Below are 57,671 nucleotides of genomic sequence, written 5' to 3'. Positions count from 1 at the left end.
TTATCAGCACACGATACTTCGTCACGATGAGTAGTATAGCAAATACAAGAAAATAGTGGTGTTGCAAATGCAACAATTCGCGCAGCTGCTTGTGAAAAAATAAACTTGGTAAATTCTCCTATTTTTTTGCTTCTCAGGCCTTCTTCTTTCCTGTATAATGCTAGAGGATTGTGGTCCGGGAGAGAAAAGGAGAGGTTTGGAAAGCCGGTTTTTTCTATTAGCTAGCTCTTATTTTTCTCCGTAAAGGATCAGGAAAGGAGCCGATATGGCAGCAAATAAAGCAGCAGAGGTGAAGAAGCTGAACAGGAAGCTGATGGACTTTTTGGACAGCAGTGTGAATGCATTCTTTGCCGTGGAAAATATGAAAAATATCCTTTTGGAGGAGGGTTTTCTTCCTTTGTATGAGGGAGAGGACTGGAATTTGAAGAAGGGCGGGAAGTATTTTGTCACAAGAAACGGTTCCGCACTCATCGCCTTTGCGCTTCCCAAGAAGCCTTTCAAGGGCTTTCAGATGATGGCAAGCCACAGCGATTCTCCGGTCTTTAAGATTAAGGGAGAACCGGAACTCGAGATGGATAAGGCTTATATTCAGTTAAATGTGGAGAAGTACGGCGGTATGATTTGCTCTCCCTGGCTGGACAGACCGCTTTCCATTGCGGGAAGAGTCCTGGTAAAGACCGCAAAGGGCGTGGAAACAAAGCTGGTGAATATTGATCGCGACTTACTCATTATCCCGAATCTTGCGATTCACATGAACCGCGAAGTGAACGACGGCTATAAGTTTAACGCACAGAAGGATATGTTACCCCTGTTTTCCACCATCGAAGGAAAGGGGAGCTTCAAGAAGACGGTTGCCGATGCCGCGTCTGTAAAAGAAGAGGATATTCTGGACTGGGATCTATTCCTTTACAACAGACAGAAAGCTACAATCCTGGGAGCAAGGGAAGAATTTATCGCAAGCGGAAGACTGGATGACCTGCAGTGTGCCTTTTCTTCCCTACAGGGACTGCTTTCCGCAACACCGAAGGAGAGTGTGGCGCTCCACTGTGTTTATGATAATGAAGAGGTGGGAAGCGGCACGAAACAGGGAGCGGATTCGACCTTCTTAAAGGATGTATTGCATAGAATTCTCTTTGCTTTCGGGATGGGAGAGGAAGACTATATGAAGGCTTTGCAGAACAGCTTCCTCGTTTCCGCGGACAACGCGCATGCCGTACACCCTGCGCACCTCGACAAGGCGGATGCCTTAAACCGGCCGTATATGAATAAGGGAATCGTGCTGAAGTACAGTGCAAATCAGAAGTATACTACAGATGCCGTGTCCGCTGCCGTGTTTAAGCGTTTTTGCGACAAGGCGAAGGTGCCGTATCAGAGTTTTGCCAACCGTTCGGATATGCTGGGCGGTTCCACACTGGGGAATATCTCAAACAGTCAGGTGGCACTGAATACCGTAGACATCGGACTGCCGCAACTTTCCATGCATTCCCCGTATGAGACGGCAGGGGTGGAAGATACCTACTATCTTGTGGAAGTGGCTAAGCTTTTCTACTCTTCTTCCGTACTGGGAAGAGGAGACGGGAATCTGGAAATCAAATTCTAAGGTGCTGTCGTAGAAGCGGATAGAGAGGCACGCAGTAGAAGACTGAAGCGAAAGAGAATTTTTACAGGAGAGAAATTTTCTTTTACGAAAGAAACAATTTATTTTGGAGGAAAAGTATGGAACAAAAAAAGATTAGTTGGAAATTGCTCGCGTTTATGGCATTTTCCACGGTTTGGGGCTTTGGTAATGTGGTAAACGGCTTCGTTTGGTTTGACGGAATTCAGGTTATTTTCAGCTGGATTTTCATGTTTGCCTTGTACTTTGTGCCCTATGCGTTAATGGTGGGAGAACTCGGTTCCGCATTTAAGAACGCGGGTGGCGGAGTGAGCTCCTGGATTCGGGAAACGATGGGAACCAAGCTTGCGTACTATGCGGGATGGACCTACTGGGCTTGTCACATTACCTATATTGCCAGTAAGCCGAGTGGCGGCCTGAAGGCTTTATCCTGGGTCATCTTCCGCAGTGCGGAGCTTTATGATCGTCTGCCGAGTATTTATATTCAGCTGATTACCTTTGCCCTGCTCCTGATTTTCTGCTATGTGGCAAGCAGAGGCTTGAACCCCTTGAAGAAGATGGCAACTCTTGCAGGTTCCAGCATGTTTATCATGTCCCTGCTTTATATTCTGATGATGTTTGCCGCACCGGTAATCAACCCGAAGGCGGATTATGTCACTATGGACTTTAGTTTAAAAAACTTAATCCCGAATTTCCGTTTGGAGTATTTTACCTCTCTTTCCATCCTGGTTTTCGCGGTGGGCGGCTGTGAGAAGATTTCTCCGTACGTAAACAAGGTAGAGAACCCGAGTAAGGGCTTCCCGAAGGGCATGATTGCTCTGGCTATCATGGTTGTGGTTTGTGCTATGCTCGGCACCATTGCGATGGGCATGATGTTTGACCCGACTGTGATCAAGGCTTCGGATGAGAGCTTTAACTCTTATGCGGCAAACGGTGCTTACTGGGCCTTCCAGAGACTGGGACAATACTATAATATCGGAGATACCCTCTTAATCATCTATGCCCTGTGCAATATGATCGGTCAGTTTGCCGTTCTCATCATAAGTATCGATGCACCGCTTCGTATGCTCTTGGACAATGAAGACACAAAGCAGTTTATTCCGAAGAAGCTTTTGAAGCAGAACGATGTGGGCGCTTACACAAACGGGATTGTCATGGTGGCTGTACTTTCCGGTTCCATCATCCTGGCGCAGTCCTTTGTGCCGGGAGCGGCAGCGGTATTAAAGCAGCTTACCAAGTTAAACTCCGTATGTATGCCGCTTCGTTATCTTTGGGTATTTGCAGCTTATATCGCGCTCCGTAAGGCGGGAGACAAGTTCCATCCGGAATATCGTTTTGTAAAGAATAATACTTTGGCTTTGGCTTTCGGTGCTTGGTGTTTCCTGATTACCGCGGTAAGCTGTATCCTCGGTATGCACTCCAAGGATATGTTTACCATGGCCTTAAATGTCATTACCCCTCTGGTGCTTTCCGTCTTGGGAATCATCATGCCGATTTTGGCAAAAAGCGAAGCCCAAAAATAAAAAAAGCTTATAGAGCTTTCGGGGCTGTTTTGAACGGTGTCGCTATAAGCTGAGAACTGGGTGGAAAATAAATTTCATAGAAGAAGCGCTCAGATGCAAATAATCCGAGCGCTTTTTTGGTATATTTTCGGAATTTCGAGTATAATAGGAAAAATGCAATTTGGGGCAGAGAAAAGGCGGGAAACAGTTCTTAAGGAAAAAGGCCGGAAGGAGAAGAAGGGACAATGAAAGATAACAGGCAATGCTACCGGAACAGAGAGTTGTCATGGCTTTTATTTAATGAAAGAGTTTTAAATGAGGCGGCGAATCCTCGTGTGCCTCTTATGGAGAGACTGCAGTTCGTTTCCATTTATCAGACCAATTTAGACGAATTTTTCATGGTGCGCGTGGGAACGCTCATGGAGCAGATGAACGGTAAAAAAACCACAAAGGACAACAAGACCGGCTTAAGCAGTAAGGAGCAAATCGCTCTCATCCTGGAAGAGGTAGAACGCCTCGAACTAAAGCGAAAAGAAATCTATGAGCAGCTGATGGGAGAGCTGGAACCGGCGGGTATCCACATCATTAACTTTCAGAAGCTCTCCAAACAGGAGCAAAGCCAGCTGGAAGCCTATTTTGATAAGGCAATCCGACCCTATCTTTCTCCCATGATTGTCGGAAAGCAGCAGCCCTTCCCCTTCCTTCAAAATCGGGAGCTCTATGCGGTGGCAAGGCTCGAGACAAAGGGCGGAAAGAAAAGAATCGGTATTGTGCCCTGCTGGAACCCCGTCTTTAAGAGACTGATTGAAATTCCGGGCAGAAAAGGCTACCACATGCTTTCCGAGGAACTCATTCTCCACTTTGTATCGAAGCTTTATCCCGCTTACCAGATTCGGGAAAAATCCATTATCCGCATTACCAGAAACGCGGACATCGATGCAGGAGATGTTTACGATGAGGATTTGGACTACCGCGGAATGATGGAACAGCTTCTGAAGAAGAGAAAACGCTTAAATCCGGTCAGACTGGAGCTCAGCCGTGACCTACATAAATCGATTAAGAAAAAGCTTGCAAAATTCCTCGGCATTTCTGAAGAACATGTTTTACATTGCGGCACACCGCTCGACTTATCCTATCTGTTTACTTTGCAAAATACGATGCGGGAGCATCAGGAGTGGTATTATCCGAAATACAGTCCCAGAATGAGTCCGGAGATTCGAAGGGATGAGAATATCTTGAGTCAGGTGGAAAGACGGGATATTTTACTTTCTTATCCCTATGAGAGCATGAAGAACTTCATCAGTTTTTTGCAGGCGGCGGCAGTGGATTCTTCCGTTCGTTCCATTAAGATAACACTTTACCGTATGGCAAATCACAGTCAGATTGTGGATGCGCTTTGCGAAGCTGCGGAAAATGGAAAAGAAGTCCTTGCTCTTGTGGAGTTACGTGCCAGATTCGATGAGGCCGCCAACATTGAGATGTCCAGGCGCCTGGAGGATGCGGGATGTCAGGTGATTTACGGCCTTCCCGACTATAAGGTGCACTCCAAACTTTGTCTCATTACGAAGCAAACGGAGGAGGGAGTATCCTTCCTCACCCAAATCGGTACCGGAAATTATAATGAGAAAACGGCAACGCTTTACACGGACTTAAGCCTGATGACTGCAAATCAGGCTATCGGGCGAGATGCGCTGGAGGTATTCCGTACCCTGCTTCTCGGGGAAACCGTGGAGGAAAGCTCGGCGCTGCTTGTTGCACCGAAGGGCCTGCAAAACGCTATTTTGGAAAAGATAGCGGCGGAGGGCAGAAAGGCGGAAGCAGGGCGCGGCGCTTATATCGGTCTAAAGTTAAATGCGCTTACGGATAAGGACATTATCGATGCTTTGATTGAAGCCTCTCAAAAGGGTGTGGTGATTCAACTTTTAATCCGCGGAATCTGCTGCCTGATACCGGGCATTCCCGGGAAGACGGAGAATATTCAGGTGCACAGCATAGTGGGGCGTTTCCTGGAACATTCCCGTATTTATCGCTTCGGGCAGGGCGAAGAAGAGGAAATCTATATTGCCAGTGCGGACTTTATGACCAGAAATACCCTTCGAAGGGTGGAGGTTGCCGCTCCGATTTACGATGAGCGTTGCAGGATGCGTGTACGGGAAATTTTTGACCTGGGCTTTAAGGATACGGAAAAGGGAAAATGGCTTCTTTCCGATGGCCTCTATCATGATCCCGAGGGCGTTCAGGAGGAACGCTTTAACTCGCAGGATTTCTTTTACCGAGAGGCTTATAGGAATTTGGAGTAAACACTATGACTTTATCTTTAAAGGCTTATAGGAATTTGGAGTAAACACTATGATTTTTATCTTTGCGGCGCATTACGGCGAAGTGGAAAACATCATAAGAAATAAGAAAATGGGGAAACGAAAGATTTCGTTTCCCTTTTTGCAGTACTGTACAGACGGATGGAATGAGTCAGGAGCAAAGAAAGAACAGAAGCAAGCCGGAAAAGAGCGTTCCTGTATGAAAGAGAGTGCGGGTGCAGACGGAAGGATATTGCTGACGATATGCGGGGAAGGGCGGAACAATGCGGCAGCTGCGGTTGCAGCGACCCTGGCAAGAGAGGGAGCGAAAAAGGGAGACATTCTGCTTTCTATCGGGAGCGCGGCAATGCTTAAGGCAGCAGGGGAAAAGCGTCTTTTAGGAAAATGGTTTTTGATTCATGCCCTGGAAGAGGGAGGAAGCGGAAGGGCTTTTTATCCTGAGCTTCTTTATCAGACCGACTTTCCCACGGCAAGGCTGATCACAGGGGATAAAGTATTACGGCGTTCGGATGCAAAATGGGCTATAGAGACGAAGTCTTACTCTTCGATAGAAAAGGAGATTTCTCCGGCAAGTGACAGTGGGCAAGAGAATGTTTCACCTTTCGGGACGAATGAGTTTATACTGATGTGCGGTGAAAGGCCGGAGCGCATGGATACGGAGGAAACCTTACTCTACGACATGGAGTCCACAGCGATTTTCCAGGCTGCCAATGCTTTTCTTTCCTTGGAAAATTTGTTTTTCCTCCGCTGCGCAACGGACTTCGGAGTAGGGGAACTCGAAAGAGAGGAACTCGAAAGCGGGCAACTCGGAAGCAGGCAACACGGAAGCGGGAAAACTGTGCCGGAAATGCTGCGAGAGCAGATGCGGAAGGAAGAGGAGAGGGTATTTTCCTTTCTTTCGCAGGTAGAGCGACTGGATGCGGAGAAAGAAAAAGAGAGGGAAAAAGAAGAAACGTTTTTGCAGGAAAGCGCTTCTCTCGCGGAAGAACTGCGTCTGTCCTTTGTCCTTGCGAAAAAGCTGGAGGGTCTGCTCTCCTATGCGGAGAGCCTTTCTTCGGAGTGGAGAGCCTATTTTCAGAAAAAGAGGGAAGAAGGATGTCTTCCCTGCCGGGACAAGCGGGGTGGGCAGAAAGTGCTTTCTGAATTCACGGCGTGGCTTCTAGTTCAGGAAAAGCAGGGAAGGCAGGATAAGGAGAAGGCTCTTCCGCTCTATCCGCCGTTCTCGCATATCTATGTCGAGGAAGAACTACTCGGAGGAGAGGAAGTGCTCGCGATTTTAAAGAAATTTCCGAAGGCGAAGTGCATTCCGATTCGGCATTATAAAGACCTCTTTAACAGAAGGAAGCAGAATCGAGCCCTGCAGGAGAAGAGTCGAAAACTCATCCTTGCCAAGAAAGAAGGGCAGAGGATTTACCCGGGAGCACCCGTCTGCCAGAGCTTTTCCGAGAGTGCCTTCTATTATGCGTCTCTTCTTATGAACTGTCCCTTCCATTGCGAGTACTGCTACTTACAGGGAATGTACCCCTCCGCCAATTTGGTGCTCTTCCTGAATCTCGAGGATTATTTTTCGGACTGTCGGAGGCTTATAAAAGAGAAGGGGAGTCTCTATCTTTGTATTTCCTATGACACGGATTTACTGGCGTTGGAAGAGCTTTATCCCTTTGTGGAGCGCTTCGCTCGCTTTTTGGAGGAAGAGCCGGATCTTCGCATTGAAGTACGGACCAAGGCGGGGGGAGAAAGTCTTTTCCGAAGACTTCTCAAAATGCATTTATCCGAGAACGCGAAAAAGCGCCTGATTTTTGCCTTTACCCTCTCTCCGGAGAAAATCGTTTCGGAGGCGGAGCATGGAACGGCAGGCCTTAAGGGGAGACTTAAGGCTGTTAAAATGGCGATGGAGGAGGGCTTTACTCTGCGCCTTTGCTTTGATCCCATGCTTTATCATGCGGATTGGGAGGGGCTGTATACCGCACTTTTGGAAACGGTTTTTCGGGAAATCCCCATGGAAAAACTATACGATGTAAGTGTCGGGAGCTTCCGTATTTCGGAAAGTTACCTGAAGGCCATGACGAAGGCCTGCGGTGCTTCTCCCTATACTTCTTTTCCTTACGAAAATACGGACGGCTATTATCATTATCCGAAGGAGCTTCTTCTGAAAATGGAAGGCTTCTTGGAACAGAGGCTCCTCGAGAAACTTCCGAAAGAGAAGATTTTCCGGTGGACGGAAGAAGAAAAGTAGGATAAAGGCAACGAGATAGACGAAACGAGCGAAAGGATGCGCTAAGGAGTAAGGGGGAAAAATAGAGAGTTTGCTCGGCATTTGTGAGTGGAAAGAATAGGAAATTGTTATGAAAAAGGGACAAAAAGAAGGGAATAGCGCGCGGCATGCAGAGCGGAAACTTGCCCTGGTGACAGGCGCCTCCGGCGGAATAGGACGGGCCATTGCGGAGAAGCTTTCGGAAATGGGCTTTGTCGTCTATGGAGTAGGGCGAAGCTTTAAGGAAGAAGAGGGAGAGCTTCCTTTTATTCCCGTTTCCTTGGATTTACGGGACCGGAAAGCCTCGGAGGAATTTTTTCGGAAGCTGAAAATGGAGGAGAAACTCTCGGTTCTGGTGCATTCTGCAGGAGTCGCCTATTACGGTTTTCATGAGAGCCTGAATGCGGAGAAGATTACGGAAATGACTGAGGTGAACTTTACGATTCCTCTCTCGATAACACAGTATTTCCTGCGGGATTTGAAAGAAGAGAAAGGGCATGTTTTTTTTATTTCCTCCGTGACCGCCCTTCACGAAAACGGATACGGGGCAGCCTACGGTGCGACAAAGGCGGGACTTCTCTCCTTTGCGAGAAGCCTTTTTGTCGAAAACAGGAAGTCAGGCCTAAAGGTGCACAGCATTTTACCGGATATGACGGACAGCAATTTATACCGCAATGCGGATTTTACGGTAGGGGAAAATACGGAGAGCTATCTCCTTCCTTCCGATGTGGCTTCCGCCGTGGAAATGATTCTACGGCAAAGGGAGGGTGTGGTATTGGAGGAGGTCCATTTGCGACCGCAGCTTTTTCAAATAACGAGAAAGGCGGCGAAAAAAAGATAGAAAAGCCTTGGAATTATCAGTATAAATTGCAGGAAATAGTTTTGCAGAAGCAGGAATTTTCCGGATAAGTGTAGTACTCCATACTGGATACAATATTTTTTTGAATCAAGAAACGCTTATCTTTTGCGAGAAAATGGTGGAGTATTCGCCTAAAACTCTAAAAAATAACAAAACAATGGACTATGGGGACGTAATTTTTGGACAAATTAATAAATCCTTGAAAATTTGCCCAAATGGAGAAAAAAATCACCTTTAATCTTTGTCTTGCGACGATAAATTCGTAAATTTATAATGTTTTTTGTAAAACAGGAGAAAAAAAGAGTGGAGGCAAAGTTATGGTAAGCTTTTTTGTGTGTCTTTTTATTCTGATTGGCGGGTATTTTACCTATGGTAAGTTTGTAGAAAATACTTTTGGACCGGATGACAGAGAGACGCCGGCAGTACGAATTAACGACGGTGTAGACTATGTGGTGATGCCGGAATGGAAATTGTTCCTTGTTCAACTTTTGAACATTGCGGGGCTTGGTCCGATTTTCGGTGCTTTGACCGGTGCAGAGTGGGGCCCGGTTGTGTTCTTATGGATTACCTTCGGTACGGTTTTTGCCGGCGGTGTACACGACTACTTTTCCGGAATGCTCAGTGAGCGTTCGGATGGTGCATCTATTTCCGAGGTTACCGGAAACTACCTCGGACTTGGCATGAAGAACTTGATGCGTGTGTTCTCCGTAGTGCTCCTCATTATGGTTGGTACCGTATTTGCGGTAGGACCTGCAGGACTGATTGTGACTTTGATTAAGTCGGGCGGTTCCGCAAACGCGATTCTTACCAATAAAGAGATGTGGCTGTGGATTATCCTTCTCTATTATCTGATTGCCACGTTCTGTCCGATTGATAAGATTATCGGAAAGATTTATCCGGTTTTCGGTATCTGTCTGATTGCGATGGCAGTCGGTGTAGGCATCGGAATCTTTTCCCACGGCTTTGTGATTCCGGAGATTTTTGAGCATTTTGCCAATGAACATCCGAAGGGACTTCCGATTTGGTCTTTCATGTTCATCACGGTAGCCTGCGGTGCCATTTCCGGCTTCCATGCTACCCAGTCTCCGCTGATGGCACGTTGTATGAAGAGTGAGAAACAGGGACGTTTCGTATTCTACGGCGCCATGGTGGCAGAGGGAATTATTGCTCTTATCTGGGCAGCTGCTGGTTGCGCGATTTACGGCAGTGAGAAGCTTTTGAAATTAGAAGGCGGTAACTCAACTACCGTATATGAGATTTGTAAGACCACAATGGGTTCCGTAGGAATGTTCCTTGCGATGATGGGCGTTATTGCTTGTCCGATTACCTCCGGAGATACGGCCTTCCGTTCCGCTCGTCTTACGATTGCGGACTGGTTTAAGATTGATCAGAACGACTTCAAGAAGCGCGGACTTCTGACTCTGCCGATTCTGGGAGCCGGTGCAGTGATTTCTCACCTGCCTTATAACGTTGTTTGGAGATATTTCAGCTGGACGAACCAGACTCTGGCGATGATTGTCCTTTGGGCGGCTTCCATGTATCTCTACAGAGAGAAGAAGAATTACTGGATTACAGCGGTTCCCGCAGTATTTATGAGTGCGGTTTCCATGACCTACTTCTTCTGCGCACCGGAGTGTCTGGGTGCTTTCGGTCTGACCACAACCGTGGCCTATCCGGCAGGAATTCTTCTTGCGGCACTTTTCTTAATCCTCTTCTTACGGGCGACGAAGAAGCCCTATTCCGGAGAGGCTAAGGCATAAGCCGGCAGAAAATTGAATGTGTTATCTTGTTCACCTCGCTTGTACTGAGAGCGGGGTGAATTTTATAATAGAAGAGTTAAAAAATAGGAAAAAGCCGCAAAAAGCAAAGACAAAATAAAAAGAGAGCGTATTACAAGTGTATAGAAAGGGTAGTGTATGAATTTTCCCCTGAGTGAGAAGAAACTGGAGAAGGATGTTTTAAAGAAGGATAAAAGAGAGGCTAAGCATATCGGCCCGATAGGAATCGGAGAAAAGGCTCTGTACTTAAATTCCTTTTATATCGACAGGATGTACTATATTCCGATAGAGGCGATTGAGCGTGTGTATAAGCGTGTTGCCATGAGTAAGGGCGGATTCTCCGGAAAGGGCATTTTTGCGAGCCTTTCCTACCTCGTGGTGGAATATGACGGCGGGAAGGAAAAGGCCTGTCTTATTCGAAAGGAATGGAGGGTGGATGAAGCGCTTTCGGAAATCCGAAAACGGTTTCCGCATCTCCCCACCATGAGTAAAAGAGCGGAGGAAAGTCTTCGCAGGGAAGAAGAGGAAGAAAAGGCCAAGCTTCTTCCTAAGCTTTCGGAGGAGGCCGAAAAGGCCGTTTCCGAGATAGAAGAGGCGGATCGTCTGCTACAGGAAAGAGAAGAACTCTGCAAAAATCTTGCAGTGCGAGCCAAGCAGGAAAGAATGGTGCAAAGTACGAATCCGTATTACGGACATTTTGCACTGCTCCTCTTCTTTGGCGGTCTGCTCTGTCTGCTCTCTGCAGGGATATTTTATAAAAACGGAGATCAGAGCCATGCCATTGTGCTTTTCGGCTTTTTCCTCATGCTCTTTTTGGTAGGATTCCGTGTCCGTCCGACGGGGAGACAGAATAAGGAAGAGGTGGAGAGGGAGTATGAAGAGTCCATTCGGAAGATGAAGGATTCTCTTCCGGAGGACTTCCCGATTCCCGCGCGGTATGCCCATCCTGTCTGCCTTTTGTGGATGAAGCAAAATATTTTGGAAGGGAAGGCAGAGACGCTTGCCTCTTCTTATGAGCTCTTGAAAAAGGAGTTGAAAGAACTGGACAGCACGAAGCAGGTCTCACAGAAAGTGTATGATTGGCTTGTTGTCATTAAGCCCATGTTTATGGCGGCGGAGTATCGGGACGAATAGGGCATTTCCCGTTTCAAAGCGGATGCAGACTGTCGAAATTTTGCAGGGCACAGACTGCTGAAATCTTCACTTGCGATTCTGTTTTCCATGGGGTAGAATCAACAAATAGTTTTATCGGAGAGAGGATATCGGAAGAGATTCCGGCGAAAATGTACTTCGGAGCGCGGATTACTCCGAGGACAGAGTCGGAAGGGAACGGATTCCGGAATACATAGAATAAGGTTCAAGAGGGGGCAATATGGCGGATAAGAAATTGGTGGAGCAGATTACTTCCAGAGAGGAAGACTTTGCACAGTGGTATACGGATGTGGTGAAGAAGGCGGAGCTGACTGACTATTCTTCCGTGAAGGGCTTTATGGTCATTCGTCCTGCAGGGTATGCCATCTGGGAGAGAATTCAAGAGGAACTGGACAGTCGTTTTAAGGCGACGGGTGTGCAGAATTGTGCTATGCCGCTTCTGATTCCGGAGTCCCTTTTGCAGAAGGAAAGCGAGCACGTGGAGGGCTTTGCACCCGAGGTGGCTTGGGTTACATACGGTGGTTCCAAGAGACTGGAAGAGCGGCTCTGCGTTCGTCCGACCTCCGAGGTGCTTTTCTGCGACTACTATTCCAAGGTGGTCAAGTCCTACAGAGACTTGCCCCAGCTTTTAAACCAGTGGTGCTCCGTAGTGCGCTGGGAGAAGACGACCAGACCGTTCTTAAGAACCAGAGAGTTCTTATGGCAGGAGGGACATACCGTACATGCCACAGCGGAAGAAGCGGAGGAGAGAACGCGGATGATGCTGGACATTTATGCGGATGTTTTGGAAAATGAGCTGGCCATCCCGGTAGTAAAGGGAAGAAAGACGGATAAGGAGAAGTTTGCCGGTGCGATAGCAACCTACACGGTTGAGGCTTTGATGCATGACGGACAGGCTCTGCAGTGCGCGACTTCCCATAACTTCGGAGACGGCTTTGCGAAAGCCTTTGATGTGCAGTATTTGAGTAAGGAAAATAAAATAGAACCGGTGCACCAGACTTCTTGGGGAATCACAACGAGAACCATCGGAGCACTGATTATGGTACACGGTGACGACTCCGGACTAGTGATTCCGCCGAGAATTGCACCGACGCAGGTGGTGATTGTCCCGATTCAGCAGAATAAAGAAGGAGTACTCGACAAAGCCTATGCCTTAAAAGAGGAGCTTGTAAAGGCCGGTATTCGTGTAAAGGTGGATGATTCCGATAAAACGCCGGGCTTTAAGTTCGCAGACGGAGAGGTGCGCGGAATTCCGCTTCGTTTGGAAATCGGACCGAAGGATATAGAAAAGAATCAGGCGGTTCTCGTTCGGAGAGACAACAGAGAGAAGCTTGTAGCCGAGCTTTCCGGCCTTTCAACAAAGGTGGAGGAACTTTTACAGCAGATGCAGAAGGATATGTATGAGAGAGCGCTTTCCTTCCAAAAGGAAAGAACGACAGACGCAAAGAGTCTGGACGAGCTTGTGGCATCCATCGATAAGAAGCCGGGATTTGTACGCGCGATGTGGTGCGGATGCAGAGAATGCGAAGATAAGCTGAAGGAATATTCCGGAATCACCTCCCGCTGCATCCCTATGGCGCAGGAAGAGATTTCCGATACCTGTGTGGTTTGCGGAAAGAAAGCCACAAAGATGGTCTACTGGGGAAGAGCCTATTAAGAGATATTTCGGGGAGAAGCCTTGGGCTTCTCCCTTTTTCATTATATAATGACAAATAGCCGAAGGAGCGTTTCGGGAAAGGACGGAAAAGGGATTTTTCTTGAAAAGGAGTGGAATAGTATGGGGAAAAATGTTCTTTTGCTTGTGAACAGTAAAAGCGGACAGGAAAAGGGGAAAACGTTCCTGTATAATATTGTGGAGGAATTTGCCAAGAAAAACTGTGTTGTGACGGTTTTTCCGATTCTTCCGAAATCGAAAAAATTGAATACCGAAGCCATTGTGGAAAAGTATAAAGACAGATTTGATTTAATCGTTTGCGTCGGAGGCGACGGAACCCTGCATTATCTGGTAAACAGCCTGTTGCACGAGGAATTGTCTGTTCCGGTCGGCTATATTCCGACGGGGTCTACGAATGACTTTGCGAACTCCCTGGGCATTCCGAAGGACCTGAAAGAGAATATCGAAGGAATTGTAAGAGGAGAGCCTTTTTACTGCGATATCGGAAAGTTGAACGGGCAGTATTTTAACTACATAGCCGCATTCGGAGCCTTTACCAAGGTGAGCTACGGCACTGACCAGGGATTAAAAAACAACCTTGGACATATGGCTTATCTTTTGGAATCGATTCGTACCATGCCCGAGAGCCTTTCCAAGAGCTACTCGTTAAAAATCAGCTCCGAAGAGAGCACTTTTTCCGGAGAATATATTTTCGGCGCCATCTTTAATTCCCGTTCTGTCGGAGGCTTTACCGGCTTTCCCGGCGGAACGATAGAAGAAAGACTGGCTGTGGATTTGCAGGATGGAGAATTTGAGGCTTTGCTGATTCATAAGCCGAAAAATATTGCAGATTACGGAGAAATTCTGAGTACGATAGTAGGAGGGGATATTCCGGAAAACAATCCGCTTGTGCAGTTTTTTAAGGTAAAAAGCATGGAGATTCAGGCGGAAGAGGAATTGGAATGGACTCTGGACGGAGAGTTCGGCGGGGCCTATCGGGAGATGCATGTGGAAATTCTGGAAAGAGCAATCAAGGTGATGCTTCCCAAGAAGGACAAGGGATAGGCTATGCAAGGGATGGAAAAAGACGAGAATGGAAAACCGGGAAAATAGAATGGTGAAAATAAAGATGCCGAAGGGGGCGGAGTTTATTATTCGTTCTCTGGAAAATGCCGGATTTGAGGCCTATATTGTGGGGGGCTGTGTCCGGGACGGGATTCTTGGAAGGGAACCGGAAGACTGGGATGTTACCACCAATGCGAAGCCTATGGAAGTGAAGTCCGTATTTCCGGTTACGGTAGATACCGGCATTGAGCACGGAACGGTAACCGTGCTGGTTCCGCCCGATGAGGTGGAGAGAGGGATACGGAGCTTTGAAGTCACGACTTACCGGATTGACGGGGAATATACGGACCACCGCCATCCGAATGAGGTTTCTTTTACAGGCTCTCTCAGGGAGGATCTGGCAAGACGGGATTTTACCATCAATGCCATGGCCTATCATATGGAAAGAGGGATTATTGATCCTTTTTCCGGACAGGAGGATTTGGAAAAGAAAATTGTTCGGGCAGTGGGAAGAGCCGAAGACCGTTTTCGGGAAGATGCGCTTCGAATGATGCGGGGGATTCGCTTTTCCGCGCAACTCGACTTTGCCTTGGACGAAGAGGCATTTTCGGGAATTTGCAAGCTGAAGGAGAGTCTTTCCAAGGTGTCCAAGGAACGCATTGCCGTGGAACTTTGGAAGCTCTTGGCCAGTGCACATCCGGAGAAGGTGGAGAGACTGTTTGCGACGGGGCTTGCGCCCTATATTACGGAGGATTTTCCGAAGATTGCCCTTCGAGGGATTCCGGAGCTTCTTCCCTTTGCACCGAAGGAAAAGATTCTCCGTTTCGGTCTCTTTCTTCGAGGTGTTCCCGAAGATGCCCGAAAGATTTTAAGAGATTTAAAGCTGGATCGGGATACCATTGAGGGAGCGAGCCACTTGGCAGGACTCTTTGCGGAGGAAGAAGCGGACACGCCTTATGCCTTACGAAAACGGATTGCCCGCTACGGAAAGAAAATGGTTGCAGACTTTTATGAAGCAAGGAAAGAGCTTCTCAAAAGGGCGAAAGACAGTGAGACGGGGCTCGATGCGACAAAGAGAAATGTGACAAAAGGATGTGCCACAGAGGGAGATGCCACAAATGGAGATGCCACAGAGGACAGTCCTGAAAAAGACTTAGCCGTTGTGGAGGAACGACTGTCTTGGCTTCGAAAGATAGAAGAAGAGGGCGACTGTGTTTGTCTTTCGGACCTCGCGCTTAGCGGAAAGGATTTGATTGCCCTCGGGATAGCACCGGGGAAAAAACTGGGAGAGCTTTTGCAGTATGCTTTTGACCATGTTTTGCAGAATCCGAAGGAAAATCAAAGAGAGAAATTACTGCTCTATTTGGAGAAAAACACTGCTATTTTAAAAGATAAAGTAGTAGAATAGAACTATATGTCACATTTGTTTTAGAAGCAAACGGAGGGTTTATATGCTGGACTACAAAAAAGAATACGAACGCTGGAAAGAGGCGGATTTGCCGGATTTTGACCTTCGCAGGGAACTGGATTCCCTTTCGGGGAAGGATGATGAAATAAAAGAGCATTTCGGAAGAAGTCTGGAATTCGGCACCGCCGGTATTCGCGGCACTTTAGGTGTGGGCACAAACCGCATGAATATTTTTGTGGTTCGGCAGGCAACGGAGGGTCTGGCAAGATATATTCTTGAAGAAGGCCTGGAGAAGCTGGTGGCGATCAGCTATGATTCCCGTTTAAAGGGCTGGACCTTTGCGAAAGAAGTGGCACAGGTGCTTGCCGCAAACGGAATTGCCGTTCGCCTTTATGATGCTTTGATGCCGGTTCCGGCACTTTCCTTTGCGACAAGATATTATCATTGCAGTGCGGGAATCATGCTTACCGCTTCCCACAATCCGGCAGTCTATAACGGCTACAAGGCCTACGGGAGTGACGGCTGTCAGATGACGGACGAAGCGGCGGATAAGGTTTACCGGAAAATTCAGGAGACAGATATCTTAAGCGGAGCTAAGACAATGCCCTTCGCAGAAGCCGTGGATCAGGGACTCATTCGCTTTGTGGAAGAGGAGTGTAAGGAGGCCTTTTATAAGGCTGTTCTTTCTCAGAGTGTACATCCGGGAGTGTGCAAGGATGCAGGACTTTCGTTGGTTTATACTCCGTTAAACGGAACGGGGCTTGAGCCGGTAACCCGTATTTTTAAGGAGCTCGGGATTTCCGATGTTACGATTGTACCGGAACAGGAATATCCGAACGGCTATTTTACCACCTGCCCTTATCCGAATCCGGAAATTTTGGAGGCTATGGAAAAGGGTCTTGCTCTGGCGAAGGAGAAAAATGCGGATTTGCTGCTTGCGACCGATCCCGATGCGGATCGCGTGGGAATCGCCATGCGAACAGAGGACGGGGAGTATGAGCTGGTAAGCGGAAATGAGATGGGCGTTCTCCTTCTGGACTATATTGCGGCGGGCAGAATCGCGGAGGGAACGCTTCCGAAAGATCCAGTTGCCGTAAAATCCATTGTCAGCACGCCTCTTGCAGATAAGGTTGCAGCAGATTACGGGGTAGAGCTTCGCCATACCTTAACCGGCTTTAAGTGGATTGGAGAGCAGATTAAGTTCCTGGAAGAAAAAGGGGAAGAGAATCGTTTCATCTTCGGTTTTGAGGAAAGCTACGGCTACCTTTCCGGTACCGCGGTAAGAGATAAGGACGCAGTGGTGGCTTCCATGCTCATTTGCGAGATGGCGGCTTACTATCGAAAGAACGGCTCTTCCATCAAGGCACGTTTGGAAGAGATTTATAAGAAGTACGGTTACTACCTTAATGCAGTGGACAGCTTCTCCTTCCCGGGTCTGTCCGGCATGGACAAGATGCAGGGCATCATGGAGACACTCAGAAAAGACTGCCCGAAGGATTTTGCAGGCATTCCCGTAAAGGCTTGTACGGACTATTTGGAGAGTGAGAAGACGGGACTTCCGAAGTCCAATGTCCTGCTGTACAGTTTGGAAAACGGTGAGAGCATCATTGTGCGTCCTTCCGGAACGGAGCCGAAGATTAAGGCGTATTATACGACCCTGGGAAGGACAAAGGACGAAGCGAAAGCGGAGAAAGACAAGCTTGCAAATGCTTTGCAACCGATTTTCAGCTAAGTTTCATGATCCCGCTTAAGAATGCAGAAAGAAGAGAGGGACCGCATTTTGCTAGAGAAGGAGCAGACAGAGAAGCAGCAGAAAGAGAAGCAGCAGAAAGAGAAGCAGTCCAAAAAGAAGACGCAGAGAATAAAAGAACTGGACAGTTTTAAAGGATTTTTGATTTTCATAGTGGTGCTTGGGCACTTTTTGCTCCCGCTGAAGGATAGTCCTTATCCGCTGTTTTCTCGTTCTTTTTACCTGATTTACAGTTTTCATATGCCGGCATTTGTTTTTCTCTCCGGCTATTTCGGCTATAGTGGATGGAAAAAAAGGGGAACGAACTTTCGTTCCCTCCTTTCTTATGGTTTCTTATATCTTTTTATGCAGGGGATGCTCCATATCTGCGACATTTTTTTCTATGGATCAACGCGAATTTTCCCGGATTTTTGGCATGCCTCGTCCACGCCCTGGTATATTTTGGCTCTTATTTTCTGGAATTTGGCACTGCTTCCGGCGGAGCTTTTCCTTAGGAGGAGGGAGGGAAAGGAAATTACCGCATACCTCCTCTTCCTGATCCTGCTCTCCGTCCCGCTTTCCTTCCTGGAAGTCGGGAGAACACTGAAGGACTTCCTTGCCCTGGACAGAAGCCTTAGCTTCGCTCCCTTTTACTATTTGGGATTTTTAGCGAAGTGCTATGGTTTTTCTTTTCAAAAAATCTATAAATTGCCCGCTGTGCTCGGGGGACTTTTTTCTTTCTCTTTATTCGGCTTCTTACCGCAGCTTCTCCCCTATACCCGGGTTTTTTACGGGACCTGGGGCTACAGGATAGAGCGGGAAGCCATTCTTCCTTTTTTTAAGACGTATCCGATTGTACTGCGTATAGCATACATTCCTTTTGCGCTTTGCATTGCTTATTTCTTTTTCTTCCTGCTTCGCTTTCTTTTGGAAAAAGGGGGAGGACAAAGATTTTCCGGCGCTGCTCCTTCCGGACACAGGAAAAAAATGAAGAAGATAGAAGATTTTCTGCAAAAAGCGGGAGAGTACACCCTTCCGATTTTTGTATTCCATCGTCCCTTCCGGGATGCCTTTTTTGCATGCGGGGCGGACAGATACTTCTTGGAAGGGGGACTCCCCCTATGGATTGTCGTGTTATTCTATTTGTTCTTAATCGGCTTCTCTCTTGTCCTGATGAAGCTTCTCGGAAGAAAAGCTTTGGATGCATTTTGTCGCTTTCGCCTCCCGGAAAAGAGGATTTAGCTTTACTCCACGGACAACTTCTGAATATCCATATTTTTCGGAAGAATCAGGTTCAGAAGCAAGGCAACGACGAAAACAACCGCAACAACATTGGCACCGAAAACATTTTGTACGATAGGAGGGAAAATCTTCCAGATTTCAATCTCCGAAGTAGAGGTAAAACCGATTCCGATGGCCAGAGAAAGAGAAGAAATGACGATGTTTCTCTGAGAGAATCCGCAGGAAGCCACCATTTGCATACCGGACACCACAATGGTTCCGAACATCATGATGGTACATCCGCCCAGAACGCACTGGGGTAAGGAAGAGAAGAACTGTCCTACCGGAGGAAGAAGTCCCGCAAGAAGCATCATGGCGGCACCGCTTGCAATGGTGAAACGGTTGACAACCTTGGTCATGGCGATGAGACCGACGTTTTGCGAGAAGGAAGTTACCGGACAACAGCCGAAGAGGGCGGAAATGGAAGAGGCAAAACCGTCACAGGCTAAAGATCCGGAAATCTCTTTCTCGGTAATATCCCGATTCAGACCGGTAACGACCATGGCTGTGGTATCTCCGATGGTCTCCGTTGCGGAAACCAGGAAGATGATACAGGTGGAAAGAATGGCACCGATGTTGAACACGGGCATCACGGGAAGAATGTGGGGAAGAGAAATCAGACCTTTTGAGAAAATGAGGGTGTAATCCACCTTTCCTACGGCAATAGCGCAGATATAGCCGACAACCAGTCCCGCAAGAACGGAAAGTTGCTTCATGTATCCTTTAACGAAGATACTCCAGAGAATACAGGTTGCCAGGGTGATGGAGGCGATAATGAGATTTGTCGCGGAACCGAAGTCCTCGGCATAGCCTCCGCCAAAGGATCGTGCGCCGACCGTGAAGAGAGAAAAACCGATGGAAGTGACTACGGTTGCGGCCACTATGGGAGAAATGATTTTTTTCCAGTATTTGGCGAGAAGTCCGAGGATTCCTTCAAAGATACCGCCGACCAAAACGGCACCGACTACGGCAGGATAGCCGAATTGTCCGCCGATTGTGGAGAGAATGGTGACGAAGGTGAAGCTGACGCCCATGACAATCGGGAGCTTTGAGCCGATTTTCCATACGGGATAAAGCTGAATCATGGTTGCGATGCCTGCAGCAAACATGGCGTTTTGCACCAGCATAGCCAGTTCCTGTTGACTTAGTGCCGGCTTTGCAGCCGCGGCGATGATGGTCATGGGGGTTAGGTTTGCCACGAACATGGCAAGGACATGCTGCAGGCCGAAGGGAATGGCCTTGGCGACGGGAACACGACCGTCAAGACGGTAAATGTTCTCCATAGAGACGGTTTCTGACTTTTCTTGACTCATTTTTCCTCCTTCTTTTGGAAACAAGACAGCACAATCACTGTGCGGCACTCCTTATAAACGAGATACCGCACGCTTTGCGAGCGATATTCGTAAAAAATAAAAAAAGTTTTGTAACAATCCAAATCGGGAATTTCAACCTACTTTTAACAGTGAAAATAAGTAAAAAACCATATCCATCCGGGTTATTGCAAAACAGCTTTATCTTCTTATGAAAAAATGTGAAAAAACAGATTCAATTAAGACCGGCTCATTTTAGCACTTGCCGGGGGGATTGTCCATTCCTTCTTCAAAAAATGCGTTTCCTGCCTTCTTCAAAAAATGCGTTTCCTGCCTTCTTCAAGAAATGTGTTTCCTCAAAAATGGGTTTATCGTTCTCTTTCAGGCAGAATGGCGAATTTTTGCCGGTATTTTCAAAAAACCTTATCCGAATGTGGAGTATAGGAAGAAAGTATGTTCTGTGATATAATGCAGAAAGCAAAGCTCTATGGCTTTCCATAGAGTGAAAAAGAGTACAGGAAAAGCTTGAGTTACAGGGCGGTCGTACGCTTTTTTAAGTAGAATAAAGATTGGTAGAAAAGATAGGAAGAAAAGGAGAAAGTATGGCAGGTAAAGTGAGCAAGGCTCCGGTTGTGGCATTGGTGGATCATGAGGAAAAACTGAAGGCATTGGATGCCGCTTTAACTAAGATAGAGAAGGATTGCGGAAAGGGTTCCATCATGAAGCTGGGAGATGCCGGTGTCAACAAGGACATCGAGGTGGTGCCGACCGGATCGCTTTCCGTGGATATTGCGCTCGGTGCAGGCGGCTTTCCGAGAGGAAGAATTATCGAGATTTACGGTCCGGAGTCTTCCGGAAAGACCACTCTGGCGCTTCATGCGGTTGCGGAAGTGCAGAAGAGGGGCGGCATTGCGGCCTTTATCGATGCGGAACATGCCTTGGACCCGCGATATGCGGAGGCTATCGGAGTGGATATTGATAACCTCTATGTGTCCCAGCCGGATTCCGGAGAGCAGGCTCTCGATATTGCGGAGACGATGGTGCGTTCCGGTGCTATGGACATCCTGGTTGTGGACTCCGTTGCCGCTCTGGTGCCGAAGGCGGAAATAGACGGAGAGATGGGAGACAGCCATGTGGGACTGCAGGCAAGACTGATGTCCATGGCCCTTCGTAAGCTTACGGCAATCATTGCGAAGTCCAACTGTATTTTGATTTTCATTAACCAGCTCCGTGAGAAGGTGGGTGTGATGTTCGGTAATCCCGAGACAACTACCGGCGGTAGAGCTTTGAAGTTCTATTCTTCCGTCCGAATCGATATCCGGAAAGGAGAGACGATTAAGGCGGGTGAGGGTGAGTTCAGCGGAAACCGCGTTAAGGTAAAGATTGCCAAGAACAAGATTGCACCGCCCTTTAAGCAGGTAGAGTTTGACATCAGCTTCGGTACCGGAATCTCCAAAGAGGGAGAGCTTCTGGATCTTGGTGCGGAGAAGAAGCTGATTGACAAGAGTGGAGCATGGTTTGCGTATCAGGGCAATAAAATCGGCCAGGGTAGAGAAAATGCAAAGGACTTCTTACGGAAGCACCCGAAGCTGATGGCTGAACTCGAAATTGCGCTTCGTAAGGAATATGGCTTAAAGGAAGATCCGTATCTGGAAGCTGTGTTAAATGCAGCCGAAGAGGAAAGTCCGGAAGAGCGGAAGACCGACACTGCCGGACAGGAAGCATAAAGCGTAATGAAAGAATGGAAAGAAGAAATCACGGTTAGAAATCCTCTGGAAAGGGCTTCTCTCTCTACGGAGGAGAAGCTCTTACAGCGTTGCAAGGAGAGGAGTCTTTACCTGCTTTCTGGAACGGCAAAGACGGAGCGCCGTCTTCGTGAGAAGCTCGTGAAATCGGAACGGTATACAGAGGATGTGATAGAGAAAACCATTGCCTTTTTGAAGGACTATGATTATCTGAATGACTATCACTACGCCCTGCGTTATCTGGAGGAGAATGCAGGAAAGCGCTCTCTTTTGAACATGAAGTCCAAACTGTTTTTAAGAGGGGTGGATTCCGTTTCCCTGGAACGTGCCATCGCGGATTTCCGAGAAAAGCAAAGAGAAGAGGAGACGAATCCCGAGCGGGAAGCTTTAAAGAAGTGGATAGAGAAGAAGAGCAGAAGTCTTGACCTTTCCGATCGGAAAGACAGGGAGAAGCTTTTGGCTTCTCTTATGAGAAAGGGATTTTCTTATAGCTTGATTCGGGAAATGATGGATATAGAAGACTTTGAATCATAGCGGGACGGAAAGAGAAGGCGGTCTAAAAAAGCAGTCTTAAAAAAGCGAAGGAGTTTTAAAAAAGGAAGAAAAAAACAGTTGACAGGCATCATTAGATTGCGTACAATTAACTTGTCTTAAATAAAATTGAGAGATAAAGTAGTTGGGAAGAGGAACTGCATGCGGAATTTCGTATGCGAGTATACAGAAAAACAGTATTTAAATTTATAGGAGGAGAAAATTATGTCAGCACCAAGCATCACAGGAAAAGAATTTGAAGAGAAAGTTTTACAGTCTAAGGAACCGGTTTTGGTTGATTTCTGGGCAAGCTGGTGTGGTCCTTGCCAGATGCTGTCTCCCATCATCGGAGAGATTGCAGAGGAAGCAAAGGATTTTAAGGTTTATGCCGTAAATGCGGATGAAGAACAGGAACTCATGGTTCGCTACGGTGTTCGTGCGATTCCGACTTTGATTGTGTTTAAGGACGGTCAGGTATATAAGCAGAATACCGGTTTTATTCCGAAGGACCAGGTTTTAGATCTCTTGAAGTAAGAAACGGTTGAAAATAAGAGACGATCGAAAGTAAGAAACGATCAAAAATAAGAAACGCTCAGAAAAAGGATTCCGTGAGATACGGGACTACAGAAAAAAGATGATGAGGTGTCGCTCAGTATTGTGCGGCACCTCGTTTAAGAAAGAGGAAAAATATGTTCGATTTGATTATAGTAGGGGCAGGGACCGCCGGCCTTTCCGCGGCAATTTACGGCGTTCGCGCCGGCAAGTCCGTTCTTGTATTGGAAGGTGCGGCTTACGGTGGACAGATTATCAATACACCGGAGATAGAGAATTATCCCGGAATCAAGAAGATTTCCGGTTTTGAGTTTGCGACCAACCTGTATAACCAGGCAAAGGAACTGGGAGCGGAGATTCGTTTTGAAAAGGTTCTCTCCGTTCAGGAGAAGAATGGGCACAAAATTGTAGTCACGAAGGACAAAGAGTATGAAGCGAAAGCGGTAATTCTGGCAACCGGAGCAAAAAATAGGAACCTCGGCATAGAAAAGGAACAGGAGCTTGTAGGGAAGGGTGTTTCCTATTGCGCGACCTGTGACGGCATGTTTTATCGGGGAAAGGTTGTAGCGGTAAACGGCGGAGGAAACACTGCGGTAGAAGACGCCACTTTTCTTTCGGAATACGTGGAAAAGGTTTATGTCATTCATAGACGAGACAGTTTCCGGGCGGATAAGGCGGAGGTCGATCGACTGGTTGCCAAGAAGAATGTGGAGTTGGTTTTGAATTCGACCATCAAAGCATTGGAAAGCGATGCTTCCGGCCTTACGGGGATTCTTGTTCAAGATAAGGACGGCAAGGAAAGACAAATTCCGGTGAACGGTCTTTTTGTGGCTGTCGGACAGGCTCCGGACAATGAGGCCTTCCGGAATGAGGTGGACTTGGACAGCAAGGGCTATATTTCCGCAGGGGAAGATTGCAGCACAAAGACCGAAGGCATTTTTACGGCGGGAGACTGCAGGACAAAGGCTGTAAGACAATTGGCTACCGCGGCTTCCGACGGTGCTGTAGCGGCCCTTGCTGCCGTAAATTATATTAACGGACTTGCTTTATAAGGCGATATGGATTTTCAGAAAAAGGAAAGGAAAGAGTTATGCAGGAAGAATATAAGGAGTTAAGACTGGAGAATCAGCTTTGCTTTCCTCTTTATGCTTGTGCAAAAGAAGTTACCAGAAGGTATAAACCTTTTTTGGATCCTTTGGATTTAACCTATACCCAATACATTACTATGATGGTAATGTGGGAGAAGAAAGAAGTCCGGGTAAAGGACCTGGGAGAGGTTTTGTATCTGGATTCCGGAACCCTGACACCGCTTTTAAAGCGTTTGGAGCAGAAGGGACTGATTACCCGTGCCCGGTATCGGGACGATGAAAGGGCTCTTTGCGTACATATTACCGAAGAGGGGGAGAAGCTGCAGGAGAAGGCTAAATCGGTGCCGCATTCCATGCACGCCTGTATTCCCTTAAGTTTGGAAGAAATAGGGATATTAAAGAAGTTATTGAGCAGGACCCTGCATGCAATGGAAAATCCCGAAATAGTTTAGGAATCGGATGTTGCCGTTTTGAGCGAAAAGCAAAGGAGAAGAATATGGAAGAGCTGGATTATCTTGTAGTGGGAGCCGGACTTTTTGGGGCGGTATTTGCACATGAAGCTGCGAGCAGAGGAAAGAAGGTGCTCGTAATCGATAAGCGGAATCATGTTGGCGGAAATGTGTATTCCTACGAGAAAAACGGGATTATGGTACACCATTACGGAGCGCACATTTTCCATACCAACAATACTAAGGTATGGAATTATGTGAATCGCTTTGCTGACTTCAACCGTTTCACCAACTCTCCCGTAGCGAACTATAGGGGAAAGATTTATTCTCTTCCTTTCAATATGTATACCTTTAACACGATGTGGGGAGTGATTACGCCGGAAGAGGCGGAGAAAAAGATTGAAGAGGAGAGGCGGGCTGCAGGTATCGGCGAGCCGAAAAATCTGGAAGAGCAGGCCATTTCCCTTGTCGGAAGAGAGATTTACGAAAAGCTCATCAAGGGCTATACGAAGAAGCAGTGGGGAAGAGATTGCAAGGATCTTCCGGCGTCCATTATTCGTCGACTTCCCGTGCGATTTACCTATGACAACAACTATTTCAATGCACTTTATCAGGGGATTCCGGTAGAGGGGTATACGGCTATGGTGGAGAAGATGCTGGAGGGCATTCCGGTAGAGCTTTCGGTAGACTTCCTGGAAAAGAAGGAGGAGTGGATGAGTAAGGCGAAGAAAGTCATCTTTACCGGTGCTATCGATGCCTACTACGACTATTGCCTTGGAGAACTGGAGTACAGAAAAGTTCGTTTCGAAGTGGAGGAGCTTCCGATACCGAATTTCCAGGGAAATGCGGCTGTGAACTACACGGACGAAGAAAGCCCTTACACAAGAATCATCGAACATAAGTGGTTTACCTTCGGAAAAGACCGTGCAGGAAAGGATCTTCCGACCACAATTATTTCCAAGGAATACAGTGCGGAGTGGAAGAGAGGGGAAGAACCGTATTACCCTGTAAATGATGAGAAAAATCAGGCTCTCTTTGCAGAGTATCAGGCTCTCGCAAAGAAAGAGGAGAAGCTTCTTTTCGGAGGCCGCCTCGGAGAGTACAAGTACTATGATATGGATGCCGTGATTGCGGCTGCACTGCAATTTTCGGAAAACACCCTTAGATAAAGCATGTCATAATACCGTTTCGAACGGGAGAGGAGGGACAATGAAAAGCCTTGGCTTAATGGGAAGAGTGGCGATGAGTTTTTGTGTCAGTACCGTTCTGCCGATTTTTCTTTTTTTCCTCTCCACACACGGCATTACGAGTATGGGACAAAACATCTTCGTCCTGGCTCTTGCCGGCATTTTCCTTGTGGCATGGATTTACAACGGAATCGTGAAACCGATTGACAGCTTAAAAAATGCCGCGAGGCGCATAGAATCCGGTGATTTGAACTTTACCCTGGAAGCGGAATCGCATGACGAGTTTGCCGAACTGACACAGGCCTTTGAAAAAATGCGGATGAAGCTGAAGCAAAATCAGGAAGAAAAGGCGAGAGACGAGGAGGAAAACCGGGAGTTGGTCAGCAATATTGCCCACGATTTAAAAACGCCGATTACGGCCATTCGAGGCTATGCGGAGGGAATCCTGGACGGGGTTGCGGCAACGGAAGAGAAAAAAAGAAAGTATCTGCAAACCATCTATCATAAGGCTGTTGAGATGAATCGGCTGATAGATGAGTTGAACTACTATGCGAAGATTGAGACGAACAAGATTCCGTATCATTTTGTGCATCTTCCGGCGCTGGAATATTTTCAGGATTACGGTATGGAAATGGCGATAGACCTGGATGCGATAGGATTTCAATTTACGACCGATTACTACTTGGAAGATACGGTGGAGGTGATTGCCGATCCCGTGCAGCTTAGAAAAGTATTGAACAATATCGTTTCCAATGCGGTAAAGTATATGGATAAGGCGGAGCCGAAGATCCATTTCAGCCTTTTGGATGCGGGAGACTTTGTAGAGGTAGTGATAGAGGACAACGGGAAAGGCATCGAGAAAAAAGACCTTCCCTATATCTTCGAACGGTTTTATCGTTCCGACACGGCCAGAAGCACGGAAACCGGAGGTTCCGGTATTGGCTTGTCCATTGTGAAAAAGATTATTGAGGACAGTGGAGGACGGATTTGGGCAGACAGTGAAATAGGCGTAGGTACCGGTATACACTTTGTTTTGAGAAAACACTTTATGGAGGGGTAGAGAATTTTATGGAAGAAAAACAGAAAATATTAATTGTGGAAGATGAGGAGTCCATTGCGGAACTGGAAAGAGACTATTTGGAATTGTCCGGTTTTTTGGTAGATACGGAGAAGGACGGAGAGAAAGGATTGCAGCGTGCCCTTGCTTCGGACTACGATCTTTTGATTTTGGATATCATGCTTCCCGGAAGAGACGGTTTTTCCGTCACACAGGAGTTAAGAGCAAAGAAAGATATCCCGATTCTTCTGGTTTCCGCCAGAAGAGATGATATTGATAAGATTCGCGGCCTGGGACTTGGGGCGGATGATTATATGACGAAGCCTTTTTCCGCGAGTGAATTGGTAGCCCGGGTGAAGGCACATTTGGCTCGTTATAAGAGACTCAGAGACAACGGAAAAGAAGAAAATGCAATTATTGAGATTCGCGGACTTCGGATTGATACTACGGCAAGAAGAGTTTTTGTGGACGGGAAGGAAGTCACATTCACCTCTCGGGAATTCGATCTTTTGGCCTTTCTTGCGGCACATCCGAACCGTGTCTTTACCAAGGAAGAGCTTTTCCAGGAAATCTGGAAGATGGAATCCATCGGAGACATTGCGACGGTTACTGTACATATCAAAAAGCTTCGTGAAAAAATCGAGATGAGTAATGCGGTGAAGCCGCAGTATATCGAGACAATCTGGGGCGTAGGATATCGTTTTAAAGCATAAATAAATTTTTCATAAGGTTGGAAGAAGAGAGCACTGCAGGCTTTCTACTTCCGACCTTTTTCTTCGAAATAGCGAAAAATTCTCGAATTATAGAATTCGTCCCTTTACTAAAAATGCCCTGTCATATATAATTCCGCTTAGTGTTTATTCCTTTTTTTAAGAAAAAGCACGGGGTTTCAACATAGTTGTACATGGTGTACATCGTTCAAACTTATCTTCTTTACATTCATTTGTAAGAGAGAAATATAAGGAGGTTAAAGATGGCAAGAAAGTGGGTTTACCTCTTCACAGAGGGTGACGCAAGCATGAGAGAGCTTCTTGGAGGTAAAGGAGCAAACCTTGCAGAGATGACCAATATTGGTTTACCTGTTCCGCAAGGCTTCACAATTACAACGGAAGCTTGTACACAGTACTATGAGGACGGCAGAGAAATCAATGCGGAAATCATGGGGCAGATTGAAGAACATATCAAGAAGATGGAAGAGATTACGGGAAAGAAGTTCGGAGACCATGAGAATCCCCTTCTTGTATCCGTTCGTTCCGGCGCAAGAGCTTCTATGCCGGGTATGATGGATACCATCTTAAACCTTGGTTTGAATGAAGATGTAGTAAGAGTTATCGCAGAGAAGTCCGGAAATCCCAGATGGGCTTGGGACTGCTACAGAAGATTTATCCAGATGTACTCCGACGTTGTTATGGAAGTTGGAAAGAAGTACTTCGAGGAACTTATCGATAAGATGAAGGAGAAAAAGGGCGTTAAGCAGGACGTTGAGCTTTCTGCAGAAGACCTTCACGAGCTTGCCGAGCAGTTCAAGGCTGAATACAAGGAGAAGATCGGTAAGGATTTCCCGACTGATCCGAAGGAACAGCTTTTCGGTGCCATCAAGGCCGTATTCCGCAGCTGGGACAACCCCCGTGCAAACGTTTATCGTAGAGACAACGACATCCCCTATTCTTGGGGTACAGCCGTAAACGTACAGTCCATGGCATTTGGTAACATGGGTGACGATTGCGGAACCGGTGTGGCTTTCACAAGAGATCCGGCAACCGGAAACAAGGGACTTTTCGGTGAGTTCTTGACCAATGCACAGGGAGAAGACGTAGTAGCCGGTGTTCGTACACCGATGCACATCAACGAGATGGAGCAGAAGTTCCCGGAGGCATTTAAGCAGTTTACTGAGGTATGCAGTACTCTGGAGAAGCACTACAGAGATATGCAGGATATGGAGTTCACCGTTGAGCACGGAAAGCTTTACATGCTCCAGACCAGAAACGGTAAGAGAACCGCACAGGCGGCACTTAAGATTGCCTGTGATTTAGTAGATGAAGGAATGCGTACCGAGGAAGAGGCAGTTGCCATGATCGATCCTCGTAACCTGGATACCCTTCTTCACCCGCAGTTTGATCAGAAGGCATTGAAGGCTGCCACTCCGCTTGGAAAGGGACTCGGTGCCTCTCCCGGAGCTGCTTGCGGTAAGGTGGTATTCTCCGCAGATGATGCTGAAGCTTGGGCAGCTCGCGGAGAAAAGGTTGTTTTGGTACGTTTAGAGACTTCTCCGGAGGATATCACCGGAATGAAGGTGGCACAGGGTATCTTAACCGTTCGTGGCGGTATGACTTCTCACGCAGCCGTTGTTGCACGTGGAATGGGAACCTGCTGCGTAGCCGGTCTTGGCGACATCGTGATGGATGAGGCCAACAAGAAGTTTACTCTCGGCGGAAAGACCTTCCATGAGGGAGATGCGATTTCCATTGACGGAACGACAGGAAATGTTTATGAGGGCATCATTCCGACAGTAGATGCAAGTATTGCCGGTGAGTTCGGCCGTATCATGGGATGGGCTGATAAGTACAGAAAGCTTGCCGTTCGTACCAATGCCGATACACCGCAGGATGCTAAGAAGGCAAGAGAGCTCGGTGCTGAAGGAATCGGACTTTGCCGTACAGAGCATATGTTCTTCGACCCCGAGAGAATCTTTGCTTTCCGTGAGATGATTGTTTCCGATACCAAGGAAGAGAGAGAAGAAGCCTTAGAGAAGATTCTTCCCTTCCAGCAGGGAGACTTCGAGGCACTTTATGAGGCTCTTGAGGGTAACCCCGTTACCATCCGTTTCCTGGATCCGCCTCTCCACGAGTTCGTACCGCAGGAGGAAGAGGAAATCGAGAAGCTCGCTAAGGCAAAGAACAAGACTGTTCAGGAGATTAAGGACATTATCACTTCCCTGCACGAGTTTAACCCGATGATGGGACACAGAGGACTGCGTCTTGCCGTTACTTATCCGGAAATTGCCGTTATGCAGACGAAGGCTGTTATCCGTGCGGCAATCAACGTACAGAAGAAGCATCCGGATTGGAAGCTTGAGCCGGAAATCATGATTCCGCTTACTTCCGAAGTGAAGGAGTTCAATGTTGTTAAGAAGGTCGTTGTAGAGACTGCCGAAGAGGAAATCAAGAAGGCCGGCGTGAAGCTTGCTTACCAGGTAGGTACCATGATTGAGATTCCGAGAGCATGCCTCACTGCGGATGAGATTGCTAAGGAAGCGGACTTCTTCTGCTTCGGAACCAATGACTTAACCCAGATGACCTTCGGTTTCTCCAGAGATGATGCCGGAAAGTTCTTGAATGCTTACTATGACAACAAGATCTTCGAGTCCGATCCGTTTGCTAAGCTTGACCAGGTTGGTGTAGGAAAGCTGATGAAGATGGCGATTGACCTCGGAAGACCGGTAAATCCGCACTTACACGTAGGAATCTGCGGTGAGCACGGTGGAGATCCTTCTTCCGTTGAGTTCTGCCACAACATCGGTTTGGACTATGTATCCTGTTCTCCGTTCCGTGTGCCGGTAGCACGTCTTGCTGCAGCACAGGCTGAGATTAAGAATCCGAGAAAGTAATTTACATGTAGGAAAGGAGTCGTGCTTTTGCACGGCTCTTTTTTCTTCGGCACATTTTCCTAGAAATACGGAAGAAGCATGGTATAATAGCCGTTATGAAATTCGGATTTTCAAAATAAACAGATAAGGACGGATGAAAAAATGAAGAGAGTACATGGGAATATAGTAAAAAGGAACAGTGTATATATTGCGATAGCGCTTCTTGCTTTCTCGGGGCTTAGTGCCTGTAAGCCGAAGTACGGTGTAAATGAGACACCGGTGATGACCACGGCTGCGGCGGAGGTAGAGATTCCCATGGATTTTGACCAGATTCATAACGATGTCTTGGAATCCGTTTCTCCATCGGACTATCCGTTTGTAAAGAACTTAAATATCTCCGGAGATAACAGCGCAAAGACGGTTAACGTTGAAGTGGAAATTGTGGAAAATGTGAGTACGGAAGCCCTGAACACCTTCCTGAACGAAGTCATGAAGACCATTGCCAATGAGGCTGCGATTCAGGATTTTCGCTATTCCAAGTCTACGGATACGGAGTATGGCAGCTTTTTTAAGAAATATGGTGTGCACTACATTGTAAAGCAGGGGGAGGAGACCGTAGAGGACGTTACGGTGAATCCGGGAGAAGCTTTCCCGTTTAGCGCATAAGCGCATCGACATCGGGGAAAAGCCAATAGAGCTTTAGCTTTCCCGCAGTGAAAAGCGGCAAGAAGTGCCGCCTCCCCGAAGAAACAAAAATGGACTTGGAGTGTTGAACGATTCATGAAGAACGAAACAGAGAGAAAGCGAGAGGGCTTTCAATTCATAACGAGTATCGCTCGCAAAGCGTGCGGTATCTCGTTTGAGCATTGGCATTTTATTGCTCTATTACTCATGATATATGATGCCTTGGCTTTAGGGCTTTCCTACTTTATCGCCTTATGGCTCCGTTTTGACCTGCGCTACAGCATGATTGATACGGTATATGTGGAGGCTTGGAAAAATTTTCTTCCGTTCCATGTGATTTTTTCCTTACTCATTTTTTGGTATTTGAAATTATACAAGAGCATATGGCGTTTTGCGAGCTATTCCGAGCTCTTAAGAGTCAGTATAGCCACATTCATCAGTGCGGTCTTTCATATTGTGGGCATCACCCTCCTGCACAGAAGAATGCCGATCTCTTATTACATCATCGGCGCACTATTGCAGTACCTTGCCGTGCTGGGCATTCGTTTTTCCTACCGTTTTATTCTTCTGATTCGGAAAATCAAGGCGAAGCAGGTCAATTCTCGTATTATGGTTATCGGTGCGGGATCAGCTGGCCAGATGCTTATCCGCGACATTCATCGTGCCGGTGAAGTGGACGGGGAGGTTGTCTGCATCATTGACGACAACCAGAACAAGTGGGGAAGGATGATTGACAACATCCCCGTAGTCGGCGGACGTGAGAGCATTTTAGAGATGGTGGAGAAGTTCTCTGTGGACAAGATTTTCCTCGCAATCCCTTCCGCGACCCCTGCGCAAAGAAGAGATATTTTAAGTATCTGCAATGAGACGAGCTGTGAACTGAAGAATCTTCCGGGAATGTACCAGCTCGTGCTTGGACAGGTGACGGCGTCCGCGATGAAACAGGTTTCCGTGGAGGATTTACTCGGAAGAGAACCGATTCAGGCGGATTTGCAGGAGGTTTTCCGTTTTATTAACGGAAAGACGGTACTGGTCACCGGCGGTGGAGGAAGCATAGGCTCGGAGCTTTGCCGGCAGATTGCCGGACACAATCCGAAGGAACTCATTATTTTTGATATTTATGAAAATAATGCGTATAGCATACAGCTGGAACTTCGGGAGAGCTTTCCGGAATTGCATCTTACAGTGCTGATCGGTTCGGTTCGGGATTCCCGCCGAATCTTCCAGGTTTTTGCAAAATATCATCCGGATATCGTTTATCACGCCGCTGCACATAAACACGTTCCGCTCATGGAGGACAGCCCTTGTGAGAGTATCAAGAATAATGTGCTTGGAACCTATAAGACGGCTTATGCGGCCATGACGCACGGTTGCAAGCGTTTTGTCCTGATTTCTACGGACAAGGCGGTGAACCCCGCAAACATTATGGGAGCCAGCAAGCGGGTCTGCGAAATGATTATTCAGGCCTTCGATAAGAAGATTAAAGAAGGAAAGGCGGAGGAAATCCCTCAGCTTTATACCCATAAAGGGATGGAAAATGCGGATAAAGAGGGAGATGGAACCGTTTTTCAAAATATTCATACTGAGTTTGTGGCAGTTCGTTTTGGAAATGTCTTAGGCTCGAACGGTTCCGTGATTCCCATTTTCAAAAAGCAGATTGAAAAGGGAGGGCCGGTAACGGTCACGCATCCCGATATTATTCGCTATTTTATGACGATTCCGGAGGCGGTAAGTCTGGTTCTGGAGGCTGGAAGATTTGCCAAGGGCGGAGAGATTTTTGTCTTGGATATGGGCTCTCCCGTAAAAATCGACAGTTTGGCCAGAAACCTGATTCGGCTTTCCGGCTTTAAACCGGACATCGATATCAAGATTCAATACAGCGGACTTCGTCCGGGGGAAAAGCTCTATGAGGAGAAGCTGATGGCGGAGGAAGGACTGGAGGAGACGGAAAACAGTCGCATTCATATCGGAAAGCCTCTGCAGTTTGATATTGAGGCCTTTCTCACGAAAATCGACGGACTGATGGACGTGGCATACAAGAATAAGGAAGAAGACATTCGTGAGATTGTGAAGGAGATTGTAGTTACCTATAAGCCGGCAGAGGAACATGCGTAATTTGGAAAATAGGGAAGTGGATTGTAAAAGAATAGAGGAGCTGGAAAAAGTTTTTTCAGCCAATCACTACAACGGTTCAGGGAACACTGCCTTTCGGATTGAGGAGGGCAGTGTTCCCGTTATGCTGTCCGCCCCTCATGCAGTAAACCATTTTCGGGACGGAAAGCTGAAGGCGGCGGATTGCTATACCGGGGGAATTGCCAGATATTTACGGGAACGGACAGGCTGCCCGATTATCTATTCCGCGTCTTTTACGGAAACGGATCCGAACTACGACAGTCCCGAGGCAGGAGGATATAAGGAGAGTCTTAAAGCCTATTTAAAAACGCATCCTGTGTATTTACTGATGGATTTGCACGGTGCGGCACGGGAAAGGGAGTTTGCGGTGGAAATGGGAACGGCGCCGAGAAAGAGAAAAGAGGATGCGTCTTTACTGCAATATCCCTTTGTGGATGATGTGATTAAAGCGGTTTTGGAAAAGAAATTTCTGTCCCTGAACACGGAAAAGAAGAATATCTCGAAAAATGTTTTTTTTGCCGCAAAAAATCAAAATACGATAGTAAATTATATTTCTACGTACACGAACACCGCCTGTATTCAGCTGGAAATGAATCGGGAATATCGGGAAATGGAGCATTCTTTGGCTATGCAGAGCCTGGTGGAGGGACTAAGAGACTGCATATCCTATTTTTCTACTCTGGATTGGGACAAACTAAGGAGAACTTTCGAATGAGCAAGAAGCATTTTCAAACAATCAATCGGATTTGGGAACGGAAAAAGATAGGATTAAGGCTTCATGCGGAGGCGAATCCGGGAGAAGGGGTCTTTCTTGTCCGGCTGGAAGACAGCGGTGAGAAAAGCTTTGATTTTGTAAGGCGGGCAATCCGCTACTCCTTGGAGTACAGCCTGAAACGGAAGGAGAGAAAAATTCTTCTTAAGGAGAGTCGGGAGACTCTCTCGGAGGATTCCGGCTTCCAAGCGCTAAGCAGCTTTCAGATTTACTTTACACCTGCTTTAGAAGAAGAGGAGGAAGAAGAGGATTCTGTTTCGGAGATTTATTCCGATACGGAAATCCCGAAACGAGGGGAAAGCGCCCCTTCGGGAAACGCGGAAGAACTTTTCTATAAGGCGATAGAAGAGCTGGAACAGCTTCTTTTTCATCTGGATTGGAGTGCTGAAAAAATAGAAGTTTACCGGCTCTGGCAGTCCGGGACCCATAAGCCGCAGGACAAGATTGAAATAAAGGGAGAGTGCTTTTCCTGCAACGCGCTTGTCAATATCAGCTCCTACGGGAGGGGGGCGGAAAAGGTGCGGCTTCGTCTGCCCAAAGAGGATTTTGCTCTGGGCTTTATGTCTTCTTATGCGGGAGACGGAGCAGGCGGCATCGGGGAAATGATTTTCCTAACCAATCGCTTGATAGAGCAGCTTTTCGGGGAGAAGTGGGATAAGGAGCGCTTAGGCTATGCTCCGGTCATCGTTTATGAATATGCCAGAGAGGATTATGCAATCGGTCTTCCTTTAGCGGACAAACTGGACGGCATTTTTCTCTCGTCTCTTCTTGCGGAGGCAAAAAAAGACGAGGCAAAGTCTTATGATTATATGGTCTTTAACCGCTATACCGACTCTCGGTTGCATCTTGACTTCACAAAGGCGGATTACGGGGACAAAGGACGCGTGAAGGAGCGGAAGGTGATGCTGCCTCGTTACTATAAAAGACTTTTGGGCTATTTGGATTTCCCGCTAAAGATGATTCGGGAAGAAGAGTTTTTGTCGCTCAGGGAGAAGCTGCATCCCAAAGAAAGAGAAGCTTTTGATGCCTGTTATCAGGCGATTCCCGGAGAACTTTTTTACCGGATTCGGGACAGCTATGAGGGAGAGCAGTTTGAGGTCAGTAATTTCGTAGAAGACTTGCTCCACCCCGGCAAAAAGGACAGTTCCATAATCCGGAGAATCATCCATGCCATCCTGCAGAAAGATACGGAAGAGAAAGAGGCCTATCCAAAGCTTTTTGGCGGGCATTCCATAGAGGAAGAGTTCGACCCGTATTTGCAGAAGGGAAGTAAGGAAGAGGAATCCTTTTTCGGCTTAAAAATGAAAAAGAGTCTTATCCCCCGAATTACGGAAAAGACGCCGGACATGGAGGAAAGATTAAAGAAAATCCGGCTTCCGCTGGAGGAGGTTCTGGAATTTGCCTTAAGACAGGGGATTGCCTTTCCGGAAAGAAAAGCGGAGGAAGAAACGCATGAGATTCTAAAGAATAAAATCTATGCCGGCTTTGCGGAAGGAAGACTGGATGTTTTTGACAGGGTGGATTTGCTGAAGACGCTCCGCTGCCCGGATGCGGAAAAAGAAGACCGGAGGAGCTTAAAGACAGCTGCCGGCTTGCAGTTCGACTCACTTCTCAATTTCGCCATCGGAAAGGCGGATTATCTGCTTAAGGCGGAGTGGAGCAGTGAAACCGATGACCGAAACAATGTCGCGCGTTTGAATTCCAATATGATGAATCTTCTCGGTGTTTCGGAGAACGATAAGATTGTGATTCATTTCGGAAAAAAGCAGGCGGTTCTGCGGGTGCTGGATAAGGATACCTTAAGTGACTATCAAATCGGGATTCCCGCACCGACCAGAAAGAGCCTCGGCATGAACAGTATTAACGATATTGTTACGGTGCATAGAGATATGATGCACATCTTCTTAAGGCATTCCGAGGAGCAGACGATTGCCTTTCTCGGGACTTTTTTAGCGGTTTTTCAGGTTATCAGCAATTTATGGCTCGGAACACTGCTTTGCATCATTTTAGTCCCGGCCATCCTGTATTTGGTCTTGAACGAAGAACGTATTAAAGTCAAGTAAGGATGTATTAAAGTAAGAGCGCATTAAAGTAAGGGCGTATAAAAGTAAAGTCGTATAAAAGTAAAGTCGTATAAAAGTAAGGACGTAGTAAAGTAAGGATAAGAAAATGAATCGAAAAGAAGCGGAAGACTTTGTGTACAGTTCCTATCTGAGGGCGGAAAAATATCATGTCTATGAGGAAAAGGATGTCGAGCGAAGGCATCCGGAATTTACGAGGGAGCTTCTTCAGAAAAAATCCGGAACGCCTGCCGCTATTGTGACGGGAAGCAAGGGAAAGGGCTCCGTTTCAAAGATGATTGCGGAAATCTTGCAGACGAAGTTCACCGTCGGTTTAATGACAAGTCCGCATATAGAGGATTTCTGCGAACGTTTTCAGGTAAATGGGGAAAAGGTATCTTCTCCCCTTTTTTCTATGCTTATGGAAGAGATTCGTCCGGAAATAGAAGAGATAGATCGGAAAATCCCGAAAGAGTTCTCTGTAAGTCCCATGGGCATTCAGGCGGATTTTGCCTTAACCTGGTTTCGGAGCAGAAAGACGGACTTTAATGTTTTTGAATGCGGAAAAGGGGCGAGGCTGGATGACGTAAACAATATCCTGCACGATTACGCGGTGATAAATTCGGTATTTTTGGAGCATAGAAGAGAACTCGGCAATACTATCGCTGAAATTGCGGAAGATAAGGCGCATGTGATTACGGGAAGAGAGAAAGCCGTGTTTGTCGGCGAACAGACGGAGGAAGCCATGGCGGTTATCGAGAAGAGAGCCGCTCTTTTTTCCGTACCCTTAAAGGTCTACGGCAGAGATTTTTGGGAGGAAAATCTTCGCACGGAGCAGACGGGAATCGTTTTTGACCTCTGCATTTTCGGAAAGCGATACCGGGATATCAGACTGCCTCTCCTGGGCGACTTTCAGGCGAAAAACTGTGCCTTGGCCATGGCTGTTTCGGAAACCGTCTTTTCGGATTTGAGCGAAAAAGCTTCCGTTGTAGAAGAAAGTATGCCGAATACAGAAAATTTGCCGAGTGCAGAAAGCGCACACAGTGCAAGTGTAAAGGGTTCCAAAAGCTCGTGCAGTGTAATGCGTTCCAAAAGCACGGAGATGGGAAAGACTTTTGAGATGGACGCGGTACGAAGGAGGCTCTCGGAAATCAACTGGCCGGGCAGGCTGGAACTTATTTCGGGAGAACCCTTTATTCTTTTGGACTGCTGTATTAACCGCATAAGCACGAAGGCGGTAAAGGCCGTGCTCGCAGAAAGAAAGATAGAGAAGCCGGTCAGCATCATTGCGATACCCGAGGATAAGGATTACCGCGGTGTGGTGCAGGAAATGTACCCCCTCTCGGAGAGCATCATTCTGACCCGTACGCATAACCCGCATTATCATTTTTCGGAAAAGCAATGCGAGAGAATGGCGGAAGAGGGAATCGCAACAGAATGGGCGGAAGATTTTACGGAGGCGATGAAAAAGGCGGAAGAAAAAGGGCTTCCCATTGTAATCTTGGGAACGACTTCTCTCCTTCCGGAAGTAAAAAACTGGCAAAAACGCATAAAAAATTCTTGAATATCTATAAAAAACTATGCATAGATTTATTTGTAAACCCGCATTACAATTAAAATCCTAGATATATTCACAAAAAACTATGCATTGCCGGGCTTTTCGGCAAGACGGGGAGGCGTCCATGAAAATCGGCTTTATCGGCGTAGGGGGCATGGGATATACCCACCTACTTTGCCTGAAGGAAATTGCGGGCACGGAGGAAATTTGCGTATCTGCCATTGCGGATAAACGAAAAGAACGGCGGGAAATGGCGGAAAAAGTATTTCCCGAGGCAAAGCTTTATACGGACGGCTTGGAATTGTTGGAAAAAGAAGAATTGGATACCGTGTTCATTATTACACCGAGTTATGAGCATTTTCCCCTTATGAAAAAGGCGATGGAGAAAAAGCTCTCTATTTTCTGTGAAAAGCCGGTGTGTCTTAGCCCGGAGGACTGCGATCAGCTTGTAAAGATGGAAGAGGAATATGAGAAACCCATCTGCATCGGCCAGGTTGTACGGCACATGCCGGAGTTTTTATTTTTAAAGGATTGCATTGATTCGGGAAAATATGGAAAGCTTTTGGATTTGTCCTTTGAAAGACTTTCCGGAAATGTGAACTGGGGCTATGAAGACTGGTTCCACGACGAAAAGAAGTCCGGCAGCGTAATCCTGGATTTGCACATCCATGATCTCGATTTTATGCGCTTTATCTTGGGAGAACCGGATTCGGCGGAGGTTCTGCATCACACAAGCTTTTCAGACGGGATGGTGAACCATATTGTCACAAAGGCAAAATATCCAAATCTGGAGGTCTTATGCGAAGCCGCCTGGTATCATGCCGATTCCTATCCTTTCCACGCGAGCTATCGGGCAGACTTTGAGAAAGCGACCGTGCAATTCAATTCCGCGATAGATAAGGAACACGTCTTCCTCTGCACGGACGGAAAGGCGGAAAAGAAAAAAATCGGAGGGGAAGACAAGGAAATAGAAAGTGAAATGAATATCAAGAGTCTGGGAGCCTATCTGATAGAGGACCGGAAATTCATTGCCTATCTGCTCGGAAAAAGTACGGAGAATCCGGTATCGCTTGCGGATGCTGTAGAGTCCGTGCGTCTGGGAATTCAAATTCTCACACAAACAAAGGGAGCTTGTTAGAAGCAGGTTTCGTTTAACCTGTTCAATACATACTTAAGTAAAGGAGACAGTGTATGAAAAAAATGACGGCAATGCTCATGGTAGCGAGTCTCACCGCAGCGGCACTTTGCTCTTGCGGACAGAAGACGGAAAAGGAGACACCGGCGGGAGCGGAGACTTCCAAGGAGACACAGAAGGCGGAAGAGAAGAAGGATGGACAGGAGGTGACCCTGAAAGTCTACGATTCCATGGCCTATGGTGTAGAAGCGTATGATGAAGTCATTAAGAAATTCGAAGAGAATCATCCCGGCGTCAAGGTGGAAATTCAGCATGCGGCAAATGACAGCAATACCCTCCTGCAGTCCAGATTCAACTCCGGCGATATTCCCGATGTTTTCTTAAATGAGCCGGGTGCAGGAGCACAGCTCTATTATGAGTATTCTTATGACTGGTCAAAGGATACGGAGACTTTAGGGAAGTTCAAAGAGGATGCTTTGGATTTAACGAAGACCGAGGACGGCGCAATCTACGGACTGCCTTGGACCTATGAAACCATGGCGCTCATTTACAACAAAGATGTTTTTGATAAGGCCGGAATCACCACCCTTCCGAATTCCGTTGAAGAACTTGGTGAGATTTGCAAGAAACTGCAGGACAGCGGAGTAAAGCCGCTTGCTATCGCAGGCAAAGAGAAGTGGGCACTGGGACAGATGGCTACCCATTTTATTATGGATAAGAGCCTGGATGCGGCCGGTACGGTGAAGGCTTTAAAGAGCGGCGAGAAGAGCTTTAAGGATCTTCCTCACTGGGACAATTTCTTTAAGCTTTTGGATCTGGTAAAGGAATATGACGGCGACAAGGCGGTAGAGACCGGCTGGGAGCCTGCAGAAAATGCAGTAGCAACAGGAGAAGCCGCAATGCTCCATATGGGCGACTGGGCACAGGCCAACTTCACAAAGATGGGACCGGATACCAAGCTGGCATTCCTTCCCGTTCCGGTAGGCAGTAGTGAAGCCGACAATACCATTTTATCCTCCGTAGGTTGGGTATTCCAGGTTTATAAGGACTCTCCGAATTTGGATCTGGCAAAGGAATATTGCGAGTATGTGCTTTGCAGTGAAGAAGGTGCAAAGTGGATGACGGAAGGAGTAGATGCCGTTCCTGCAAGTACAACGAGCGATTTACAGCCTTCCGGCGATCTTCCCCAGGATGCACAGAAGTACATCAAGGCCGGAAAGACCAACGGATGGATTCATACCATTTGTGATACGACTTACTCCGATACGGTTGGACCGCTGATTCAGGGTTATATCCTCGGCGAGTACACGAAGGAAGAAGTAACGCAGGGCTTCGAAGATTATTTTAAGAATTTACAGTAAAAGGAAAGTTGCGGGAGTTCAGGGCGTTTCCGACAGGAAACGCCCCGGTGCTTTCGCCGGAAAAGGAGCACAGAAAGGGGAGAAAAAAGGATGGGAAGCATACATCGAGGGAAGAAGCAATACCTTTATTTTATACTCTTTGTTCTTCCGGCGCTGTTCTTTGTGCTGCTGGCTACGGATATACCATTCGTTTTAAATATGGTGTATTCCTTGTTTGAATGGAATGGAATCTCCAAGTCGGCAACTTTTGTAGGCTTGCAAAATTTTGCCAAGGTTTTTCATGATAAGCTTTTCTGGAAGAGTTTTCTTTTTACCATGCGCTATACGGTTTATTATGTGGTTTTGGTCAATATCCTGTCTCTTTTTGTGGCACTGCAGCTTTGGAAAAATACTTTTGCCAGCAAGGTGGGCAGAACCCTTTATTATGTGCCGCATATCATTTCCCTTACCGCAATCAGCCTGGTTTGGCAGTTTATCTTGGGGCCGATTTTTTCCGGTTTCTACGATATTACCGGAATGCCTTTCTTCCATTATAGCTGGCTCGGAAGACCGAAGCTTACTTTTATCATCATTCTTGTGATGACGATTTGGCAGAACATCGGCTTTTACATGGTGAACTATATTGCGGGAATCATTACGATTCCGAGAGAGCTTGTGGAGGCGGCGGTCATTGACGGCGCAAACAGCAAGCAGTGCTTTATGAAGGTGATGCTGCCTCTTATGGTGCCGTCTCTCTCCATTTGCATTCTTCTTTCCATGATGTTCGGTTTAAAGCTTTTCGATATCATCATGGTGTTTACGCAGGGCGGACCGGTGAATAGTACCATTTCCGTTTCCTTTAATATCTATAAGGAGGCCTTCAGTGCAAACCACTACGGGCTTGCTACGGCGAAGTCCCTCTTCTTCGTGGCGGTAGTGCTTTGTATTACAGGCGTACTGTTCCAGCTTAGAAAGAAATGGGAGGTGGAGATGTGAAAAAAGCGATTCTTAGCAAGGGCATTTTCGCCATTACCATAGTTCTGTCTCTCTTTTGGCTTATGCCCCTCATCTTTATTTTTATGAACTCCTTCAAAGGGGATGCGGAAATTATCAATCATTTCTTGGCCCTTCCGAAGGAATGGACTTTGCAGTATTACGTCGCAACCTGGAATAAATTTAATTTTCCGTTGCTTCTGAAAAATACGATTTTCTATACGGTAACCACTACGGTTATGGTTCTGCTCTTTGCCCCCATGGCGTCCTACTTTATTGCGAGAAGTCGGCACATGCTGGTGTGCAGAATCAGCCTGCTCCTCATGATTCTCCCGATTATGGTGCCTTTCCAGACCTACATGATTTCCCTTACGAAGTTTCTGGGCGGATTCCACCTGATCGGAACCCGTCTGGGGTACATTTCGGTAACGGTAGGCCTTTTGCTTCCCCTTGCCGTATACATCATTTATAATTACATCAATACGATTCCCATGACCTTGGAGGAAAGCGCCTATATCGACGGGGCAAATATTTTCCAGTGCTACTTCTACATTATTCTGCCTCTCTTAAGACCGATTCTGACTACGGTTTTGGTTTTGGACGCACTTTCCACCTGGAACGATGTCATTACCAATCAGTTGATCGTAGGGACAAAGATGAGCTCCATGAATATTCAAAATGCCCTGTATATGTTTTTCTCCGTACAGAGTACGGACTGGTCCCATGCTTTACCGGGAACGATGATGAGCATTATTCCGAGCTTGCTTTTCTTCCTGGTGATGCAGAAATATATTGTAACGGGAATTACTGCCGGAGCGGTAAAGGGTTAACGGAAATAGGAGGAAGAGATGAATATCGGCTGTATAGTTCGTTTGGAAAGAAATCCGGATATTGAAAAGGAAATGAAGAATCTTGCAGGGCTGGGGCTTCACAGCTGCCAGGTGGTCTCCTGGGACAGAAAGTTTTTCAATGCGGAAAAAAATGCGAAAAGAGTGAAGGATGCGGCGGAGAGCCTGGGAATTACGATCACCGCCTTCTGGTGCGGCTGGGAAGGCCCTGCCTTCTGGAACTTTACGGAAGGCCCCATTACACTGGGGCTGGTTCCCGAGGCTTATCGAATGGAACGTCTGCAGACTTTAAAGGAAGGATCCTATTTTGCGAAAGACCTGGGGGTTTCCGACCTCATTACCCATGTCGGGTTCTTACCGGAAAACCGACGTGACCCCTTGTACGCGGGAACGCTTGCGGCTTTGAAAGACCTCATGAAGGTTTGTGAAGCGAATCGGCAATATTTTCTTTTTGAAACGGGGCAGGAAACGCCGATTACTTTAATGCGAATGATTCAGGACATCGGATCGGACTATTTGGGAATCAATCTCGACCCGGCCAATCTCCTCCTTTACGGGAAGGCCAATCCCGTGGATGCCGTAGACATTTTCGGAAAAAAGATTCGCGGTGTACACGGAAAGGACGGACTCTATCCGACTTGTCCCGGGGAACTTGGACGGGAAACCAAAATCGGAGACGGGAGAGTCGATTATCCGGTATTTTTAAAGAAACTCTTTCAACTGGGCTATCAGGGAGATATTACGATAGAACGGGAAATCTCCGGAGAAGAACAGATTCGGGACATCCTTTTTGCGAAACAGTATCTTTCCGACTTAATCGGGAACTTGGAGTAAAAGCCTGACAGCAGGTCATTCATGAGTATAATGCAACAGATCAAGCAAATTGATATACGAGAGCAAAATTTAAAAAATGTATATGACTACGTCTTGCACAGTTCCGGTGCGTCCAGGGCAAAAATTGCCAAAGCGCTGGGACTGAGCAGGCCATCCAGCTCCTCTTTGGTAGATGAACTTCTTTCCATGGGAGCTCTTTTTGAGGACGGAAAAGAGGAGGGGGAGAGAGGGGTCGGCAGAACCCCGATTGTCATCCGGGCGGATTTTCGAAGGCATTTTTGTATCGTGCTGTTTTGGAAGCCCAAGCGGATTTCGGCAAGTGTTGTTTCCATGGCACAGGACAAGAGCGGAGCGGAGAGAGTTTTGGAAAGTACGGAATGCCCCGTTTCCTCCGCAAAGGAATATGGCAAATGCTCTCTCAGACTTCTTCGGGATTTCAAAAATAAATATGAAAAAGCATATGGAAAGGACAAGTATCTTGGCAGTGTCCTGGTTCTCCCCGGGATAGTCGATCCCTTAAGAAGAGCTGTTTTATCCCATCCGCTCGGGATAGATCTGGAGACGGGAAGACGGATTATTTCGGAAATAGAGGAGAGCGGAGAGAATTCCGTCGGCATATTGAACGATAACGCAATCCTGGGCTATGCGGCCATGCAACGATTAAACCTGCAGGAAAAAAACTTTCTTTATATTAACCTTTCCACCGGAATCGGTGCGGCTTACTTTATGAAGGGAGAAATCTTCGGAGATGCCGGAGGAAAGCTGACACAGTTCGGGCACATCATCGTCCACCCGGGAGGGAGCCTCTGCTCCTGCGGCGCACACGGGTGTCTGGAAGCGGAAATCGGGGAGCGCGCTTTACAAGAGCAATTTGCATCCTATTTCGGAAAGGAAGAGCTTAAGCCCCTTTTAGAGGGGGAGCTTTTACGAAAAATCATAGACGGAAGAAAAAAGGCGGATGGAATCTATACTGCGGTGAAGGAGAAGTTTCTAAAAGACCTTTCCCTGGCTATTTCCAATGTTTCCACCATGGTCTTTCCGGATTTGATTCTTCTCGGCGGTTTCTTTTCCCTATGGGGAGAGGATTTTTTGGAGGAGCTGAAGGCGGAGATTAATCGTATCGGCTTTTCCTATATCATGCAGGATCTGCATTTATTGTACAGTAAAGAAGAGAAGGAAGAACTTCAGGCGGCTGCCGCGGACTACTTCTTTTCCCGCTATTTTCATTTTACGGAGAGAAAAATAGAGGGAATTCACTTGGGCTAATGGGAAAAACGCTTTGCAGGGTATACAATATTGGCAAAATATAGATTGGGAGGGGAAAATGGATAAGTTAAAGCTTGCGATTGTGGGTTGCGGGAGAATTTCCGATTGTTACCGGGATGTTTTTCAGAAGCTCTCGGACAGCGTCAGCGTGGTCTATGCGGTAGATAAGGACATAGAAAAGGCGAAAAACTTTGCAGCGGATTTTTCCTGCCGTTATACCGATCACTATGAGGATATCCTGGAGGAAGAACTGGATGTGATTCACCTCTGTCTTCCGCACTATCTGCATAAGCCTTACAGCGTACTTGCCCTGGAACACGGAAAGCATGTTCTTACGGAGAAGCCGATGGCAATGAGCTTGCAGGAGGCGGATGAAATGCTCGAGGCGGAAAAGCGGAGCGGAAAGCTTCTGGGCTGTATTTTTCAAACCCGCTATAATGAGTCGGTTTCCATCTTAAAGCGACGCCTGGAAGAGGGGATTTACGGAAAACTCCTTACGGCAAGTTCGATTCTGACCTGGAACAGACCGGACTCTTATTATGCGGGGAGCGACTGGAAGGGAACCTGGGAATATGAGGGAGGCGGAACGATTATCGATCAAGCCATTCACAGCATCGACCGGGTTCGCTATATTGTCGCGTCCGATGTGGAATGGGTAGAAGCCTCCATTTTTAACAGAACCCATCCGAAGCTTTTCGTGGAGGATACGGCAGAGGCGCAGATTCAGTTTCAAAACGGGGTGCAGTATCATCTCTTTGCCACCAATACCAACGGCTTCGATACGCCGATACAAATTGAGTTCTGCGGTGAAAAGGGGAGATGCGGCTTGATACAGGATATGGGTTACTCTTATCTTGGGGAAAAGTATGAGGAATTCCGTGAGGTTAAAAAAAGCGTTACCGTGGGAAAGGATTATTGGGGCAGCACCCATATTATGCAGTTGGAGGATTTCTATCGTGCGGTAAGAGAAGGCGGAAAGCCTTTGGCGGATGGAGTGGAAGGACGAAAAACCCTGGAACTGGTGAAAGCCATCTATCTTTCCGCAAAGTACAGAAAACGAATTTATCTTCCTTTCACGGACGAAAAACTCACGAAGGAGGAAATGGGGAAAATCCTCTTTTATTAAAAATATTATCCGTAGGAAATATAAATTTTGGAAAGAAATTCTAAGATACAGGAAAGAAATCTCTATTTTTTTTCGACCGGGAGGCGCCTATAATCTCCTCAGATGTTAAATGACTCTTAAACAAGGGGAGGAGAGAAAAATGAAGAAAATTTTAAGCGTATTAACGGTTTCCGCTATGGCGGTTTCCATGCTGGCAGCCTGCGGAAATTCCGGAAGCACTGCTACAACCACGAAGGCGGCAGAGGATGCAAAGGAAACCACTGCAGCAGCCGACAAGGCAATGGCTGAGACCAAGGCTGCCGTAGAGGCAATGAGCGGAGATTTTTCCGATAAGAAGGTCGGCATCTGTATCTACCAGTTCTCCGACAATTTCATGTCCCTGTTCCACAATGAGCTGGTGAGCTACCTTGTATCCAAGGGATTCAAGGAGGAGAACATCAAGGTTGTAGACGGAGCAAACGACCAGGCAACACAGACCAACCAGATTCAGAACTTCATCACTGACAAGGTGGATGTTCTCATTGTTAACCCGGTTAACTCTTCTTCCGCAGCAACCATCACCGATATGGTGCAGTCTGCAGGAATTCCTCTGGTTTACATCAACAGAGAGCCGAGTAAGGATGAAGAGAAGAGATGGGAAGACAATAAGTGGAATGTTTGCTATGTAGGCTGTGACGCTCGTCAGTCCGGTACTTTCCAGGGCGAAATCATTAGAGATATCGGAATGGACAAGCTGGATATGAACGGAAACGGTAAGGTAGATTACATCATGATTAAGGGTGATCCCGAGAACATCGATGCACAGTACAGAACCGAGTATTCCGTAAAGGCATTACAGGATAAAGGCATGGAAGTAAACAAGCTGGATGAGCAGGTTGGTAACTGGGATCAGGCACAGGCGCAGTCTCTGGTAGCCAATGCACTGGCAAAGAACGGCAAGGACATCGAAGTTGTTTTCTGTAATAACGACGCTATGGCTCTTGGCGCATTGCAGGCTATCCAGGCGGCAGGAAGAACAGTTGGAAAAGACATTTACTTAGTAGGTGTTGATGCACTGTCCGAGGCTTGCCAGAACGTACTTGCCGGCACACAGACGGGAACCGTATTCAACGACTTCCTTACACAGTCTCACTCTGCGGGGGATGCAGCAATCAATTATCTCGCCGGGAAGGAAAACGAGCATTACATCAAATGTGACTATGTAAAGGTTACAGCAGAAAATGCGAAAGATATTTTGGCTCTTTTAAAGTAATGTTTTAAGGAAATGAAGGAGTGAAGCTGCATGCCTCTCTCCTTCATTTTTTTATAAGAGAAATGGAGGACTAGATGACAGAATTCAAATTGGAAATGAAAAATATTTCGAAGTCATTTCCGGGTGTTAAAGCGCTGGATAATGTACAGCTTTCTGTCCGTCCGGGAACGGTTCATGCCCTCATGGGGGAAAATGGAGCAGGAAAATCCACTTTGATGAAGTGCCTTTTCGGTATTTACAAGATGGATCAGGGGGAAATTTTTCTGGATGGGAAGAAAGTGGAAATCAATAATCCGGATGAGGCGATGGAACATGGCGTAGCCATGGTGCACCAGGAGTTGCAACCGGTGCTTGCACGTTCCGTTTCGGAAAATATGTATCTTGGAAGATTTCCGGTGCATAAGTTTGGTCCTCTGCAGGTTATTGATCATGGTAAAATGCACCGGGAAACCAAGAAATGGCTGTCGGAGTTGGGGCTGGACTACAATGTCAAGGCGCCGCTCTCCTCTCTTTCCATCGGACAGATGCAGATGGTGGAGATTGCCAAGGCGGTTTCCCACGATGCGAAAGTCATCATCTTCGACGAGCCCACTTCTTCTCTTTCCGATAAGGAGGTGGAATTCCTCTTTAAGGTGATGGGAGATTTAAAGAAGAAGGGCGTGTCCATGATTTACATCTCCCACAAGATGGATGAAATTAAGCGCATTTCCGATGACATCAGCATCATGCGAGACGGCACCTATGTAGGAACCTGGAGAGCGGAAGACATGACTACGGAGCAGATTATTGCGAAGATGGTAGGTCGTGAACTCACCAATATCTATCCCGAACACCGGCACGAAATCGGAGAGACCATCATGGAGGTGGAGGATTATACCTCGATTCATGATAAATCCTTCCGCGGTGTCACTTTCTCCATTAAAAAAGGAGAGATTCTCGGCTTCGGCGGTCTTGTCGGGGCGCAGAGGACGGAGCTTATGGAGGGGATTTTCGGGATTCGCCACATCGCAAAGGGAAAGTTGAAGGTTCACGGAAAGGAAGTCCGCGTCAGAAGACCGAAGGATGCGATGAATAACGGCATCGGCATGATCACCGAAGACAGAAGAGGAAACGGCATTTTCGCCTGCCTTTCCATTAAGGACAATGTCGGGGTATCCATTTACAATAAATACTTAAAGGCCGGCATTATGCTTGATCATCCCGCCATCAATAAGGTGGTTAATGATAACATTAAGAGACTTTCCATCAAAACGCCCGGGATGAAGGAACAAATCGGAAACCTTTCCGGAGGAAACCAGCAGAAGGTGATTATTTCCAGGTGGCTTGCCAAGGATCCGGATATTCTGATTATGGATGAGCCCACAAGAGGAATCGATATCGGTGCCAAGCACGAGATCTATGAAATCATGGAAGAGCTTGCCAAGCAGGGGAAGGCGATTATCATGATTTCCTCCGAAATGCCGGAGCTCCTCGGTATGGCAGACCGAATCTGTGTAATGTGTAACGGAAAGCTCACGGGCGAGCTGAACAATAAGGAAGAGATGACACAGGAAAATGTCATGAACTTCGCAACGATGTTTTAGGGGAGAAGGAAAATGCAAAAGACACAAAAACAAAAAATAACGGATTTTCTGATTAATAACGGAGTCATCATCGTTATGTTTATTCTGGTCATTTATACGGGACTGACCAGCAAGAACTTCTTAACGCCGGATAACGGACTGAACCTTCTCGCCAACATGTCTTACCGTCTGGTTATTGCACTCGGGATTGCAGGCTGTGTAATCACGGCGGGGTGTGACCTCTCTGCGGGACGTATGATCGGTTTCGGTGCCTGCCTTGCGGGAACCTTATTGCAGAAGGTGGAGAATTCCGGAAGATTTTTTGCGCAACCGCAGTGGGAGCATTTCGGGAACGGGATTCTTTTGAAAATAACTCCGATGAATCCATTTCTTGTTTTGCTCTTGGTTATGGTAGTCTGCGCCGTCTTCGGAACGGTAACCGGTTGGTTTATTGCCTACCTTTCCGTCCCGCCGTTTATTGCGACCCTGGCTATGATGGAGATTATCTATGGCCTGGGACTGCTCTTTACCAATGCGACTCCGCTCGGAGGCTATATTGAAGGCTATACCATTTTTTCAACCGGAAAATTCTTGGGCTTAAGCTATCTGATCTGGATGGCGCTCATTATGGCGGGAATCACCTGGTTTATCTTCAACATGACCCGTCACGGAAAATATATGTATGCCATTGGCGGAAATCCGCAGGCGGCAGAGGTTGCCGGTGTACCGGTAAATATGACGCTTGTACTGATTTATGCAAAGGCTGCCGCGTTCTACGGTATGGCGGGCTATATGCTGGGAGCCAAGGCGGGAGGCGCTTCGGTAAACACCGGACTCGGCTATGAGATGGAGGCCATTGCGGCCTGCGCTCTCGGCGGCGTATCCGTAACGGGCGGACGCGGTAAGGTATCCAGTGCAATCATCGGTGTAGCGGTACTCGAGCTCTTAAAGACGGCATTACAGTATCTGGGCGTGAATGCCAATGCACAGTACATTGCCATCGGTATTGTTATCTTTATTGCGGCATCTCTGGATATTCGAAAGTATCTTACCAAGAAGTAAAATCATTATACACTTTCTCATAAGAAGAAAGGGGCTGTAAAAAATCAAAATAGTTTTCTAAGCAATATAGGTCTGAATTTGGGGCACGCTCTCGCTAGCTTCGCCACGTAGCGGATACTAAGCGAAAAACTTCGATTCTCTTGTTTTTCGCAAGTACCGACGGGCTCAGACTACCCCTCATTCAGACCTATATTGCCTAAAATCTATTTATTATTTTGATTTTTTACAGCCCCTTTCCGTTCTTGACGAGTATTGTGCATAGCGCCGGTATCTCGGTTATGGGCCGGGGGTCGTATGAAAGGGAGTAACACTGTCCTCCCCGTAAAAGCATTGACCGCGTAGGGAAAAGGTTTTATTATCAAAATGTTTGTGGAAAAAATTTTCTGAATCGAAGAGGACGGAGGATAGAATATGAAATTTAAAGAGATGCAGTATGAGCGGATTCCCGTGGAGAAAATAGCGGAAGAGACGAAGGCACTCATAGAAGAATTGAAGGATGCAAAGAGTTTTGCCGAGGCGGAGGAAGTTTTTTTAAGAAACGAAGCGCTGCAGGGACATGTTGATACGATGTCCACGCTAACCGCTATTCGACACTCCATCAATACGGAAGACAAGTTTTATGATGAGGAAGAGAATTATTGGAACAACGCTTCTCCGAAGATTCAGGAGTACAGACAGGAGTGGGTTAAGGCCCTGCTTGCGTCTCCTTTTAAAGCGGATTTTGAAAAGAAATACGGCAGCATCATGTTTGTGAATGCCGAGATGGATTTAAAGACCTTTTCTCCGGAGATTATTCCGGATTTACAGAAGGAAAATGAGCTGGTCACCGCCTACGAGAAGCTCCTTGCGAGCGCGCAGATTCCTTTTGAGGGAAAAGTATACACCCTGTCTCAGATTACCCCCTTTAAGAATGACAAGGATGATGCGAGAAGACTTTCCGCGTGGAAGGCGGAGGGGCAGTGGTATAAGGACAATCAACAGGAACTCGACAGACTTTATGATGAACTTGTCAAGCTTCGCGACGGCATGGGAAAGAAGCTCGGCTACAAGGACTTTACGGAGCTTGGCTACTACAGAATGAAGAGAAACTGCTACAAGAAGCAGGATGTGGAGAAGTTCAGAGGAGCGGTTCAGAAATATCTGGTTCCCCTTGCGGAAAAGATCTATGAAAAACAGGCGAAAAGACTGGGAAAGAGCTATCCCTTAAGCTATGCCGATGCGGCTATCGAGTTCCGTTCCGGAAATCCGAAGCCTGCGGGAAATCCGGATGAGATTGTGGAAGCCGGAAAGAAGTTCTATGACTGGCTTTCCCCGGAAACTTCCGAGTTCTTTCATCACATGATTCAGGATGAGCTGATGGACCTTCTTTCCACGAAGGGAAAGCAGGGAGGTGGCTACTGTACTTCGATTCTGGATTATAAGACGCCGTTTATTTTTGCAAACTTCAACGGTACACAGCATGATATCGAAGTGATTACCCACGAAGCGGGGCATGCCTTTGCGGCCTATGTCAACCGGAACAGAGTGCCTGCAGAGACCATTTGGCCGGGTATGGAAGCTTGTGAGGTGCATTCCATGTCCATGGAGTTCTTTGCCGAGGCCTTTTCCGAGGAGTTCTTCGGAAAGGATGCGAGAAAATACAACTACTCGCACCTCGCGGGAGCCCTGACCTTTATCCCCTACGGCACGATGGTGGACCATTTCCAGCATATTGTTTATGAAAATCCGAGCTTAAGTCCTGCAGAGAGACACGCCGAGTGGAAGAAACTCGTCAAGATTTATCAGCCGTGGCTTAAGCTCGACGGAGAGATTCCCTTCTACAGCGAAGGAGAAGGCTGGCAGAGACAGCACCATATCTACTCCATGCCTTTCTACTATATTGATTACTGCCTTGCACAGACGGTGGCACTGGAATTCTGGAATAAGATTCAGAAAGATCAGAAGGATGCCTGGAAGCATTATATGGACTATACCAAGCAGGGCGGATCCGTGGTTTTTACGGAGCTTTTAAAGAATGCCGGTATGGAGAGTCCCTTTGAAGAAAGCTGCTTAAGAGGAATCTGTGAAACGGCGGCAAAGTACCTTTCCGACTATGACCTTGCGGGGATAGAATAATGGGGATGTTTCAATCCCCTTATGACCGCGGGGGAGTCCTTTCCAAAGAAGCCATAGAGGAACGAAAGAAGATTTATAAGGATTGGAGAAGCCCGGAAATCCGAAAAAAAGAAAATATTCGACTTTTTCTTTATTTTCTCCCGCTTCTCCCCCTGATGCTCCTTCCCGGTTTTTTTGCGAAGGCGGCACTCTCCCGGACAGCCTATCTCATGTTGCCCTATGCCATGGAGGCGGTGGCTGTTGTTCTTACAACGGTGAGCTTCTTTTGCTTTCTCCACTTTTCCCGAGGCGGAAAAGTCCGGAGAGAGGACGGCTCCTTCGCGGAAGGCGCAATAGACGGGGGAATCTACCGAAAATATTTTCAGAACCTGCAGGGGAGGGCGGCCGTATCCCATATTCTCGGAATCGGATTTTTACTTATAGAAATTTTCTATCTATTGCTTGCAAAAGAGGAAAAAAACTACGGTTTGGAGTTCGGCATCCTCGTCATTCAACTAAGTTTTGTTGCGTTTTCCCGAGTGTTTTGGCTGAATCTGAGTCGGGTAATTCGTAATTGGACGTTGTGAAATAGTTTTTTTTACTTTATAATAAACCAGATATTTTATTTATAGCGGGTATCGTGAGCCCATGATATCTCGTTTACAGAAGGGAGATTGTACTATGAAAATGAGAAAAAAAGTCATTGCTTCCCTGCTTGCGGCAGTGATGGCCACCTCACTTCTTGCCGGCTGTTCCAAAGGCACAGCGGAAAAGAAGACGGATGATCAGAAGACGGGTCAGGAGAAGGCCGGAGATACGAAAGCCGATGCTTCCGGTGCCATGGTCTTTGCTACGGATGATTTCAACGCGAAATTCTCTCCGTTCTTTGCGGATACCGTTCCCGATCAGACCATTAACGATCTTGTCAGTGTCGGCCTTCTTACTATGGATAGAAGCGGTGCCATGGTGTACAAGGGCATTGAAGGAGAAAAGAGAGAGTATAACGGGAAGGAATATACCTATAACGGCATTTCCGACCTTACGGTAACCGAGAACAGTGACGGAACCGTATACTATGATTTTACGATGAAGGATGGCTTAAAGTTCTCCGACGGAGAGCCGCTTACCGTAGACGATGTTATTTTCTCCATGTATGTATATGCAGACCCCACCTATGACGGAAATGCTTCCTTCTTCTCTCTTCCCATTCAGGGCATGAAGGAATATAGAAGCGGTGTGGACACACTCTTTAACCTGATTCTGGCTGCCGGAGAAGAGAACAAGGACTTCTCCAAGTGGACGGAAGAGCAGCAGAAGACCTTCTGGACAGACTATAAGAGCGCGGTAGACGCTTTTGTAAAGGAAATCGTAGACCTTTGCGTGTCTAACGGCTCTAACAAGGAAGGGGATTCCATTGCGGCTTGTGCGGCAAATTACGGCTATGAAGGCTTGAAAGAGGACGCTACGGCTATGGATTTCTTCAATGCCATGCTGGCAAAGTATGACGGCAGTGTGACGAAGATGAGTTCCGCAGAGAGTGCCGGAACCCAGTTTGCCGATCTTATGCCGAGCTATAAGGAGTTTTCTGTCGGTGTAGAGACGGGAGAGTCCGCACCGAATATCAGCGGTATCCAGAAGACCGGCGAGAACACGCTCCGTGTTATCGCAACAAAAGTGGATGCGCAGATGATTTATCAGGTGGGCGGCATTAACGTAGCTCCTCTTCACTACTACGGCGATAAGGCGCAGTTTGATGTAGAGAAGAATCAGTTCGGCTTCCCGAAGGGCGATCTTTCCATGATGAGAGAGAAGATTTCCAAGCCGCTCGGTGCAGGCTTCTATGTTTTTGAAAAGTATGAGAACGGTGTTATTTCCTTCACGGCAAATGAGAACTACTATGACGGTGCACCGAAGGTAAAGAACTTAAGAGTAAACTATGTAACGGAAGCCGACAGATTAAACTCTATCCTGGCAGGAACCGTGGATATCGCTACTCCTTCCTTCACGACGGAAGTGGCAGATGCCATCAAGAAGGCAAACAGCAACGGAGAGCTCTCCGGCGATAAGATTCATACTGTAGCGGTAGACGCTTTAGGCTACGGCTATATCGGTATCAATACCCACAATGTTTCCGTAAATAAGGAGCCGGGAAGCGATGCTTCGAAGAACCTTCGTCGCGCTTTCGCAACGATTTTCTCCGTATATAGAGACCTTGCCATCAGCACCTATTACGGAGACAGAGCAAGTGTCATTAACTACCCGATTTCCAACACTTCCTGGGCAGCTCCGCAGCCTACCGATGACGGCTATGAAATCGCATTCTCCAAGGATGCACAAGGAAACCCGATTTATACTTCCGGCATGAGCGATGAAGATAAGTATGCAGCAGCGAAGAAGGCGGCTCTCGGATTCTTCGAAGCGGCAGGCTACACCGTAGAGAACGGAAAAGTTACTGCAGCACCGGAAGGTGCAAAGATGGAATATGAAGTTATGATCGGCGGAAGCGGAAACGGTGACCATCCTTCCTTCATGATCTTAACCGAAGCAAAGAAAGCCCTTGCCGATATCGGCATCACCTTAACCGTAAACGACTTATCCAACACTTCCGACTTGTGGAACAAGTTACAGGCAAGACAGGCCGAGATGTGGTGTGCGGCTTGGAACTCAACACCGGATCCCGATATGTACCAGGTTTATTACTCCGACGTTGCAAACGGCGGAAAAGAGCCGGGCGGTTCCAACTACATGTATCAGATTGAAGATCCGAAGCTGGATGAAATGATTATGCAGGCCAGAGAGTCTACCGATCAGGAATATCGTAAGACGATGTACAGAGCTTGCCTGAAAGACATTGTAGATTGGGCTTGTGAAGTTCCAATTTACCAGAGACAGGAAGTAACCACTTTCTCCTCTCAGAGAATCAATATCGATACCATTACACCGGATATGACATCCTTCTATAAGTGGTTTGCAGAGATTCAGAACTATCAGCTGGCGAAGTAAAGTAGCGGAGTTTAGTCCGAGAATCATGTTTCGGGGGATAACCGCGTTCCTTAAGAGATTAAGGGAATGCGGTTTTTCCCCATACTAAGCGGATAAAATGCGGGAGATTTACCGCCTATTTGGAAGAGCAGGTTTGTAGTGAAAAAGTATATTATCAAACGATTATTATGGTCTGTGTTGATTTTATTCATCGTGGCCTTTTTGCTTTATATTTTGATGAGAAGTCTTCCTACCTCTTATCTGGAACAGATTGCCAGACAGAAGTCGCAGCAACCGGGTTCCAAGACCTTTGAGGAATGGATGCAACAGCTCGAAGCAACCTACGGAATGGATAAGGGGATTGTTCCGGGCTTCTTTGCGTGGCTTTCCAAGGCCGTTCGAGGGGACTTCGGCGACAGCTGGAAGTATACCGTACCGGTAACTCGGAAATTCACCGAGGTTGTAGGTATTTCCTTCTGGATGGGCCTGATTGTCATGGTTTTGGAGATGCTCATTTCCATTCCGCTCGGAATCATTGCGGCAACCAAGCAGTATTCCGCAACCGACAATGCCATTTCCATTCTTGCTTTGGCAGGAATTTCTCTTCCGACCTTCTTTACGGCATCCTTATTGAAACTCATTTTTTCCGTAAAGCTCGGTTGGTTTGATTTAAACGGTCTGGTGGGAAGAAATTATGATTTCCTTTCTCCCATGGGACAGAAAATGGATATTGCCATGCACTTGGTGCTTCCAATCATCACCTTGCTGATTGCCAGCATCGGTGCCTATATGCGATATATCCGAACGAATATGCTGGAGGTCTTAAGCTCCGACTATATTCGTACGGCAAGAGCGAAGGGACTTTCCGAGCGTCGTGTCATTTATCACCACGCTTTCCGAAATACCCTGATTACCCTGGTTACCATCTGGGGAACCTCCCTTCCGGGGCTTTTCTCCGGTGCCATGATTACGGAGCAGCTTTTCTCTATTCCCGGTATCGGATACACCTCCTATCAGGCTATGATTTCCGGAGATATTCCGTTCTCCATGTTCTACCTGGTATTTATTGCAGCGTTGACTTTGGTCGGGAACTTAATTACCGATATTTTATACGCGGTTGTTGATCCCCGTGTTCGTATTGCGTAGGAAGGGAGGGAAAGATGTCTGAGATGGAAAAAAACACAGTAGAAAAAACAAAGGCGGAATACTCCCTAAACGATGACCGTCGTGTTAAAACTCTTTCTCCCGGTGCCATGGTAGCGAAGCGTTTCTTCCGAAACCGCATTGCGGTATTCGGAATGATTATCTTGCTTGCTATGTTCCTCTTTTCCTTTTTGGGCGGAGCGATTTCTCCTTATAAGGAGTCTCAGCTCTTCTATAGAAAGGATGTACAAAGCCAGAAGTATGCCGGTGTAAAAGTAAACACCGAACTTCGTTATCAGCAGGCGGAAAAGGATGCTTTCCCCGCCCTTGCGCAGGCACAGTTTGTTTTGGCAAAGGGAAAGAAACAGACCGAGTTCTCCGCAGGCGATAAAACCTACAACTATGAGGAAGCCGGAAAAGACTTTTATATTATCAGTGTAAAGGGAAGCGCGACTCCCGTCGCCTTTGCCGCAGTGGACTTGGTGACAGCTGCCGGTGCGGAAACACCGAGTTTTAACGAGCAGTTAAATATCCTGAAGGCATACAGCAATAAAGAAAGCTCCTTCACTCTGGACGGGGTAAATTATACTATTTCAGATGACGGTACCGTAGAAAAAGACGGAACGGTTTATGCAACGGCAGGACGTTATGTCATCAACACCATTATGAGTGATATCCAGTTGTCAAAGGAGTTTAAAGAGAAATTGCTGTCTGAGATTCAAGCGGACAGTAAGAGCTTTACCTATCAGGATGCGGACGGTAAAGAATCCGTATACAACATTGAATACGATGCACCTTCCAAAGCCTACAACATCAGACAAACCAGAGAGCAGATGGTCTATGATACCTATTCCTCACCGAGTAAGGCACATCCGCTCGGAACCGATAAGAACGGAATGGATATGCTGACGAGACTGATGTATGGCGGAAGAGTATCTCTCTATATCGGATTTGTCGTAGTTATCATTGAAACCTTAATCGGTATGATCATGGGCGGAATTTCCGGATACTTCGGCGGATGGATTGATAATTTGATTATGAGAGTGGTGGATGTGTTCTACTGCATTCCGACTATTCCTATTTATATCATCATTGGTGCCGCAATGGATGCAATGCGTGTCGATCCGAAGCTTCGAATGTTCTATCTGATGATCATACTCGGCTTCTTCGGCTGGCCGTCCATCACAAGACTTGTCCGCGGACAGATTTTGACGCTCCGTGAGCAGGAGTTCATGACGGCAACGGAAGCAACGGGTATTAAGCCTGTACACCGTATTTTCAGACACTTACTGCCGAACGTTATTCCGCAGCTTATTGTAACTTGTACCATGAGCCTCGGCGGAGTCATCCTTACGGAAGCGGTTCTGTCCTTCCTGGGACTCGGTGTAAAGTTCCCCTTCGCTTCATGGGGAAACATCATTAACGATGTAAACAACACGTATGTACTAAGTAACTATCTATTTATTTGGGTTCCAGCCGGAGTTTGCTTACTCTTAACGGTACTTGCATTCAACTTGGTGGGCGATGGCTTACGAGATGCCTTTGACCCGAAGATGAAACGATAGAATCGAGGAAAAACTATGGCAAGAAATGACGGTTATCTTTCCGCGAAAGAATCCCGGAGGATATCGAAAGAAAATAAAGCAATTACATCCAAGCTGGAAAAGAAACGTACACGGAGAAATGTTCCGGAAAGTGAATATCTTACGGAAATGAAGAATCCGGCCAATGCGGTAGAGTTTGAAAACCTCCATACCTTCTTCTTTACCGATGCGGGAACCGTAAAGAGTGTGGACTCCGTAAGCTTTGATGTTCCTTTAGGAAAAACGGTCGGCGTTGTAGGAGAGTCCGGTTGCGGAAAGTCCGTAACCAGCCTTTCTCTCATGCAACTGTTGCAGCGTCCCCAGGGACAGGTTGTGGAAGGCTCCATTCGACTGAATACGGGTGAAAAGGTTTATGAGATTACGAAGACTCCTGAGCATATCATGCAGCATCTTCGCGGAAACTTCATGTCCATGATTTTCCAAGAGCCGATGACTTCCTTAAATCCGGTTTTCAGGATTGGAGATCAGGTCGATGAGGTCCTCCTCTTTCATGAGAATGAATACAATACAAAGGAAGCGATTAAGAAGAGAACCATAGAACTTTTGGAGATGGTTGGGATTGCAAACAGTGAGGGTGTCTATAAGATGTATCCTCATGAGCTCTCCGGCGGTATGCGACAGCGTGTTATGATTGCGATGGCGCTCGCCTGCAACCCGAAGCTCATCATTGCCGATGAGCCGACTACAGCACTCGATGTAACCATTCAGGCGCAGATTTTGGATCTCTTACGCGGACTAAAGGATAAGATTAATTCTTCTATCATGCTGATTACCCATGACCTCGGTGTCATTGCGGAGATGGCAGACTATGTCGTAGTCATGTACTCCGGACGTGTAGTGGAGGCCGGAACGGCAAAGGAAATCTTTGCCCATCCCGCTCACCCCTATACTATCGGACTTATGGCTTCCAAACCGGTAGTAGGAAGAGAAGTGGATAAGCTTTATTCCATTCCCGGTAAGGTGCCGAATCCGATTAATATGCCGAATTATTGCTATTTCCGAGATCGTTGTGACAAGCGGAAGCCCTGTTGCGACGGATTATATCCGGGCGAGATTTGGTTATCCGAAACACACAGAGTCAGCTGTTATCTCTATGATGAAGC

The 57,671-nt window shown here is 47.0% G+C and carries 43 protein-coding genes (1 of these 43 only partly in view); 42 read left to right on the top strand and 1 reads right to left on the bottom strand.

What is annotated here, in order from left to right; genetic code table 11:
• The first annotated feature begins 265 nt into the window (after window positions 1-265).
• The 12 genes from HMPREF9624_RS07460 to HMPREF9624_RS07405 all read left to right on the top strand — a co-directional run bounded on the left by HMPREF9624_RS07460 (window position 266) and on the right by HMPREF9624_RS07405 (window position 18,576).
• Entirely contained in the window at window positions 266-1,600 is a 1,335-nt protein-coding gene (locus HMPREF9624_RS07460; protein ID WP_009537235.1) for a M18 family aminopeptidase, read from the top strand.
• Window positions 1,601-1,716: 116 nt separating this feature from the next.
• A complete protein-coding gene (locus HMPREF9624_RS07455) occupies window positions 1,717-3,138 on the top strand; it encodes an APC family permease (protein ID WP_009537234.1) in 1,422 nt (473 codons plus the stop codon).
• A 224-nt stretch (window positions 3,139-3,362) separates the two neighbouring features.
• Complete coding sequence (gene ppk1 / locus HMPREF9624_RS07450; protein ID WP_009537233.1) at window positions 3,363-5,417, top strand: polyphosphate kinase 1; 2,055 nt, start codon at window positions 3,363-3,365, stop codon at window positions 5,415-5,417.
• Window positions 5,418-5,466: 49 nt separating this feature from the next.
• Entirely contained in the window at window positions 5,467-7,671 is a 2,205-nt protein-coding gene (locus HMPREF9624_RS07445; protein WP_009537232.1) for an SPL family radical SAM protein, read from the top strand.
• A gap of 109 nt (window positions 7,672-7,780) precedes the next feature.
• Window positions 7,781-8,530, top strand: coding sequence for an SDR family oxidoreductase (locus HMPREF9624_RS07440; protein ID WP_009537231.1), 750 nt, complete (start codon window positions 7,781-7,783; stop codon window positions 8,528-8,530).
• 335 nt (window positions 8,531-8,865) lie between these two features.
• A complete protein-coding gene (locus HMPREF9624_RS07435) occupies window positions 8,866-10,308 on the top strand; it encodes a carbon starvation CstA family protein (RefSeq protein WP_009537230.1) in 1,443 nt (480 codons plus the stop codon).
• 156 nt (window positions 10,309-10,464) lie between these two features.
• The gene (locus tag HMPREF9624_RS07430; protein WP_009537229.1) at window positions 10,465-11,460 is read left to right on the top strand and encodes a hypothetical protein; all 996 of its coding nucleotides are present in this window, start codon (window positions 10,465-10,467) and stop codon (window positions 11,458-11,460) included.
• Window positions 11,461-11,698: 238 nt separating this feature from the next.
• The gene (proS, locus tag HMPREF9624_RS07425; RefSeq protein ID WP_009537228.1) at window positions 11,699-13,135 is read left to right on the top strand and encodes a proline--tRNA ligase; all 1,437 of its coding nucleotides are present in this window, start codon (window positions 11,699-11,701) and stop codon (window positions 13,133-13,135) included.
• 120 nt (window positions 13,136-13,255) lie between these two features.
• Window positions 13,256-14,197 carry a diacylglycerol/lipid kinase family protein gene (locus tag HMPREF9624_RS07420; protein ID WP_009537227.1) on the top strand — a complete coding sequence of 314 codons (942 nt, stop codon included), beginning with the start codon at window positions 13,256-13,258 and terminating at the stop codon, window positions 14,195-14,197.
• A gap of 49 nt (window positions 14,198-14,246) precedes the next feature.
• A complete protein-coding gene (locus tag HMPREF9624_RS07415) occupies window positions 14,247-15,605 on the top strand; it encodes a CCA tRNA nucleotidyltransferase (RefSeq protein WP_009537226.1) in 1,359 nt (452 codons plus the stop codon).
• A gap of 43 nt (window positions 15,606-15,648) precedes the next feature.
• Complete coding sequence (locus HMPREF9624_RS07410) at window positions 15,649-17,337, top strand: phospho-sugar mutase (protein ID WP_009537225.1); 1,689 nt, start codon at window positions 15,649-15,651, stop codon at window positions 17,335-17,337.
• 48 nt (window positions 17,338-17,385) lie between these two features.
• On the top strand, window positions 17,386-18,576 hold the full coding sequence (locus HMPREF9624_RS07405) for an acyltransferase family protein (RefSeq protein ID WP_009537224.1): 1,191 nt from the start codon (window positions 17,386-17,388) through the stop codon (window positions 18,574-18,576).
• A gap of 2 nt (window positions 18,577-18,578) precedes the next feature.
• Here the strand turns inward: HMPREF9624_RS07405 and HMPREF9624_RS07400 are convergent, their stop codons facing one another.
• A complete protein-coding gene (locus tag HMPREF9624_RS07400; RefSeq protein WP_009429118.1) occupies window positions 18,579-19,928 on the bottom strand; it encodes a uracil-xanthine permease family protein in 1,350 nt (449 codons plus the stop codon).
• Window positions 19,929-20,527: 599 nt separating this feature from the next.
• On the opposite strand from HMPREF9624_RS07400, the gene recA reads away from it, so the two are divergent.
• From recA to HMPREF9624_RS07245, 30 genes are all read left to right on the top strand, one after another.
• Window positions 20,528-21,652, top strand: a complete 1,125-nt coding sequence (gene recA, locus HMPREF9624_RS07390) for a recombinase RecA (protein ID WP_009537223.1) — start codon at window positions 20,528-20,530, stop codon at window positions 21,650-21,652.
• 6 nt (window positions 21,653-21,658) lie between these two features.
• The gene (locus HMPREF9624_RS07385; protein WP_009537222.1) at window positions 21,659-22,204 is read left to right on the top strand and encodes a regulatory protein RecX; all 546 of its coding nucleotides are present in this window, start codon (window positions 21,659-21,661) and stop codon (window positions 22,202-22,204) included.
• A gap of 222 nt (window positions 22,205-22,426) precedes the next feature.
• Entirely contained in the window at window positions 22,427-22,735 is a 309-nt protein-coding gene (gene trxA / locus HMPREF9624_RS07380; protein WP_009429720.1) for a thioredoxin, read from the top strand.
• A 155-nt stretch (window positions 22,736-22,890) separates the two neighbouring features.
• A complete protein-coding gene (gene trxB, locus HMPREF9624_RS07375; RefSeq protein ID WP_009537221.1) occupies window positions 22,891-23,805 on the top strand; it encodes a thioredoxin-disulfide reductase in 915 nt (304 codons plus the stop codon).
• 38 nt (window positions 23,806-23,843) lie between these two features.
• Entirely contained in the window at window positions 23,844-24,293 is a 450-nt protein-coding gene (locus tag HMPREF9624_RS07370) for a MarR family winged helix-turn-helix transcriptional regulator (protein ID WP_009537220.1), read from the top strand.
• A gap of 44 nt (window positions 24,294-24,337) precedes the next feature.
• Window positions 24,338-25,459, top strand: coding sequence for a UDP-galactopyranose mutase (glf, locus tag HMPREF9624_RS07365; protein ID WP_009537219.1), 1,122 nt, complete (start codon window positions 24,338-24,340; stop codon window positions 25,457-25,459).
• Between the two features lie 40 nt (window positions 25,460-25,499).
• Entirely contained in the window at window positions 25,500-26,537 is a 1,038-nt protein-coding gene (locus HMPREF9624_RS07360) for an ATP-binding protein (RefSeq protein ID WP_009537218.1), read from the top strand.
• A gap of 8 nt (window positions 26,538-26,545) precedes the next feature.
• A complete protein-coding gene (locus tag HMPREF9624_RS07355; protein WP_009429040.1) occupies window positions 26,546-27,247 on the top strand; it encodes a response regulator transcription factor in 702 nt (233 codons plus the stop codon).
• Window positions 27,248-27,507: 260 nt separating this feature from the next.
• Window positions 27,508-30,141, top strand: coding sequence for a pyruvate, phosphate dikinase (gene ppdK, locus HMPREF9624_RS07350; RefSeq protein WP_009537217.1), 2,634 nt, complete (start codon window positions 27,508-27,510; stop codon window positions 30,139-30,141).
• A 141-nt stretch (window positions 30,142-30,282) separates the two neighbouring features.
• Complete coding sequence (locus tag HMPREF9624_RS07345) at window positions 30,283-30,786, top strand: hypothetical protein (protein ID WP_009537216.1); 504 nt, start codon at window positions 30,283-30,285, stop codon at window positions 30,784-30,786.
• Between the two features lie 114 nt (window positions 30,787-30,900).
• Window positions 30,901-32,919 (top strand): nucleoside-diphosphate sugar epimerase/dehydratase, encoded by a 2,019-nt coding sequence (locus tag HMPREF9624_RS07340; RefSeq protein WP_009537215.1) that lies wholly within the window; start codon window positions 30,901-30,903, stop codon window positions 32,917-32,919.
• The gene (locus HMPREF9624_RS07335; RefSeq protein ID WP_009537214.1) at window positions 32,912-33,652 is read left to right on the top strand and encodes a hypothetical protein; all 741 of its coding nucleotides are present in this window, start codon (window positions 32,912-32,914) and stop codon (window positions 33,650-33,652) included. The genes HMPREF9624_RS07340 and HMPREF9624_RS07335 overlap by 8 nt, the downstream gene beginning before the upstream one ends.
• The gene (locus HMPREF9624_RS07330) at window positions 33,649-35,772 is read left to right on the top strand and encodes a cell division protein 48 (protein WP_009537213.1); all 2,124 of its coding nucleotides are present in this window, start codon (window positions 33,649-33,651) and stop codon (window positions 35,770-35,772) included. The genes HMPREF9624_RS07335 and HMPREF9624_RS07330 overlap by 4 nt, the downstream gene beginning before the upstream one ends.
• Window positions 35,773-35,878: 106 nt before the next feature.
• On the top strand, window positions 35,879-37,333 hold the full coding sequence (locus HMPREF9624_RS07325; RefSeq protein WP_009537212.1) for a bifunctional folylpolyglutamate synthase/dihydrofolate synthase: 1,455 nt from the start codon (window positions 35,879-35,881) through the stop codon (window positions 37,331-37,333).
• A gap of 118 nt (window positions 37,334-37,451) precedes the next feature.
• On the top strand, window positions 37,452-38,465 hold the full coding sequence (locus HMPREF9624_RS07320) for a Gfo/Idh/MocA family protein (protein WP_009537211.1): 1,014 nt from the start codon (window positions 37,452-37,454) through the stop codon (window positions 38,463-38,465).
• Between the two features lie 53 nt (window positions 38,466-38,518).
• Window positions 38,519-39,823 carry an ABC transporter substrate-binding protein gene (locus tag HMPREF9624_RS07315; RefSeq protein ID WP_009537210.1) on the top strand — a complete coding sequence of 435 codons (1,305 nt, stop codon included), beginning with the start codon at window positions 38,519-38,521 and terminating at the stop codon, window positions 39,821-39,823.
• A gap of 90 nt (window positions 39,824-39,913) precedes the next feature.
• Complete coding sequence (locus HMPREF9624_RS07310) at window positions 39,914-40,798, top strand: carbohydrate ABC transporter permease (protein ID WP_009537209.1); 885 nt, start codon at window positions 39,914-39,916, stop codon at window positions 40,796-40,798.
• A complete protein-coding gene (locus HMPREF9624_RS07305) occupies window positions 40,795-41,625 on the top strand; it encodes a carbohydrate ABC transporter permease (RefSeq protein ID WP_009537208.1) in 831 nt (276 codons plus the stop codon). Before HMPREF9624_RS07310 ends, HMPREF9624_RS07305 begins: the two co-directional genes overlap by 4 nt.
• Window positions 41,626-41,643: 18 nt before the next feature.
• Window positions 41,644-42,477: a sugar phosphate isomerase/epimerase family protein gene (locus tag HMPREF9624_RS07300; RefSeq protein WP_009537207.1), complete on the top strand. Its 834-nt coding sequence runs from the start codon at window positions 41,644-41,646 to the stop codon at window positions 42,475-42,477.
• Between the two features lie 21 nt (window positions 42,478-42,498).
• Window positions 42,499-43,743 carry an ROK family protein gene (locus HMPREF9624_RS07295; protein WP_009537206.1) on the top strand — a complete coding sequence of 415 codons (1,245 nt, stop codon included), beginning with the start codon at window positions 42,499-42,501 and terminating at the stop codon, window positions 43,741-43,743.
• Between the two features lie 58 nt (window positions 43,744-43,801).
• Complete coding sequence (locus HMPREF9624_RS07290) at window positions 43,802-44,869, top strand: Gfo/Idh/MocA family protein (protein WP_009537205.1); 1,068 nt, start codon at window positions 43,802-43,804, stop codon at window positions 44,867-44,869.
• Window positions 44,870-45,008: 139 nt separating this feature from the next.
• A complete protein-coding gene (locus tag HMPREF9624_RS07285; RefSeq protein ID WP_009427794.1) occupies window positions 45,009-46,121 on the top strand; it encodes a galactose ABC transporter substrate-binding protein in 1,113 nt (370 codons plus the stop codon).
• Window positions 46,122-46,195: 74 nt separating this feature from the next.
• Window positions 46,196-47,704, top strand: a complete 1,509-nt coding sequence (locus HMPREF9624_RS07280) for a sugar ABC transporter ATP-binding protein (RefSeq protein WP_009537204.1) — start codon at window positions 46,196-46,198, stop codon at window positions 47,702-47,704.
• Window positions 47,705-47,716: 12 nt separating this feature from the next.
• The gene (locus tag HMPREF9624_RS07275; protein WP_009537203.1) at window positions 47,717-48,745 is read left to right on the top strand and encodes an ABC transporter permease subunit; all 1,029 of its coding nucleotides are present in this window, start codon (window positions 47,717-47,719) and stop codon (window positions 48,743-48,745) included.
• A gap of 411 nt (window positions 48,746-49,156) precedes the next feature.
• The gene (locus HMPREF9624_RS07270; RefSeq protein ID WP_009537202.1) at window positions 49,157-50,860 is read left to right on the top strand and encodes a M3 family oligoendopeptidase; all 1,704 of its coding nucleotides are present in this window, start codon (window positions 49,157-49,159) and stop codon (window positions 50,858-50,860) included.
• Window positions 50,860-51,426 (top strand): hypothetical protein, encoded by a 567-nt coding sequence (locus HMPREF9624_RS07265; protein WP_009537201.1) that lies wholly within the window; start codon window positions 50,860-50,862, stop codon window positions 51,424-51,426. Before HMPREF9624_RS07270 ends, HMPREF9624_RS07265 begins: the two co-directional genes overlap by 1 nt.
• A gap of 94 nt (window positions 51,427-51,520) precedes the next feature.
• Entirely contained in the window at window positions 51,521-53,842 is a 2,322-nt protein-coding gene (locus HMPREF9624_RS07260; protein WP_009537200.1) for an ABC transporter substrate-binding protein, read from the top strand.
• 138 nt (window positions 53,843-53,980) lie between these two features.
• Complete coding sequence (locus tag HMPREF9624_RS07255) at window positions 53,981-54,967, top strand: ABC transporter permease (RefSeq protein WP_009537199.1); 987 nt, start codon at window positions 53,981-53,983, stop codon at window positions 54,965-54,967.
• Between the two features lie 14 nt (window positions 54,968-54,981).
• The gene (locus HMPREF9624_RS07250; protein ID WP_009537198.1) at window positions 54,982-56,529 is read left to right on the top strand and encodes an ABC transporter permease; all 1,548 of its coding nucleotides are present in this window, start codon (window positions 54,982-54,984) and stop codon (window positions 56,527-56,529) included.
• A gap of 15 nt (window positions 56,530-56,544) precedes the next feature.
• Window positions 56,545-57,671: the 5' portion of an ABC transporter ATP-binding protein gene (locus HMPREF9624_RS07245; protein ID WP_009428264.1), read on the top strand. The gene runs 13 nt beyond the window's last position; 1,127 of the gene's 1,140 nt are visible here — the first part of the coding sequence; the start codon lies at window positions 56,545-56,547; the stop codon falls past the right edge of the window.

It is taken from the genome of Oribacterium asaccharolyticum ACB7 (assembly GCF_000238075.1).
Classification (GTDB): Bacteria; Bacillota; Clostridia; order Lachnospirales; family Lachnospiraceae; genus Oribacterium; species Oribacterium asaccharolyticum.
This window is presented reverse-complemented; position numbering and strand designations above follow the sequence as displayed.

Excerpts from the sequence above, each read along its gene's own strand:
- HMPREF9624_RS07385 (WP_009537222.1), top strand. The coding sequence starts at position 21,659 with ATGAAAGAATGGAAAGAAGAAATCACGGTTAGAAATCCTCTGGAAAGG.
- HMPREF9624_RS07290 (WP_009537205.1), top strand. The coding sequence starts at position 43,802 with ATGGATAAGTTAAAGCTTGCGATTGTGGGTTGCGGGAGAATTTCCGAT.
- HMPREF9624_RS07280 (WP_009537204.1), top strand. The coding sequence starts at position 46,196 with ATGACAGAATTCAAATTGGAAATGAAAAATATTTCGAAGTCATTTCCG.
- HMPREF9624_RS07345 (WP_009537216.1), top strand. The coding sequence starts at position 30,283 with ATGAAGAGAGTACATGGGAATATAGTAAAAAGGAACAGTGTATATATT.
- HMPREF9624_RS07300 (WP_009537207.1), top strand. The coding sequence starts at position 41,644 with ATGAATATCGGCTGTATAGTTCGTTTGGAAAGAAATCCGGATATTGAA.
- HMPREF9624_RS07340 (WP_009537215.1), top strand. The coding sequence starts at position 30,901 with ATGAAGAACGAAACAGAGAGAAAGCGAGAGGGCTTTCAATTCATAACG.
- trxB (WP_009537221.1), top strand. The coding sequence starts at position 22,891 with ATGTTCGATTTGATTATAGTAGGGGCAGGGACCGCCGGCCTTTCCGCG.
- HMPREF9624_RS07455 (WP_009537234.1), top strand. The coding sequence starts at position 1,717 with ATGGAACAAAAAAAGATTAGTTGGAAATTGCTCGCGTTTATGGCATTT.
- HMPREF9624_RS07265 (WP_009537201.1), top strand. The coding sequence starts at position 50,860 with ATGGGGATGTTTCAATCCCCTTATGACCGCGGGGGAGTCCTTTCCAAA.
- HMPREF9624_RS07370 (WP_009537220.1), top strand. The coding sequence starts at position 23,844 with ATGCAGGAAGAATATAAGGAGTTAAGACTGGAGAATCAGCTTTGCTTT.
- HMPREF9624_RS07360 (WP_009537218.1), top strand. The coding sequence starts at position 25,500 with ATGAAAAGCCTTGGCTTAATGGGAAGAGTGGCGATGAGTTTTTGTGTC.
- HMPREF9624_RS07295 (WP_009537206.1), top strand. The coding sequence starts at position 42,499 with ATGAGTATAATGCAACAGATCAAGCAAATTGATATACGAGAGCAAAAT.
- HMPREF9624_RS07460 (WP_009537235.1), top strand. The coding sequence starts at position 266 with ATGGCAGCAAATAAAGCAGCAGAGGTGAAGAAGCTGAACAGGAAGCTG.
- HMPREF9624_RS07355 (WP_009429040.1), top strand. The coding sequence starts at position 26,546 with ATGGAAGAAAAACAGAAAATATTAATTGTGGAAGATGAGGAGTCCATT.
- HMPREF9624_RS07430 (WP_009537229.1), top strand. The coding sequence starts at position 10,465 with ATGAATTTTCCCCTGAGTGAGAAGAAACTGGAGAAGGATGTTTTAAAG.
- HMPREF9624_RS07415 (WP_009537226.1), top strand. The coding sequence starts at position 14,247 with ATGGTGAAAATAAAGATGCCGAAGGGGGCGGAGTTTATTATTCGTTCT.
- HMPREF9624_RS07445 (WP_009537232.1), top strand. The coding sequence starts at position 5,467 with ATGATTTTTATCTTTGCGGCGCATTACGGCGAAGTGGAAAACATCATA.
- HMPREF9624_RS07270 (WP_009537202.1), top strand. The coding sequence starts at position 49,157 with ATGAAATTTAAAGAGATGCAGTATGAGCGGATTCCCGTGGAGAAAATA.
- HMPREF9624_RS07325 (WP_009537212.1), top strand. The coding sequence starts at position 35,879 with ATGAATCGAAAAGAAGCGGAAGACTTTGTGTACAGTTCCTATCTGAGG.
- HMPREF9624_RS07435 (WP_009537230.1), top strand. The coding sequence starts at position 8,866 with ATGGTAAGCTTTTTTGTGTGTCTTTTTATTCTGATTGGCGGGTATTTT.
- recA (WP_009537223.1), top strand. The coding sequence starts at position 20,528 with ATGGCAGGTAAAGTGAGCAAGGCTCCGGTTGTGGCATTGGTGGATCAT.
- HMPREF9624_RS07330 (WP_009537213.1), top strand. The coding sequence starts at position 33,649 with ATGAGCAAGAAGCATTTTCAAACAATCAATCGGATTTGGGAACGGAAA.
- HMPREF9624_RS07335 (WP_009537214.1), top strand. The coding sequence starts at position 32,912 with ATGCGTAATTTGGAAAATAGGGAAGTGGATTGTAAAAGAATAGAGGAG.
- HMPREF9624_RS07260 (WP_009537200.1), top strand. The coding sequence starts at position 51,521 with ATGAAAATGAGAAAAAAAGTCATTGCTTCCCTGCTTGCGGCAGTGATG.
- HMPREF9624_RS07310 (WP_009537209.1), top strand. The coding sequence starts at position 39,914 with ATGGGAAGCATACATCGAGGGAAGAAGCAATACCTTTATTTTATACTC.
- ppdK (WP_009537217.1), top strand. The coding sequence starts at position 27,508 with ATGGCAAGAAAGTGGGTTTACCTCTTCACAGAGGGTGACGCAAGCATG.
- HMPREF9624_RS07250 (WP_009537198.1), top strand. The coding sequence starts at position 54,982 with ATGTCTGAGATGGAAAAAAACACAGTAGAAAAAACAAAGGCGGAATAC.
- HMPREF9624_RS07440 (WP_009537231.1), top strand. The coding sequence starts at position 7,781 with ATGAAAAAGGGACAAAAAGAAGGGAATAGCGCGCGGCATGCAGAGCGG.
- trxA (WP_009429720.1), top strand. The coding sequence starts at position 22,427 with ATGTCAGCACCAAGCATCACAGGAAAAGAATTTGAAGAGAAAGTTTTA.
- HMPREF9624_RS07410 (WP_009537225.1), top strand. The coding sequence starts at position 15,649 with ATGCTGGACTACAAAAAAGAATACGAACGCTGGAAAGAGGCGGATTTG.
- HMPREF9624_RS07400 (WP_009429118.1), bottom strand. The coding sequence starts at position 19,928 with ATGAGTCAAGAAAAGTCAGAAACCGTCTCTATGGAGAACATTTACCGT.
- HMPREF9624_RS07285 (WP_009427794.1), top strand. The coding sequence starts at position 45,009 with ATGAAGAAAATTTTAAGCGTATTAACGGTTTCCGCTATGGCGGTTTCC.
- HMPREF9624_RS07420 (WP_009537227.1), top strand. The coding sequence starts at position 13,256 with ATGGGGAAAAATGTTCTTTTGCTTGTGAACAGTAAAAGCGGACAGGAA.
- proS (WP_009537228.1), top strand. The coding sequence starts at position 11,699 with ATGGCGGATAAGAAATTGGTGGAGCAGATTACTTCCAGAGAGGAAGAC.
- glf (WP_009537219.1), top strand. The coding sequence starts at position 24,338 with ATGGAAGAGCTGGATTATCTTGTAGTGGGAGCCGGACTTTTTGGGGCG.
- HMPREF9624_RS07275 (WP_009537203.1), top strand. The coding sequence starts at position 47,717 with ATGCAAAAGACACAAAAACAAAAAATAACGGATTTTCTGATTAATAAC.
- HMPREF9624_RS07315 (WP_009537210.1), top strand. The coding sequence starts at position 38,519 with ATGAAAAAAATGACGGCAATGCTCATGGTAGCGAGTCTCACCGCAGCG.
- ppk1 (WP_009537233.1), top strand. The coding sequence starts at position 3,363 with ATGAAAGATAACAGGCAATGCTACCGGAACAGAGAGTTGTCATGGCTT.
- HMPREF9624_RS07320 (WP_009537211.1), top strand. The coding sequence starts at position 37,452 with ATGAAAATCGGCTTTATCGGCGTAGGGGGCATGGGATATACCCACCTA.